This is a genomic window from Acidovorax soli (genome assembly GCF_014207955.1).
Lineage (GTDB): Bacteria > Pseudomonadota > Gammaproteobacteria > Burkholderiales > Burkholderiaceae_C > Acidovorax > Acidovorax soli_A.
The window spans coordinates 1-54172 of the sequence record NZ_JACHLK010000016.1 but is presented as its reverse complement, the minus strand read 5'-3'; the positions used below and the strand labels follow the sequence as shown (position 1 = coordinate 54172).

Sequence of the window (54172 nt, the reverse complement as noted above, 5' to 3'; positions counted from 1 at the left end):
CTCGGCCAGCAGGATGGTGCCCTTGAGCTGCGCGGCCACGGCGCGTTCGTGCAGCAGCTCGCGCAGCGCCTGGGCATCGGGCAGCGGCACGAACTTGTAGCAGGAGATATTGAGGACGTCGTTCACGGGAATAGGCGCTGGTGCGCTCGCAAGGGCAGAGCAGAAAAGAAATGGCCCGCCTGGAGGCAGGCTCCGGGCGGGCATGATTGTCGCGCAAACCTGGCCGGTGGGCCGGCGCAGGTCAGGCCGCAGGGGCGAGCAGCGTGGTCTCGATCTTGTTGGCCAGCTGGGCGATGGCCAGCGCCGCCGGGCAGCCCGGTGTCTGCAGCAGCAGCAGCTGGCGGCGCATCACCGCGTCGCGCACCGAGGGGTCGGCCGGAATGTCGCCCATGTGGATCAGACGCACGCCTCGGCCGGTCTCGGTGCTCACGAAGCGGTCCAGCACCTGCTGCAGCTGCCCGGTGATGGCGCGGCCGTCGCCTGGGCGGGCGGCCTGGTTGATCACCATGCGCACATGCTGGCGCTTTTGCTGCATGGCCAGCACCTTGATGGCGGCATAGGCATCGGTCAGAGAGGTCGGCTCGGGCGTGGCCACAATCAGCACCTCGGAGGCCAGCGAAATCGAGAACAGCACCACGTCGGAGATGCCGGCGCCCGTGTCCAGCAGGATCACGTCGTAGTTGGGCGCGATCGCCTGGATCACGTTGAGGAACTGGTTGCGCACCTCGGGCGTGAGGCGCGAGTATTCCACCATGCCCGAACCGGCCAGCAGCACGGAGAAGCCGCCGGGCGCCTGGATGACGGCGTCCTCCAGCAGGGCCTTGCCGGTGAACACGTCGTGCAGCGTGATCTTGGGGTGCAGGTTGAGCACCACGTCCAGGTTGGCCAGGCCCAGGTCGGCATCGAGCACCAGCACGCGCTGGCCGCGGCGGGTCAGGGCTGCCGCGAGGTTGGCTGACACAAAGGTCTTGCCCACGCCGCCCTTGCCGCTGGTGATGGCAATGATGCGCGCACCGGTGGCCGCCGCGCCGGATGGCAGCGCGGGCGAGGGTGGGGCGTCGGAGGATGTGGGTGGGGGGGACAGCGCGTCGCTCATCTTCTAACTTTCAGTTGGCGCTGCCTGTTGTGTCCAGCGGGGGCAGGTCACCCCAGCCCGAGGGGGTGTACAAGGGGCCGAACAACAGGCTCTTTTCTTCGGCACTGACGGTGCTGTCGGGCTGCTCTTCGATGCTCACCCGGTTGCGGCCCGACGATTTGGCCTGGTAGAGCTGGTGGTCGGCGCGGTCGGTCCACAGGAGCGTGGTCGAGCGGATCCACTGCAGGGCGAAGGCCCCGCCGATGCTCACCGTGACGTTCAGCTCCACGGAGGGCGAGATCCTGACGGGGGTGTTGGCCACGGCGCGACGGATGCGCTCGGCCACCACCTTGCCAAAGGCGGCCTGGCAGGCGGGCAGCACCACGGCGAACTCTTCGCCGCCATAGCGCGCCAGGGTGTCCATGGGGCGCACGCAGGCGCTCAGCGTGCGTGCCACCGACTGCAGCACCACGTCACCGGCCAGGTGGCCATGGGTGTCGTTGACGGCCTTGAAATGGTCGATGTCCAGCATCAGCAGCAAGGCGGCCTCGCCAGACCGGGTCACGCGGTCGATCTCGCGCTCGAGCACGGCGCGGAAATGCCGACGGTTGGCCAGCCCGGTCAGGGGGTCCTTGAGGGAAAGCTCGCACAGACCGTCGATCAGGCCTTGGAGGTAGCGGGACGGCGCTTCGCGTTGCAGGGACGCTTCGCTGCCGATTGCCTGCGCCACGAGCGCGTGTGCAATGTCCAGGCGCAGATCGCGCAGGTCTACGAGATGGGAGGCCGCAGAGTCAGACACAAATGGATTAGGCAGAGTTCATTGAGTGTAGCAGCGGATAGGGATTGCAGATGGTTATGGATAGTGCGTAAGGGTTTCAGGCCGGTTGGCTGGAGCGTGCCCCGGCCGCTGCGGTGCCGGGCGCTTTTTCTGGGAGCTGCTGCAGGGCCAGCAGGGCCTCCGCATCGGTACGGTACATGCGCAGGCCGGGCCCATCCTCCAGCAGGCCGGCGCGGCGCAGCACCTGCTCCACGGGCAGTTTCATGCCGCTCACATGCAGCGTGCCGCCGCGGGCCTGCATGGCGGCGCGCAGGGCGGCGAAGGTTTCCACGCCCGTGATGTCGATGCGGTTGATGGGCAGGGCCATGAGGCACAGCTCCGTGATCTCCGGGTGGGAGACCAGGTGGTCGGTCACGTACCGGTCCAGGGCGCTGGCCGAGCCGAAATCGAGTTCCGCGTCCATGCGCAGCGCCAGCAGCCGGGGCGCCAGCGGGGGCAGGTGCCACAGATGGCGGTCGCGCAGGCTGCCGTCGGGGTGCAGGCCCACCTCGATGATGCGCGGGTGCAGGCGCTGGTACAGGAAGTGGCTCAGGTTCATGAGCAGCCCGACGAGCACGCCCCAGTACATGCGCGGCGCGGTGGCCAGGGTCAGTGCAAAGGTCACGCCGGCCATCATGGCCTCGACGCGCGAGATGCGCCACAGGCGCAGCAAGGTGGCGGGCTTGATGAGGCTGGTGACTGCGGTGATCACCACGGCCGCCAGCACCGACTGGGGCACATGGTAGAGCGCCGGCGTGAGCCACAGCAGCACCACCAGCACCAGGGCGATGGCGAAGACCGTCGCCCAGCCGGTGCGTGCGCCCGCATACAGGTTGATGGCCGAGCGCGAGAACGAGGCGCTGGTGGCAAAGCTGCCGCACAGCCCGCTGCTGATCTTGGCCAGGCCCTGGCCGATCAGGTCCTGGTTCTCGTTCCAGCGCTCGCCCGAGCGCTGGCTCTCCACCTTGGCGCTGGAGGCCGTTTCGAGAAAGCTCACCAGCGTGACCACCAGCACCGGCATCACCAGGGCGGAAAACTGTGTCCAGGACAGCAGACCCGGCCAGTACAGGGAGGGCAGGCCCTCGGGCAGGGTGCCCACCACGTTGCCGCCCCCGTCTGCGTAGCCGAGCGCCCAGCTCAGGGCACCGGCCGCGCCCACGACCACGATGGCGGCCGGAAAGTTCGGGCGCCAGCGCCGGGCCAGCACCAGCAAGGCCAGGCTGCCCAGGCCGAAGGCGGCGGCCACCAGGTCGAAATGGCCCAGCGAGGGGGTGGACCACAGGGCGCCGAGGTCCGAGCGCAGGCCGGTGAAAGCGCACAGCTGCGAGGCCAGGATCAGCAGGGCGGCGGCCTGGGTGAAGCCGCTGAGCACCGGCGACGTCACCAGGTTGAGCAGCCAGCCGAAGCGGGCCACGCCCATCACCAACTGCAGCAGGCCTGAGAGCAGGGCCATCCAGGCGGCCAGGGCCACCCATTGCGCGCTGCCCGGCTCGGCCAGCCCGGTCAGGGAGGCGCCGATCAGCAGGCTCGTCAGGGCCGTGGGCCCCACGCCCAGCCGGGTGGAGGAACTGAACAGCACGGCCACCAGGGCCGGGATCAGCGAGGCATAGATGCCGGTGATCAGGGGCATGCCCGCGAGGGCTGCATAGGCCACGCCTTGCGGCACCAGCATCAGCCCCACGGTCATGCCGGCGGAAAACTCGCCCTTGAGGAGGTGGCGGTCGGGGCGGGGCCAGGCGAGAAAAGGGAACCAACGGGACAGGGCGAGCAGGGAAGGCATGGGGTGATTGTCGCGCGCCTTGGCGTGCTGCCTTGCGTCCTACAGCCACTTCGGAGCTCTCCGACCTGGTGCACGGGCCTGCTTGCCTAAAGTACCAGGCATGTTCCAACCGCAAGGAGTGATTCCATGAACACCGCACAGCGTTCCACCCACCGCATCGCCAGCGTGCTGGCCGTCAGCGCCCTGGCGCTGGGCCTGGCTGCTTGCAGCAAGACCGAAGACGCCACCGTGGGCCAGCGCCTGGATTCGGCCGTTGACCGCACCGAGCAGGCCGCCACCGACGCCCGCATCAAGGCCGAGGCCGCCATGCAAAGCGCCGGCAACAAGATGGAGCAAGGTTCGCAGGCCGCGAAGGAAAAGATCGACGACGCCACCATCACGGCCCAGGTGTCCGCCGGCCTGGCCAAGGACCCCGACCTGAGCGCCATCAAAATCGATGTGGACACCGTCAACGGTTCCGTGACGCTCAACGGCCCGGCCACCACGCCTGCCGCCAAGCAGCGTGCAGAGACCATTGCCAGCGCCGTCAAGGGCGTGACCTCGGTCAACAACCAGCTGACCGTGACACCGAGCTAAGGCCGGGCCTGTACGGAGCTGTGTCCGCCTGCGGACCCTGGGGTCCACAGGCTGCACGCGCACCGCACCGGGATGGCCTGCGACCGCCGGTTGGCAGCAAAGCAGTGCTGCCGCACCATTGCGAGGACCGGCATTCGCAGGCTGCCCAGCCAGGTGATGCGTGGGACGCAGCCGCCGTGGCCCCGCCCTGGGCCTTTGCCTGCCCCGGTGACCGGGGCCATTGCAAAGGTGCTGCGCCGCACCAGGGTTCGCCCTGGTGCGGCGCGCTACCATTGGCTGCATGCACGATCCTGCTTCCGATATCGCCTCCCGCCTGGTCCACCACGATTACATTCCGCCCGCGGGCTTCCAGGCCCCGCAGACGCCGGTCTACAAGGCCTCCACCGTGATCTTTCCGAATGTGGCCGCCATGCGCAGCCGCGAGTGGAAGGACAAGAGCGGCTACACCTACGGCCTGCATGGCACCCCCACCACCTTCATTCTCGAAGAGCGCCTGTGCGCTTTGGAGGGGGGGCTGCAGTGCCTGTTGGTGCCAAGCGGCCTGGCCGCCATCGCCAATGTGGCGCTGGCCCTGCTCAAGCCCGGCGATGAACTGCTGATCCCCGACAACGTCTACGGCCCGAGCAAGGACCTGATCCACGGTGAGCTGCGCCGCTTCGGCATCGGCCATGCGGTCTACGACCCGCTGGACCCGGCCGACCTGGCCGCGCGCATCACGCCGGCCACGCGCCTGGTGTGGCTGGAGGCGGCGGGCTCCGTCACCATGGAGTTCCCCGACCTGTGCGAGCAGGTGCGCATTTGCCGCGCGCGTGGCGTGACCACGGCGCTGGACAACACCTGGGGCGCCGGCCTGGCCTTCGCACCCTTCGACCTGCTGGGGGATGGCAGCCTGGGCGTGGACATTTGCGCCCATGCCCTCACCAAGTACCCCAGCGGCGGCGGCGATGTGCTCATGGGCAGCATCGTCACGCGCGACGAGGCCCTGCACATGAAGCTCAAGCTCACCCACATGCGCCTGGGCCTGGGTGTCGGCGCCAACGACGCCGAGGCGGTGCTGCGCTCGCTGCCCAGCATCGCCCTGCGCTACCGCGCGCACGACGAGGCGGCGCGCCGCCTCGCGCTGTGGCTGCAGCAGCAGCCGGCGATCGCCCAGGTGCTGCACCCGGCACTGCCCGAATCGCCAGGCCATGGGCACTGGAAGGCGCTGTGCGGCGCGGCCTATGGCGGCGCGGGTGGCGCAGCGGGCCTGTTCAGTGTGCTGGTCGATGCACGCTACAGCCAGGCGCAGGTCGATGCCTTCTGCGATGGCCTGCGCCTGTTCAAGCTGGGCTACAGCTGGGGCGGGCCCATGAGCCTGGTCGTGCCCTACGACCTGGCGCGCATGCGCGGCCGGCCCACGGCGCACCTCCAGCCCGGTACGCTGGTGCGTTTTTCCATCGGCCTGGAGGCCGTGGACGATCTGCAGCGGGATCTGCAGCAGGCCATGGAGCGCGCCTTCACCGCGTGAGCGCGCTTGCCGCGCCTTGACCTGCGTCAAGGCCGGGTTGGTGCTTTCCGCACTGGCGGGCCTGGCCTGCCGGGCATAGCGTGGAGCCCATGACCACCACGCCCACCCCGCCTGCGCCGCAGCCTGCGGCGGCCCCACCCCCAGAGGCGCTGGATGCGCCGGATGCGCAAGCAGCCCAGGCGGTGCAGTTGCAGCGCCTGGGCCTTGCGGACCCGTTTCGCTGGCTGGCGTTGGGCCTGCGCGATGTGCGGGCAGCCCCGGGCATCGCCGTGTTCTACGGCCTGCTGTTCTGGGGCATGGCGGTGGTGCTGGGCTGGGTGTTCCGCACTCGGCCGGAGTACAGCATGTCCCTGGCCTGCGGCTGCCTGCTGCTGGGGCCGTTCCTGGCCATGGGGCTGTACGACACCAGCCGGCGGCGGCAAGCCGGCCTTGCGCCGCAACTGAGCGAGTCGCTCACCTGCTGGGACCGCCATCTGGGCAGCATGGCCATGCTGGTCCTCGTGCTGGTGGTGCTCGAGCTGCTCTGGGGCCGGGCCTCGCTCGTGGTCTTCGCCGTGTTCTTCCATACCGGCATGCCCTCGACCACGGGCGTGCTGCAGGCCACCTTCAACCCGCAGAACGGGGCCTTCGTGGCGGTGTATGTGGCGGTGGGCGGGGTGTTTGCCGCGCTGGTGTTTTCCACCACCGTCGTGTCCATCCCCATGATCCTGGACCGCGACACCGATGCGCTGACGGCCGGCATCACCAGCCTGCGCGTGGTGGCGGGCAATACCGGGGTGATGCTGCTCTGGGGCGCGCTCATTGCCGCCCTGGTGGCCGTTTCCCTCTGGTTCGGGGGTGCGCCCCTGCTTCTGGCCGGACCCTTGCTGGGCCATGCCAGCTGGCACGCCTACCGTGCCTCAGTAACCCCACTGCCGCCCGCTGCGGAGTGAACTTTTCGGGGGCGGTGCTGTTACAGTGGGTCTCCACTTCAGGAAGCAAACACCTTGGCAACACCCAACTACGGATACGAAAAGCGCCAGCGCGAGCTCGCCAAAAAGCAGAAGAAGGAAGACAAGCTGCGTGCCAAGTCCCAGCGCAAGGCGGATGGTTCGCACGACGACCAGCCCGATGCCGGCGACGAGGACGCACAGCCCACCAGCCAGCCCCCGGGCTCGAACGGCGGCTGAGCGGGCAGGCGCTCAGCGCAGCAGCTTCTTCAGCTCTGGCCAGACATTGGCCAGCATCTGCGGGTGCGCCTCTGCGCGCGGATGGATGCGATCGGCCTGGAACAGGCGCGTGGGGTCCGGGCCATCGGCCACGCCCTTGAGGAAGAACGGCACCACGGCCGCCTTTTTTGCCTGGGCCACGGTGGTGAACAGGCCGGCAAAGCGGTTCGCGTAGTCGGTGCCGTAGTTCGGGGGCACCTGCATGCCCACCAGCAGGACCTTGGCCCCAGCCTTCTGCGCCGCATCGGTCATGGCCGTGAGGTTCTCTTCGGTATTTTTCAGCGGCAGGCCGCGCAGCGCATCGTTGCCGCCGAGCTCGATCACCACCACGGCCGGTTTGTGCTGGGTCAGCAGGGCAGCCAGGCGCGAGCGCCCGCCCGAGGTGGTTTCCCCGCTCACGCTGGCGTTGACCACGCGGCGTTCGATCTTTTCCTCCTGCAGGCGCTTTTCCAGCAGGGCCACCCAGCCCGAGCCGCGCGCCAGGCCGTATTCGGCGCTCAGCGAGTCGCCCAGCACCAGGATGGCCGGCGCGGAGGGCGCGGGTGCCTGGGCCCAGGCGGCGGGGGCGCAAATCCCTGCCAAACCCAGGATGCCCGCCGAGAAGATAAAGTGGCGCCGATACTGCAGATCTCGAATCAAAGCGAAGAACCTTTCATGTCCGAAACTTCCCCATCGCCCGTGACCCCCATTATTGCCGTCGAGCATGTCTTCAAGTCGGTCACGGATTCGACCGGTACGCTGGACATTCTGCGGGATATCGATTTCCGCCTGGCGCCAAGGGAAACCGCGGCCATCGTGGGGGCCTCGGGTTCGGGCAAGAGCACGCTGCTGTCCATCATCGCCGGCCTGGATACACCCACGCGCGGCACGGTGCGCCTGGACGGCCATGACCTCTTCGCCATCGACGAGGACGAGCGCGCCGCGCTGCGTGCCCAAAAGGTCGGCTTCGTGTTCCAGAGCTTCCAGCTCATGGGCAACCTCACGGCGCTGGAGAACGTGATGCTGCCACTGGAGCTGGCCAACCGGCGCGACGCGCGCAAGGCCGCCGCCGACATGCTGGCGCGCGTGGGCCTGGGCCAGCGCCTCGGGCATTACCCCAAGGTGCTTTCGGGCGGTGAGCAGCAGCGCGTGGCCCTGGCACGCGCCTTCGTCGTGCACCCGGCCGTGCTGCTGGCCGACGAGCCCACGGGCAGCCTGGACTTTGCCACCGGCGAGACCATCATGCAGCTGATGTTCGAGCTCAACCGCGAGCAGGGCACCACGCTGGTGCTCGTCACGCACGACCGCAGCATCGCGGCGCGCTGCGAGCGGCGCATCACCATCGATGCGGGCCAGGTAAAAGAAGATTAACCCCCTGAGTCGCTTCGCGCCTTCCCCCTGAAAGGGGGACGCCCCCAGCGCGGCGGGGCGGCCCTTGCGCGGGGGCACTGGTTTTGGGGCGTGCCAGTTTCCGTGGTTCGCCGGACTGTCGATAGCTGGGGGGGGTATGCCCGTCCAGTCGATAATCGGGGCATGTCCTCCCCCAAAGTCCTATTCGGCTTCCATGCCGTGGGCGTGCGCCTGAAGACGGCGCCGCAGTCCATCATCGAGATCTACTACGAAGCCACGCGGCGCGATGCGCGCATGCGCCAGTTCCTGGACCGCGCGCGCGAGGCCGGCGCCCGCCTGATCGAGGCCGACAGCGTGCGCATCGCCAAGCTGGCCGGCAGCCACGGCCACCAGGGCGTGGCGGCGCGGGTGGAGCCCGTGGCCCAGGTCACCTCGCTCGATGAGCTGCTGGAGAACCTGGAGGCTGCCGGCGTCGAGCAGCCCCTGCTGCTGGTGCTCGACGGCGTGACCGACCCGCACAACCTGGGCGCCTGCCTGCGCGTGGCCGATGGTGCGGGTGCGCACGCCGTCATCGCCCCCAAGGACCATGCCGTGGGCATCAACGCCACCGTGGCCAAGGTCGCCAGCGGCGCGGCCGAGACCATGCCCTACTTCATGGTCACCAACCTGGCGCGCACCCTGGGCGAGCTCAAGGAACGCAACATCTGGTGCATAGGCACCAGCGACGATGCGCCCAAGACCATCTACCAGGTAGACCTGAAAGGCCCCGTGGCCCTGGTGCTGGGCGCCGAGGGCGATGGCATGCGCCAGCTCACGCGCAAGACCTGCGATGAGCTGGTCAGCATCCCGATGAAGGGGGCGGTGGAAAGCCTCAACGTCTCGGTGGCCAGCGGCGTCTGCCTCTACGAAGCCCTGCGCCAGAGGACCTGAGCCCTGGCCATGCTGGAAGACCGCTTGGACACCGTGCGCGCCTGGGTGCGCGAGGCGCGCCACATCGCCGTGCTCACCGGCGCGGGCGTCAGCGCCGAATCGGGCGTGCCCACCTTCCGCGATGCGCAGACCGGCTACTGGGCCCAGTTCCGTGCCGAGGACATGGCGACCGAGGCCGGCTTTCGCTCCCATCCCGAGCGCGTGTGGAACTGGTACCAGCACCGGCGCCAGCTGATGGACGGTGTGCAGCCCAATGCCGGGCACCGGGCGTTGGCGCAGTTCCAGGCGGCCCATCCCGGGCGGCTCACGCTCATCACGCAGAACGTGGACGGCCTGCACCAGCGCGTGGGCAGCACCGGTGTGCTGTGCCTGCATGGCGATCTGTTCGCCGACCGCTGGCTCGATGCGCCGCGCGACTGCTGCCAGTTGGGCGAGGCGGTGGCGGGCAGCCCGCCCACCTGCCGCCACTGCGGCAACCAGGTGCGCCCCGGCGTGGTCTGGTTTGGCGAAATGCTGCCCCTGGCCGTGTTCGAGGCCGCGGAGCGGGCGACGCAGGACTGCGAACTGATGCTGGTGGTCGGCACCGCCGGTGCGGTGTACCCCGCTGCGGGCCTGGCCCACCTGGCCCGTTCGGCCGGGGCCCGGGTGGTGGTGCTCAACCCCAACCCGAGTGAACTGGATGGCACTGCCGATGCCGTGCTGCGCGGCACTTCCGCCTCTCTGTTGCCGGGCTTGCTGGCGGGCTGAGATTTAGGGGCGTGCCCCAAAATTGTGCGCTTTGCGCGACAGACTGTCGCAAACCGGACAAGTTGTGGGCCGTGGCGCCGGTAGCCTGCGCCACTTTGCACATTTCCGGGCATTTTTCACACATGAGCCGTCGTCAATTCATCCTGCGCGCCACCCAGATGGCTGCGGCCACCAGCCTGCCCGCCTGGGCGTTCACCGCGAGCGCGGCCGAAGAGGCCCTGTCCGCCAGGCACATCAACCTGGGCTGCTCCATTGCCCTGACCGGCCCCCTGGGCCAGGCCGGCATCGAGCAGGTGGCCGGCATGAAGGCCGCGTTTGCCGAAGTGAACCAGGCCGGCGGCGTGCATGGCCGCGAGATCCGCATGGATGCCAAGGACGACGCCTACGTCGCCAGCCGCACCCTGCAGAACGTGACCCAGATGCTGGAAGCGCAGTCCGTCTTTGCGCTGATCTCGCCCCTGGGTACTGCCAACACGGCCGCCATCCTGCCGCTGATCGAAGGCAAGGGCATCCCCACCGTGGGGCCCATCACCGGCGCGCCTTCGCTGCGCTCGCCCGAGCAGCGCAACGTGTTCTTCGTGCGCCCGAGCTACCGCGAGGAAACCCAGCGCCTGGTCAAGCAGGTGGTGGACATGGGCCTCAAGCGCATCGCCGTGGTCTACCTGGACAACCCCTTCGGCAAGGAAGTGCTCAAGGACATGTCGCGTGCGCTCGACGAGATCAAGGTCGAACGCGCGGGTGAGTTCGCGCTGGCCGTGGACGGCAAGAACGGTGCCGAGCTGGCCGACAAGGTGGCGGCCGAGCGCCCGGGTGCTGTGCTGCTGGCCACCACGGGCACGGCCAATACCGCCTTCGTCATGCCCTTCCGCGCCAAGGCCGCGGGCGTGCCGCTGGCCGGTTTGTCGGTCACGGTGATCTCCTCGGAGCTGCCCAAGCTGGCCGCCGCCACGCGCGGCATGGCCCTGGTGCAGGTGTTCCCCGACGCCAATTCACAGAAGTCGGTGGTGGTGCGCAAGTTCCAGAGCACCATGAAGGCCACGAATGGCAAGCCCGAATTCATGAACAGCGGCAGCGCCCTGGAGGGCTGGGTCAATGCCCAGATCATGATCGAGGGCCTGAAGAACGCCGGCAAGGACCTCACGCGCGAGCGGCTGCGCAACGGCCTGGCGGGCATCCGCTCGCTCTCGTTCGGCGACTTCAATGTAGGCTTTGGCGGCAAGGCCCCGTATGTGGGCTCGGACTCGATCTACCTGGCCATCTACGCCGAGAACGCGCGCCGCTTGAGCTGATCTCCTCAGGGCAGGCTTTTCGGGCCGCCCAGGGTCTTGAGGACCTCCTGCCGCTGCGACAGCAGGCCGGAGTTGCCGCAGGCGTCCACAAAGTAGCGGTAGTTCCGGTCGCGCGAGAGGAGCAGCAGGTAGCGCCCACCCACCTCCATGGGAAAGCGCGCGCTGGTGTTCTCGCTGTACAGCGCCAGGCCGGGCGGCAGGGCTCCCCGCACGGTGCGCAGCACCTTGAGCACATACAGCGTGGCCGTGATGCCGTCCGGGTCTGCCGGGTCCTCGCGCAACAGCTCTGCCTGGGTGACCTCGGCCACCACCACGCCCGAGGCGGCAGCGGCTTCCTGCGCCACCGGGGGGGCACGCCCGTCCAGGCACAGGGCCAGCGCCGGTGGCACGGCAGCGCACAGGGGCAGCAGCAGGGCGGCGCAGAGTGCCTTCTTCGCAGCGACGCTCATTCGGGCAGGTCCTCCCAGTACGGTTCCAGGTAGTCTTCGAGGAATGCGGTGAAGCTGGCCGCGATCGGCTCCACCCGGCCCGTGCTCTGGTGGTAGAACAGCACCACCGGGTTTTCTCCGTCCTGCACGCGCGAAGTGTCCAGGCAGAAGGGTTCGTTGTCGTCCTGGCTGCGCTGGATGACGACCAGGTGGGCAGGCAGGGGCGCCGGCCAGCCCTGGCGGTAGCGCAGGGTGTCTCCATGGACCGTGCCCAGACCGCCCAGCGGCCCATGCGCCGGGATGGTGGAGATGCACAGGCTGTCCAGCCCGCCACCACCGGTCTGCACAATGAAGTCACGAAATGAGCCGCTGATGCGCACGCCCAGTGCCTGCTCCAGTTCGGTAATGGCTGCCTGCGAGCTGGCGCCTGCCCATTGCACGCTGTACTCGCCCTCCGACTGGTGGGCCACCTGGTCCACGCGTGCGATCAGTGCATTCAGGCGTTGCTGGTGGTTCATGGTGTGGGGTTCGGGTTCTGGTGGATGAAATCGTCCACGGCGGCTTTCGCCTGCTGCAGCGTGCTGCCGTGTTCCTGCTGGTGGGCGCGCAATGCCGCCAGCTTGCGGCCGGGATCGCGTGCGAGGATGCGCCAGTCGGGCGGCGCCTTGGCCGCCAGCAAGGCCGCACTGCGCGCGATCGCGGGCGCACAGTCCCAGGGCGCGGTGATGGCGAGGGCCGGGGCATCGGGTGGGGGGAAGCGGGTGAGCGCGTCCGGCAGCGCCGCGTCGGGTAGCAAGGACAGCACGGTGCGTGGGCGCGCGCGCGGGCCATGGGACACCTCGCGCCATTGCGGCTGCGCCTGGCTGAGCGCGCACAGCCACCGGCCCGTGGCGGCATCCAGGCCCGCTGCCACCTGGGCCACGTCGGTGCGGACCACCTGGCAAGCCTCGTCGACGCTCAAGCGTTCATCCTGCACCCAGTGGCTGAGGTCGGCCAGAGCCAGCAGCAACTGTGCGCAGGCAAAGTCCGCCAACGAGCGGTAGGCCACTTCGCTTTCCTCGCTGTCGTGCGCCACCAGGGCCACGCCGGGCTCCGGTGTGCCCGCCAGCGGTACCAGGCACCAGACGTCGCCAGCGCCGTTTTCGGCAAAGGGAACGAAGCGCTGGCCTTGCTGGAAGTCCGGGTTCAGCCATTCCGCAGCCGTGGCGTGTATGCCTGCAGCGTCCAGCCATTCCACCTCGTAGCAACTGATCAAGGGCGGCGGCGCGTGGCCCAGGCAGCGTTCGCGCCAGGTGCGCGACCAGTCGGGGCCGTACACCGTGGCGTCGTTGACCACCAGGGTGCGCAGCAATGGCGGCAACACCAGGCCGGTATCCGCCGACACCGCTTCGAGGGCCTGCAGCACGCTGCTCACAGGTACCACCGCCACGCCTTCAGCATGCCCTCTGCGCTGGCTGCGCTGCCAATGAAGGCAGCGAGCGCACGCGCCACCTGCGCACGGCTTTCGGGCTTGAGTTCATAGGTGTCGTCGAGCGCATCATCGCCCAGGGCTGCCAGCGCATTGGCCACCGTGGCAATGGCGCCCAGGGCGGTGGGCAGGTCGTCGGCAAACCGGCTGGGGTCGTCGTAGTTGCCCCCGCCGGCCAGGTCGAACCAGACGCTGCCGTCGTTGCGGTCCAGGATGAAGGGGTTGGCGCCCTCCTGCGCGACCACCAGCCAGTGCGCGGGCCAGCCCGCAATCGGGTTGTCGGGGTTGCGCGACCACGCATAGCCGTCCTGCCGGGCCCAGAGCTTGTGCAGCGGCGGCACGTCCACCGGGTTGCCGCCCGCATTGATGGTCAGGCCTACCGGGCCCACCGACGCATGGTAGACCTCTCCCCAGGGGCCTACCTCGCGGTAGAAGGCCTCGACGACGGCGGGCAGGGCAAACGGGCCCTGCCAGTCGCTGGCAGGCTGGGCTTTCAGGCGGCCCCAGGGGGCGAGCAGGGGGCGCAGGCGGTCGAAGCTGGTCATGGGCGGTTATTGTGGGCCGGATGGGGGCCTCTGCGGGGCCAGGTGCCGGCACACGGCCTGGTGCAGCGCCTGCCGGTCCTCCCAGTGCGGGTGCTGGCGCGTGAGCCAGCCCATCACCTTGCCCGCGTCGCGCAGCGCCTGTGCACCCGTGGCCGCCACGGCCAGCGCAATGGCGGCATCGGTCTGCGCCGCGCCCGGGGGCGCCTCCAGGGTGGTGGCCAGTACCAGCGGGGTGTCGTTCCAGCCCTGCAGGCCCGCGGCGGAAAAGACCAGGTGGCCCTCCAGGCGCAAGGGGAGCAGGCCTTCGGGCGCCATCTCGCCAAACTCCAGCAGCACCACGTCCACCGGCACATGCCGGCCTTGCAGGTACATGCTGCCGTCGATGTACCCTTCCTGCGGGTTGGTGGCAAAGCGGTGCTGCCGCCCGGCCTGCACGCGCAGGTCGCCCAGTTCCAGCGCAATGCCGTCCAGCCGGATGGCGGTCTGCACGGTGTCGCTGCCCAGCCCAAAAGGTCCCAGCGGAATGTGGATGGCCGCCAGGCCGCAGGGGCCGCTGCGTGCCCAGTGGCGTGCCGGCAGCGGCACCAGCCGTTCGGTGGGGAAGGGGGAGCGCAGGGAACCCATGGCCTACTCCGCATGGACGCCGGTGAAGGCGCCGTGGGCGGTGTCGATATGGACCAGCTGGCTGGCCTCCCAGGGTATTTCGTAGCCCAGCGAGCAGGTGCCTTCGCCATCCTCGGGGTGCACCTCGATGAAACAGGGCGTCAGATGGTCCCACAGCGTAGCCGCGTTCAGTGCCACGCCGGGCGGCACCACCCCGCATTCCGTGAGAAAGGCCAGGAGCGCCGGGGTGGCTTCCTGCCGGACCTGCCGGGCGTTGGCCAGCAGGCGCGCAAAGGCCTCGGCCTGCGCCGCCGTCGGTCCCTGCCGGGCGCCATGCACACGCAGGGCAAAGCCTTCGCCCAGGTGGGGAATGCCGATCTCGCCCTCCCAGACCTTGGATTGGCCTTCGGTGGCCAGGACGCCGAAGGGCGCGGCCTGCAGGCGGCGGGTGAACAGACCCATGGGGATCTCCGTGCGGGTTGGGAATGGGCGCCAATGTAGCCTGACTGGCAGGCGGCGGAATGCCCGCTTCGGGCAGTACCGGCAGGGGATACCTGCCGTACCCCCGGGGCGTACCGCATGCGCCGGTCGCGCCGGCTGGGGAATATATGGCTTGGAGTTTGCTTGGCGCGTGTCTAAGATGCTGCAAAAAGGGGGCGGGGCCGGGTGGGCGTGTGAGCGACGGCGACGCTCCTCCACGATGAGGGGCTGTATGGCATCTGATTTCTCCGGGGCCCACTGGGAGCAGAACCCGGATGCGCTGCTGGTCATCGCACCGGATGGTACGGTGCTGCACTGGAACCCCGCAGCGGAGGCTACCTTCGGCTATACCGAGGCTGAAGCCCGGGGGCGCCGCCTCACGCAGCTGATCGTGCCGCCGGACCAGGTGCATGACGAAGAGTCGATCTGCGCCAAGGCCCTGCAGTCTGGGCTCGCGGTGCACGAGTCGGTGCGCCAGCGCAGGGATGGTTCCCTGGTCCATGTGAATGTGTCCACCCGGGCGGTGTTTGGCGCGGACGGCCAGCTCGCCTACTTCCTGTCCAGCAAGAAAGACGTCACCCAGCTCAAGGTGCTGCGCGATGCCAAGCTGGTTGAAGCACGCTTTCGCGATCTGCTCGAGTCCACGCCCGACGCCATCGTGATGGTGAATGTGACCGGGCGCATCGTGCTGGTGAACTCGCAGGCCGAGCGCGTGTTCGGCTACCCCCGTGGCCAATTGCTGGGACAGGCGGTCGAGGTGCTGCTGCCCCAGCGCTACCGCAACGCCCACCTGGGCCACCGCAGCGGCTTCTTCGTCCAGCCGCGCACGCGCACCATGGGGGCGGGGCTGGAGCTCTATGGCGTGCGCAGCGATGGCAGCGAGTTTCCGGTGGAAATCAGCCTCAGCCCGCTGGAGACGGAAGAGGGCACCATGGTGATGAGCGCCATCCGCGACATCACTGCCCGCAAGAAGGCCGACCAGAAGTTCCGCGACCTGCTCGAATCGGCGCCCGATGCGATGGTGATCGTGAACCGGGACGGGCACATCGTGCTGGTCAACTCCCAGGCGGTGAAGCTGTTTGGCTGGGCGCGCGAGGAGTTGCTGGGCCAGCAGATCGAACTGCTGGTGCCGGCGCGCCACCGCAACCAGCATCCGCGGCACCGGGGCGGCTTCTTTGCCGAGCCGCGCACGCGCTCCATGGGCGCGGGCCTGGACCTGTACGGGCTGCGCAAGGATGGCACCGAGTTTCCGGTCGAGATCAGCCTCAGTCCGCTGGAAACCGAGGAGGGGCTGTTCGTCTCCAGTGCCATCCGCGACGTGACCGAGCGCAAGCGCTTCGAGCAGGCACTGCGCGACAAGAACCTGGAGCTGGAAAATGCGGCCCTGGTCAAGGACCGCTTCCTGGCCAGCATGTCGCATGAGCTGCGCACTCCCCTGAACGCCATCATCGGCTTCACGGGCACCCTGCTCATGCGCCTGCCGGGCCCGCTGAACGAGGAGCAGGAGAAGCAGTTGCGCATCGTGCAGACCGGTGCGCGCCATCTGCTGTCGCTGATCAACGACCTGCTGGACGTGGCCAAGCTCGGAGACGGCAAGCACATGCTGCAGCTGGAAGCGGTGGATTGCCGAGCGGTGGTGGAGGAGGTGGCCGCCACCCTGGGGCCCGACGCGCAGCGCAAGGGCCTGGTCTTCGTGGTGAGCATGCCCGAACAGCAGGTGCTGGCGCGCACCGACCGGCGTGCGCTCACCCAGGTGGCCATCAACCTGGTGGGCAATGCCATCAAGTTCACGGGCCAGGGGCGTGTGCTGGTGCAGCTCGATGCGCCCGACCCAGCCCATCCGCGGCTGAGCCTGCGCGTGCAGGATTCGGGGCCGGGCATCCCCCTGGCCGACCAGGCGCGGCTGTTCGAGCCCTTCTCCCGCGTGGAGGGGTCCGGCCGGCGCCAGGAGGGCTCGGGCCTGGGCCTGCACCTGAGCCGCAAGCTCGCCCAGGCCCTGGGCGGCGACATCACCCTGCACAGCCAGCCAGGCGAGGGCAGCACCTTCATTCTCGATCTGCCTGGAGCCTGATATGGCGCTTGCCCGCATTCTGGTCATCGAAGACGACGAAGCCAGCCGCATGCTGCTGACCTACCTGCTGGAGGCCGATGGCTACCAGGTGTACAGCGCGTCCGATGGCCGCGAGGGGCTGCGCGCGGCGCTCGAGCACGGGCCCGACCTGGTCCTGTCGGATCTGCAGATGCCGGTCATGGACGGCTATGAGGTGGCGCGGCGCCTGCACGCCGACCCCGGCTGGCGCAGGGCGCCCCTGGTCGCCGTGACCGCCTTCTCCATGCCCGGCGACCGGGAGAAGGCGCTGGAAGTCGGCTTCCAGGACCACATTTCCAAGCCCATCGATCCGGAGCGCTTCGTGCGCCAGGTCGAGGCCTATCTGGCGCCGGCGTTGCGGGCTTCCCCGCCGCGGTGACGATGCAGGGAGGGCGGCAGCCATGGCAAAGATCCTCATCGTGGACGACCAGGCCCCCAACCGGGCCTTGATCGTCACGCTCGTCCACCATGCAGGGCATGAGGCCCTGGAGGCGGCGGACGGGGCGGATGCCTTGCAACTGGTGCGCGCCGAGCGGCCTGCGCTGGTGATCTCGGACATCCTCATGCCGACCATGGATGGCTACGAGTTCGTGCGCCAGCTGCGCGCCGATCCTGCGTTGGCGGCCACGCGCGTCATCTTCTACAGTGCCTACTACCAGGGAGAGGAAGCCCGCAGCCTGGCGCTGGCGGGAGGGGTGTCCGAAGTGCTGGTCAAACCCTGCGAACCCCAGGACATCCTGAGCGCCATCGAGCGCACGCTGGCGCAGGCGGCCCAGGCCTCGCGGGACGGCCCTTTGGCGCAGGAACAGGCCTTCCGCACCCAGCACCTGCGCCTGGTGACCGACAAGCTGCGTGGCAACGTGGTGGAGCTGGAGGCCACCAACCGCCGGCTGGCGGCGCTCACCGAGCTCAACCTGCAACTGGCCTCCGAGCGCGACCCGGTGGTGCTGCTCACCAAGGTCTGTGCGGGCGCGCGCGAACTGATTGGCGCGCAGTACGCCGTGCTCTGCGCGGTGCGCAAGCCGGGCGAGGCCTCGCTGGTGTGCACCAGTGGCATCGACCCGGGGCTGGCACGGTCCCTGCCAGCGCCCGATGCCTCGTCGGGCCTGCTCGGTCGGCTGCAGCTGGAGCGCCGTTCGCAGCGCCTGCTCAACCCGGGCGGCGATCCCACCATGGCCGGCCTGCCGCCCGGCTACCCCCCTCTGTACTGTGCGCTGGAGGCCCCCGTCGCCTCGCTGGCCTCGTCGTACGGCTGGATCTGCCTGGCCAACAAGCAGGGAGCCGAGCACTTCAGCGCCGAGGACGAGCGCATCCTGTCCATCCTTGCGGCCCAGGTCGGCCGCATCTACGAGAACGGCAGTCTCTACCTGGAGGTGCAGCGCCATGCCGAGCAGCTGCACATCGAGGTGATCGAGCGGCGCCGCGCGCTGGAGGAGCTGCGTGCCAGCGAGGCCGGGTTGCACCGCGCCCAGTTGCTGGCCAAGATCACCCACATCATCAGCGGCCCGGGCGGGCGCTTCGAGAGCTGGCCGGCCACGCTCGCGCAGATGCTGCGGCGCGAGCCGGACGCCATGCCGGCATCGGCCCGGGAATGGATCACCATGGTGTATGCCGACGACCGCGCACTGGTGCGCGGCATGGCCTTGAAGGCAGTGCGCGAAGGTGTGCGCATGGACTTCACCTACCGCCTGTGGCGCGCCGACGGGGCGCTGCTGCACCTGCGCCAGGTGATGGAGCCGCTGCACGAAGACGGTGCTGCCACCGAGGAGTTGCGCTGGTTCAACACCATCCAGGACGTCACGGCGCAAAAGCGCGCCGAGGAAGCGCTGCGCGAGAGCGACCGGCGCTTCAACGAACTCCTTGACAAGGTCGAGATGGCGTCGCTGATGCTCGACCGCAATGGCTGCATCACCTACTGCAACGACTGCCTGCTGCGCCTGTCGGGTTGGGAGCGCGGCGAGATCTTCGGCCGCAACTGGTTCGAGCTGTTCCTGCCGCCGGGCATGGATGGCATGCAGCGGGTCTTCGAGGACATGCTGGCCGACCGGCCGGCCACCTGGCATTTCGAGCAGGAGATCCTCACGCGCGCGGGTGGGCGCCGGCTGGTCTACTGGAACAACACCGTGCTGCGCTCCGTCGACGGCGAGGCCATGGGCATCGCCTGCCTGGGCGAAGACATCACCGAGCGGCGCGAGGCCGAGCACAAGATCAAGCGCCTGAACCGCGTCTATGCGGTGCTCAGCGGCATCAGCACCCTGCTGGTGCGCATGCGCAGCCGCCAGGAGCTGTTTGCCCAGTCCTGCGACATCGCGGTGCGGCATGGGCAGTTCCGCATGGCCTGGATCGGGCGCGTGGACCGCGCGGCGCAGCAGGTGATACCGATGGCGATCTCCGGTTCGGACCCGGACTTCTTCGATGACATCGCCGGGCGCCTGTCGTACGCCGACGAGCCCTCGGGCATGTACAGCCTGACGGCCACGGTCGTGCGCGAAAAGCGCGCGCTGGTCTGCGACCGGGTCGAAGGCGACCCGCGGGTGCTGCTGCCGGCCAAGCTGCTGGCGCGCTCGGTGGCCTCGATGGCGGTGCTGCCCTTGATGGTGGCGCACGAAGTGGTGGGCGTGATGGCCCTGTTCTCCGACGAGGCCAGCTTTTTCGATGCCACCGAGATGAAGCTGCTGGGAGAGCTCGCGGGCGACATCAGCTTCGCGCTCGACCACCTCGAGAAGGCCGACCGCCTGAACTACCTGGCCTACTACGACGACATCACCACCTTGCCCAACCGCACGCTGTTCCTGGACCGGGTGAACCAGCACATGCGTGCGCGCGAAGGCCACAGGCCGCAAGCCGCGCCCTTCCTGGGTGTGGCGCTGATCGACGTGAACCGGTTTCGCATCGTCAACGACACGCTGGGGCGCTCCCTTGGGGACGAGCTGCTCAAGCTGGTGGCGCAGCGCCTGCAGCTGCATGCCTCCGCGATGGACATGCTGGCGCGCATCGGCGTCAACAGCTTTGGCGTGGCCGTGTGCGAGGCGCGCGATGCGAGCGCCGTGGCCATGGCCGTGGACCACCTCATGCGGGCCTGTTTCGACGAGCCCTTCCAGCTGGGTCAGCAGGAGCTGCGCATCACGGCCAAGGCCGGGGTCGCCCTGTTCCCCATGGATGGCGGCGATGCCGAGGGGCTGCTGCGCAATGCCGAGGCGGCCCTCAAGAAGGCCAAGGCCTCGGCCGACGCGCTGCTGTTCTACACCTCGGAGATGAACCTGCGTGTGGCCGAGGTGCTGAGCCTGGAGAACCAGCTGCGCGAAGCGCTGGAGCGCGGGGAGTTCGTGCTGCACTACCAGCCCAAGCTGCACCTGGCCAGCGGCCAGGTGACCGGTGCCGAAGCCCTGATCCGCTGGAACGACCCGCGCCGCGGCCTGGTGCCCCCCGGGCAGTTCATTCCCATCCTCGAGGAGACCGGCCTGATCTACGAGGTGGGCCGCTGGGCCCTGGGCCAGGCCCTGGCCGACAACCTGCGCTGGCGGGCCGCGGGCCTGGCGCCGATCCGGGTGGCGGTGAATGTCTCCTTCCTGCAGCTGCGCCACCGGGCTTTCATCGAGCAGGTGCGCTCGGCCGTGGCGCACGACCCGCAGGCCGCGACCGGGCTCGAACTGGAGATCACCGAGAGCATGGTGATGGACGACGTGGAGCACAGCACCCAGAGCCTGCATGCGATCCGCGAGATGGGCATCACCGTGGCCATGGACGACTTCGGCACGGGCTTCTCTTCGCTGAGCTACCTGGCCCGGCTGCCGCTCGATACGCTCAAGATCGACCGCTCCTTCATCCTGCACCTCGCCGCAGGGCCCAAGAGCAGTGCGCTGGTGTCCACCATCATCAACCTGGGCCACTCGCTGGGGCTCAAGGTGGTGGCCGAAGGGGTGGAGACCGAGGAGCAATCCGCCCTGCTGGCCTTGCTCGGCTGTGACGAGATCCAGGGCTTTTTCTACAGCCGGCCCGTGCCCGCCGATCTGTTCGGGCAGCAATTCCTGCGCAGCCTGCAGCCCGACGCGCCTGCCCTATGATTCGGGACTTTGGATTGACATCCCAGGCCCATGGGCGAAGAACACGACGACCACCACCGACCAACCCCGGCAGACGAGCAGACGCGGCGCGTGCTGCGCACCAGCACCATGGGCATCCTCGCCTTCTGGCTGGTGGTCATGGGGGTGCTGTATTTCGGCATGAAGACCTTCATGGCGCCGCGCGGCGCCACGGTCACCTCCACCGGCTCGCTGGTGATCCCGCGCCACAGCGATGGCCATTTCCGCGTGGCGGGCACCGTCAACGGCGTGCCGGTGAACTTCATGGTGGACACGGGCGCCAGCCTGATCGCGGTGACCGATGCCGTGGCGAAGAAGGCCGGCCTCACCGAGGGCGTGCCCACCACCTTCCGCACGGCCAATGGCGAGCGCCAGGGGCGGGTCTCGCCCTCCCAATCGGTCACCGTGCGCAACCTCGAAGTCGCGGGCCTGCGCGTGGGCACGGGCTACACCGGCGAGAGCGACGACGATGCGCTGCTGGGGCAGAACTTCCTGCGCCAGTTCGACGTGGAGATCAAGCGCGACTCCATGGTGCTCAACCCGAGATAGGGGCCGTGGTCAGGAGCGCCGCCCGAACACCGACTTGGGCGTGCGGCCGAAAAAGCGCGTGAACGCTGCGCTGAAGTTGGGCGGGTGGGCATAGCCCACCTGGTAGCCGGCCTGGGCCACCTGGCAGCCGGTCTCCAGCAGGGCCCAGGCGCGGCGCATGCGCAGCTCCAGCAGCATGCGGTGCGGGCTGGTGCCGAACACGTCGCGAAAGCCCTGCTTGAGCTTGAATTCGTTGAGCCCCACGGCGCCCGCCAGGTAGGCCAGGGTGAGCTCACGGTCCATCTGCGTGGCCAGCAGGTCGCGGGCGCGCTCCAGCCGGGCCAGGTCGTCGTCGCTGTGGCGCGGGGCCAGCACCGGCGCAGGCGCCAGGTGGCGCAGTTCCAGTGCGGCCAGGCTGAGCATGGCGATGTGCAGGTCGAGCGTGTCGGTGGCCCGGCCCGCCGGGGGTTGTGCCAGCCGCCGCGCGTGCGCCAGGCTGGCGGGCGTGGAACGGTAGTGGTCGAGCTGGCGCACGCCGCGCACCCGGGTCATCCGCTCGGACAGCTCGGGGCCCACATAGCGGTCCAGCGCCTCGCCGCTGAGCAGCAGGCGCAACTGGCGCACAGGCTGGCCCGCGGCATAGCGGCGTTCTCCATGGCTGCCGCTGAAGGCCGCCAGCGTGGTGTGGCCCGCACCAAAGCGCAGCGTGGCGCCGTCGCGTGCCACATAGCCCGATTCGCCCGACAGCCCCAGCGTGATGACCAGGGTGCGCGCGGCATCGGTGTTCACGCTTTCCTCCACCAGGTCACGCAGCGGGTGGTAGAGCGAGCGCGCCAGCACCAGCCCGTCGCCCAGGGTGAAGCGCTCGGCATGGCAGTCGCCCAGCTCGGCAGGCAAGGCCTGGCGCGTCCAGCCGGGTGGGGCGGTGCGGGCTGCGGTGGCGGGCGGGCGCGCGGGCATGGGGGGAGGGGGCGGGTAGGGCGCTGCGCATACGGAATGCTCCGCCGCGCATAAGTATCTGAATGATAGCGATTCTCATCTTTCCTAGCATGGACCCCATCGCATTGCGTGGACCGAGAGGCCTGCGCGCACACCACCCGAGAGGAAGCCATGCCATCCAGAAACCTGCACCGCCGCGCACAGCGGCGGCCCGTCCACCCACCAGCCATTGCGCGTTCGCTCGGCTGGCTCGCCATGTGCAGCAGCCTGGCCGGAGCAGTCCACGCGCAGGACGCCTTGCCCGAGGTGACCGTCACCGTCAACAAGCGCGCCGAGAACCTGGATGCCGTGCCCGCGAGCGTGACGGTGCTTGACGGCGCCGCAATGGAGTCGGCCGGGGTCACGGGGCTCGATGCCCTGGCCGCGCAGGTGCCGGGCTTCGGCTTCCAGGCCTTCGGGCAGTCGGGCATTCAGCCGCCGGTGATGCGCGGGCTCACGGCCAACTTCGTCTCGTTCTCCTCGTCCACGCTGTTGCTGGTGGACGGCGTGCCCACGCTCATGGCCCAGGGCTTCGAGCACAACCTGCAGGGCGTGGAGCGCGTGGAGGTGCTGCGCGGGCCGCAGTCCACGCTGTACGGCCGCAATGCCGAGGCCGGCGTGGTGAGCATTCTCACGCGCAAGCCGGGCAACGAGGCGCATGCCGCGCTCACGGCCGAGGCCGGCAACCGTGCCCACCGGGCCGCGCGTTTCGAACTCTCGCGGGCGTTGGTGCCCGATGAGCTGTACGTAGGCGCCTCGGGTGAATGGACGGCGCAGGACGGCTTCATCCGCAATACCGTGACCGGCGGCCGCGAGGACGACCGCGAGCGCCAGAGCGGCCGCTTCGTGCTGCGCTGGACCCCCACGGCCCACACCGAGGCCCACCTGCGCTATGCCCAGCAGGGCTGGCACGACGGTGCGGCGCTGTGGGGCGCGGTGCAGTCGCCGCGCGCCACGGTGCGCTCGGGCACCCCAGGCTTCAACGAGTCCGTGGGCCGCACGCTGTCGCTCGACATTGCGCACGAGTTCGCCTCGGGCCTCAAGCTGCGCTCCATCACCGCGCGCAATGCCTTCGACGACAAGGTGCTGCAGGACACGGATTTCCAGCCCGCCGACCTGCTGCATGTGGGGCGCGACTACCGCCTGCGCACCATTTCGCAGGAGCTGCGGCTCGAAGGCCAGGCCGGCAGCGCGCAGTGGCTGGCCGGCCTGTATGCCGACAAGGACGACCACGACCTGCACTACGAGCAGAAGTTGCCCACGGCCCTGATGCGCCCCACGGCCGCACTGGGCGGGCGCAGCACGGCCCTGTTCACGCACTGGACGCTGCCGCTGGCGCCCCTGTGGACCCTGGCCGCCGGCGCCCGTGTGGAGCGCAACCAGGTCGAACTCACCCCTGCGGGTGGCAGCACGCGCAGCGCCGACTGGTCGCGCTTCACGCCCAAGCTGTCGCTGCAGTACCAGTGGGCACCGCAGGCCCAGGTGTATGCCAGCGTGGCCGATGGCTTCCGTGCCGGCGGCTTCAATGCCTTCGCCCCCGGTGCCAACTACCCGAGCTACGCGCCCGAGACGGTGCGCTCGTGGGAGCTGGGCGCCAAGGGCCGGCTGCTGGACCAGCGCCTGCGCTACGCCGCATCGCTGTACACCCTGCAGGCGCGCAACATGCAGGTGCAGCAGATGGGCCTGCCGGGCGTGGTCTACATCACCAATGCGGCCCAGGGCCGCTCCACCGGGGCCGAGCTGGAGCTGGACTATGTGTTCGGCGGCGGCTGGCAAATGCAGGCGGCCGTGGGCCTGAACCGCACGCGCTTTGGCAGCTTCCGCGATGGCGCGGCGGTGTACGACGGCAAGCGCAACCCCTTTGTGCCCGACGTGAACGCCCACCTGGCGCTGCGCTACGACGCGCCCGCTGGCTGGTGGGCACAAGGTGTATGGCAGGCCGTCGGCAAGGTCTACCTGGATGCGGCCAACACGGCCAGCCGGCCGAGCTATGGCGTGCTGAACCTGTCCGCCGGCTATGCGCAGGGGCCGTGGGAGCTGGCCGGGTATGTGCGCAATGCGGCTAACCGACGCTACGACGCGGTGGGCTACCTCAATGGCCAGGTGGTCGTCTACAGCCCGCCACGCGAGGTTGGTGTGCGCCTGACCTGGCGCATCTGAGGGGGCGGGCATGCACGATCTGGACACTCCCCACCCCCTGCAGGCCTTCTGGACGCTGGCCGCCGGCCCCATGCAGGCAGAAGCCCTGGCCTTGGCACTGGAGCTGGGCGCCATCGATGCGCTCGCGCAGCCGCAGACACCCGCCGCCCTGGCCGCAGCCCAGGGCTGGCACGCCGCCAATACCGGCCATTGGCTCGAACTGCTCTGGAGCATGGGCGTGTGCGAGCGCAGCGCTGTCCAGGGCGATGCCGGGCCGGTCTACGGCCTGGCGCCCGCCGCGCGGCGCTTTCTGCACAGTGCGTCGCCCGAGGCCTGCGGCGCGGCCTGGCTGTTCCGCCGGCGCTCGCTGCAACATGCCTCGACCCTGCTCAAGGCCCAGCTCACCGCCGGGCCGGCCGCTGCGGGGACGCCGTTTGCCAACGGCAATGCCGAAGGCTGGGCCGCCGCGGCCCGGGCGCAGATCGGCCAGGAGCAGCAGGCCGTCACGGTGCCTGCGGCGCTGACCGTGCTGACGCAGGTTCCAGAGCTGCGCACTGCCCGCCATCTCCTGGACTTGGGCGGTGGCCCGGGCTGGGTCGCCATCGCCCTGGCGCGGCAGCAGCCCGGGCTGCGCGCCACGGTGTTCGACTGGCCCGAGACCGTGGCCGTGGCGGCGCAGAACATTGCACAGGCCGGGCTCGCCGAACGGGTGGACACACTGGGTGGCGACCTGGGGCGCGATGCCATCGGCCAGGGCTACGACCTGGTGTGGTGTTCGTCGGTGCTGCATTTCGTGCCCGATATCGGCGAGGCCGTCGCCAAGGTGCATGCCGCACTGCGGCCAGGCGGGGTGTTTGTCTGCGCCCATGCCGAGGTGCCCGGCGAGCCCGAGGGTGCAGCACGCGTGCTGCCCTTCTATACCCCGATGCGGATGATGGGGCGGCATGTCACGGCGCGCGGCGTGCTGGAGCAGGCCCTGGCGCAGGCCGGCTTCGAGCGCATCGAGCGCATCGAATCGAGCGCCTTCCCCATGGCGTCACTCACGGTGCTGGTGGCCCGGCGCGGGGGCGGGGAGGGCGTCGCATGACGGCTTCCTCCACCCTGTCCCCGGTCACGACTGGCGGCGCCGCCCGCCTGTGGGCCAGGCAGGCGCTGTTCGGCTGGCTGCACTTCGCACTCGCCGCGCCCAGCGTCTACCTGTGGCTCGGCTTGCCGCTGGTGTTGCGCCAGCACGGCTGGTCGGGCACGGCCATCGGGCTGTTCCAGTTGGCGGGGCTGCCGGCGCTGTGCAAGTTCTTGCTCGCGCGCCCGGTCGAGGCGCGCACCGCGGGCCGCTCGCACTACCGTGCCTGGGCCATCGGCCTGTGCCTGGCCTATGCCACCGTGCTGGCAGCGCTGGGCTGGCAGGAGTTGTTGGCCGACCGCGCGTGGCTCTTCGGCCTGGCTTGTGCGGCCGCGCTGGCCGCCACCTGGGCGGACATCCCGGTCAGTGCCCTGGCCATCCGGCTGCTGCCGGCGCAGGAGCGCATGCGGGCGGGCGGTGTGCGGTCGGCAGCCCTGTCGCTGGGCGCCATCGTGGGCGGTGGGGCCATGCTGCTGGTGCAGGCGCGCTGGGGCTGGCGCGCGCCGTTCCTGTGCCTGGCGGCGGCGCTGGCGGTGGGTGCGCTGTTGCTGCTGCGGGTGCGTGAGCCGGAAGAGGCTCCCGAGGTGTACGCCGGCGCGGCGGCCAGCCGTGTGCCCGCCATGGTGCGGGGCTACCTTGCGCAGCCAGGGGTCGGCCGCTGGACGGTGCTGTTGCTGGTGTATTTCCCGTTCATCGGCGCCGCCTGGTTCTACCTCAAGCCGCTGCTGCTGGACCATGGCTTTGCGCCTACGCAGGCGGCCCTGCTGGCGGGCATCGGCGGCGGGGTGGTGGCCGCGCTTTCGGCGGCCGCGTCGCCCTGGCTCACGCGCCGCTGGGGGCTGGCGCGGGCCGTGGCAGGCTATGCCGCGCTGAACGCGGGTGCGCTGGTGCTGCTGGCCGCGGTGCTGGCCCTGGGCGCGCCAGTGCCGGGCATGGTGCTGGCCGTGCTGTGCGTGGCTGCGGCCATGGGTGCTTCGTCGGCCTGCGCCTTCGGGCTCATGATGCATTTCGCGCGGCCGCGCTGGCAGGCCTTCGACTATGGCCTGCAGGCCAGCCTGTTCGCTGCCAGCCGCATGCTGGTGCCCCTGGCGGCCGGCCTGGCGCTGGATGCGGCAGGCGCCGTGGCGATGGTGGCCAGCCTGGCGCTGGCCGGGGGCGCGGCATGGTGGCTGGCCCGGGCGTTCGCACGGGCCGAAGCCGCGGCCATTGGCATCGGCCACCCGAACTGAAAGATGGTGGGGAGCAAAGGAGGGCCGGGCACCCGGTGGGTGTCCGGCCTGTCCTTGGCGAGGCTCAGCCCTGCTTTTGCACCGACTTGATGATGCTGGAGAAGTCCAGCGCGCCATGGCCCGCCAGGCTGTGCGCGGCATACAGGTTGCGCGCCAGGCCACCCAGCGGGGTGGCGGCCTTCACGGCAGCGGCGTTCTCCTGCGCCAGGCCCAGGTCCTTGAGCATCAGGTCGGTGCCGAAGCCGCCGGCGTAGCCCTTGCTCGCAGGTGCGGTCTCCATCACGCCGGGCATGGGGTTGTACTTCTCCAGTGCCCAGTTGCCGCCCGAGCTGCGGCGCATGATCTCCGACAGCACCTTGGGGTCCAGCCCGTTGGCCACGCCCAGGGCGATGGCCTCGCTGGTGCCGGCCATCAGAATGCCCAGCAGCATGTTGTTGCAGATCTTGGCCGTCTGGCCCGCGCCCACGCCGCCGGCGTGGAAGATGTTGGCGCCCATCTTCTCGAGCACCGGGCGCGCGCGCTCCAGGTCGGCGGTTTCGCCGCCCACCATGAAGGTCAGCGTGCCCGCAATCGCACCGCCCGTGCCACCCGACACCGGGGCATCGATGAAGGCCACACCCCGGGCCTTGGCGGCCTCGGCCACCTTGCGCGAGGTGGCCGCGGCGATGGTCGAGCAGTCGATCACCAGCGTGCCGGCGGGCAGTTTTGCCAGCAGCTCGCCTGCACCCAGGAACAGGCTGTCCACGTGCTGGCTCGCGGGCAGCATGCTGATGACGACCTCGGCGTCCTGCACGGCGGCATGGGCGTCGGCCGCGATGGCCACGCCATCGGCCGCGAGCTTGTCGCGCGCGGGCTGCGACAGGTCGAACGCGCGCACTTCGTGGCCCGCCTTGTGCAGGTTCACGGCCATGGGGCCGCCCATGTTGCCGAGGCCGATGAATGCGATCTTCATGGTGCTATCTCCTTGGGTGTCGTTGTGATGTTGGTGATGGAAAAATTTCAGTCGGCGGCGATGCTTGCGCCCCGGCCGGCGAGTTCCTCGCGCAGCACGGAGCGGTGGCAGCGCGCCTCGTTCTCGCAGTAGCAGCCGAGCGACATGGCGCCGTGGTGCGACAGGGTGGCCAAGAGGTCCAGCGTGCGGCTGGCCTCGGGCTGGGCCAGCTCCTTGCGGAACAGTTTGGTGAACAGCTGCCATTCCTTGTCGGTCTGGGCCTGCTGGCCCTGGGTCATGAGCTCGGCGCTGGGCGAGAGCAGGGGGTACCACACGTCGTACCAGTTCTGGCTGGCGAACTCGGCTTTGGGCACGCCGCGCGGCGGCCGGCGCACGGTGCCGATGCGGGTGCCTTCGCCAGGCGCACGTGGCGTGCCCAGGCGGACGATGCGAAGTGCCATGGTGGTCTGCTCCTGAAAGGGGTCAGTCGTCGTCGGCCTCGAAGATGCTGTGGCGCTTGGCCGCGGGCTTCTTCTTCGTGGTGGGTGTTTTCTTTGCGGCAGCCTTGGTGGCGGCGGGCTTGCGTTTCGGGGTGGCTTTGGCCAGCGGGTTGTAGGCCAGCGCCTCCTGCACCCAGAAGTTCCACAGCGCGCGTGTGGCATAGCCGTTGGGCTCGATCCAGAAGTAGCCCTTCATGCCGCCGCCCGGCGAGAGTTCGCGCGTGTTCTGCATCTCCTGGAACTCGGGGTGCCGCTCGGGCGGCAGGCGCACCAGCAGGTCCTCGTGCTTTACGGCGATGCACATCTTGCCGTCCACGAAGAAGGCATGGCTGCCGAACAGCGTGCGTTCCTCCACGTCGCTGCGCGCTTCCAGGGCCGTGCGCACGGCATCGATCAGGTGCAGGGTTTCGTCGGAGAGCGGGCGTGCGGGCATGGGGTGGTGGGTTCAGCGGATCACGTCAGGGGCGTCGCCATCAAGCATGCGCCGCGCGATGATCACGCGCATGATTTCATTGGTGCCCTCCAGGATCTGGTGCACGCGCGCATCGCGCAGCAGGCGCTCCAGCGGGTATTCGCGGATGTAGCCGTAGCCGCCGTGCAATTGCAGCGCCTCGTTGCAGACGGTGAAGCCGGCATCGGTGGCAAAGCGCTTGGCCATGGCGCAGTAGGTGCTGGCGTTCGCATCGCCCGCGTCGAGCTTGCTGGCCGCCAGGCGCACCATCTGGCGTGCGGCCACCAGCTCGGTGGCCATGTCGGCCAGCTTGAACTGCAGCGCCTGGAAGCTCGCGATGGGCTTGCCGAACTGCTTCCTGTCCTGCATGTACTGCTGGGCCTGCGCGAGCGCGCCCTGGGCTGCTCCCACCGAGCAGGTGGCGATGTTGATGCGCCCGCCGTCCAGGCCCTTCATCGCGATCTTGAAGCCCTCGCCCTCGCGGCCGAGCAGGTGATCGGCCGGGATGCGCACGTTGTCGAAGCTGATGGTGCGCGTGGGCTGGCTGTTCCAGCCCATCTTCTCTTCCTTCTTGCCATAGCTGATGCCGGGCGCATCGGCCGGCACCGCAAAGGCCGAGATGCCGCCCGCGCCCGAGGCCGCATCGCCCGTGCGCGCCATGAGCACCAGCACGTCGGTGGAGCCCGCGCCCGAGATGAAAGCCTTGGCGCCGTTGATCACATATTCGGCGCCCACCAGCTCGGCCCGGGTCTTGAGCGAGGCCGCGTCCGAGCCCGCGCCGGGCTCCGTCAGGCAGTAGGAGGCCAGCTTTTCGCCCGTGGTCAGCAGCGGGCCCCAGTGGTCGCGCACGGCCGGCGTGGCCCAGGTGCCCAGCATCCAGGTCGCCATGTTGTGGATGGTGATGAAGGCCGTGGTCGACGGGTCCACGGCCGCCATTTCCTCGAAGACCAGGGTGGCGTCGAGCCGGGGCAGGGCCAGGCCGCCCGCGGCTTCGGGCGCATACAGCCCGCAAAAGCCCAGCTCGCCGGCCTTGGCAATGGCCTCCTTGGGGAAGATGCCTTCGGCATCCCAGTGCGCAGCGTGCGGTGCGAACTCGGCCCGGGCAAAGTCGCGGGCCGTCTGGGCAAAGGCGCGTTGTTCTTCGGTGAGCTCAAAGTCCATGGTGTCTCGTCGTTCTTGTGGTTGTCGTCAGGTCAAGGTTTGGCGGGGCTGTCCATGCTGAGCCAGCGCATCAGCCCCCTGCGGCGCTCCTGCGTCTCGCGGGTCAGGCACTCATGGTAGAGCCGGGGCCCCTCGGGCAACTGCTCGCTGGCGCGCGTCGCCTGCTTGCACTGGGTGGCGCGTGCGCGCATCCAGGCCGTGTGTTCCTGGCGCAGCTGCGGGCGTTCGTGCGCCGACAGGGCGCGCATCACGTCGGCATACAGCACGGCAATGGTGGTATCGGCGGCCTGGAAATCCTGCACCGCACAGGCATTGGTCTCGGCCACCGTGCCGCCTGCGCGGCATGCGGCGCCGGCCTGGGCGAAGGCGGTGGAAGAAGCCATGAGCAAGGGCAGGGTGCAGGCGGCAGCGCGCAGCAGGGAAAGGAGGTCACGGTGCATGCACCGATTTCACCACGCTCTGCTGCTGCGCCACGCCGCCTGGGGCCTTTGCCTGGCCTTACTTCAAGCTGATCGTCGTGTTCACACCATGCGAGATGGTGCTGTCGTCGAACCAGCGCGCCGTGACCGTCTTGGTCTGCGTGTAGAACAGCACGACCTGCTTGCCGTAGGGGCCCAGGTCGCCGAGCTTGGAGGCGCGCGAGCCCGAGAACGAGAACAGCGGCACCGGCACGGGGATCGGCACGTTGATGCCGACCTGGCCCACGTCGATCTCTTCCTGGAACTTGCGCGCCGCCGCACCCGACTGGGTGAAGATGGCCGTGCCATTGCCGTTGGGGTTGTCGTTGATGAACTCGATGGCCTCATCGATGTCCGCCGCGGCCGACAGGCACAGCACGGGGCCGAAGATCTCCTGCTCGTAGATGCTCATGCCGGGCTTGACGCCGCTGAACACCGTGGGGCCCACGAAGTTGCCCTTTTCATAGCCGGCCACCACGGGGTTGCGGCCATCGAGTTCCAGCGTGGCGCCATCGGCCACGCCGCGCGCGATCAGGCCTTCCACACGGTCCTTGGCGGCGCAGGAGACCACCGGGCCCACGTCCGTGCCCTTTTCGGTGCCGCCGCTGACCTTGAGGGTCTTGGCCTTGGCCACCAGGTCGGGGATCCACTTTTGCGCCTCGCCCACCAGCACCACCACCGACAGCGCCATGCAGCGCTGGCCTGCAGCACCGAAGGCGGCACCGGCCAAGGCGTTCAGGGTCTGCTCCTTGTTGGCGTCGGGCAGCACGATGGCATGGTTCTTGGCACCCATCATGCACTGCACGCGCTTGCCCGCCAGGCTGGCGCGGTTGTAGACATGCGTGCCCACTTTGGTGGAGCCGACGAAGCTGATCGCCTTGATGTCCTTGTGGTCGCAGATGGCGTTCACGGCCATCTCGCCGCCGTGCACCACGTTGAGCACGCCTGGGGGCACGCCGGCTTCCAGGGCCAGCTCCACCAGGCGCATGGTCACCATGGGGTCCTGTTCGGAAGGCTTGAGCACGAAGGTGTTGCCCGTGGCAATCGCCATGGGGAACATCCACAGCGGGATCATGGCCGGGAAGTTGAAGGGCGTGATGCCCGCGCACACGCCCAGGGGCTGCAGCAGGGTGTAGGTGTCCACGCCGCCGGCCACGTTGTTGGCCAGCTCACCGAGCTGCAGGTTGCCGATGCTGGCGGCATGCTCCACCACTTCGAGGCCGCGGAACACGTCGCCTTCGGCGTCGGGCAGGGTCTTGCCCTGCTCGGCCGTGAGGATGGCGGCCAGCTCGGCCATGTTTTCGCGGATCAATTGCTGGTACTTGAGGAAGATGCGTGCGCGCGTGCCGATGGGCGTCTTCTTCCAGGTCTTGAAGGCTTCCTTGGCCGAGGCCACGGCGGCATCGATCTCGTCGGCCGTGGCAAAGGGCACACGGGCCAGCACCTGCTGCGTGGCGGGGTTCACCACATCGCGCCACTCGGTGGTCTTGGACTCGACGAACTGGCCGCCGATCAGCAGCTTGACGGTGGGGGCCAGTGCGGCCACGCTGGTAGGTGCATTCATGCGCTTGTCTCCTGGAATGGTGGGCAATGGGCCTAGGGTGTGTCATCAATCATTTCGCCCCCGCGCTGGCCCCGGCATGCGGATGGATGCGCGAAGCGCGGCGCAGCCCATAGTGGACTATGGGCAAGCCGTGCGACAAAGCAGACGCCGCATGCCGGGGCCAGCCCGAAGGGAAAGCCTGAAGCGCGGCGCATTGCGGCGTTGCCCTTCGCTTGCGTAGCGGTGCTACGCGGCACTCAGGGCGCCTTGCACTGCACCGCGCTGCAGGCTTTCGCGGGGGTGAAATGATTGATGACACACCCTAGAACGTTCGCATCGTAGCTGTGCAAATTTGTGAAGACAAGAGACAATACTGCGCACAAGGTTTGCAAAAATGCAGATCGATAACCCCGCCCGCCGACGGCATGCCGTTCTCCGAGACTTCCGAAAGCAGACGATGAAAAGCTGGTTGATCGCCCTGGTGGCTGCAGGTGGCCTGGCGCAGATGGTGGCCGCGGTGGCCGCGCCCACCCTGGAGGAACTGCTGGCTACCTCGCCCACCCAGGCGGCACAGGCCGCGGCGCAGCGCGGCGACACCCGGTTCATGGGTGTGCCGGCCTGCGTGGCCAACCAGGTGCCCGGGATGCCGTTCGAGCCCACGGCCTGGTGGAAGGGCAAGGACCACGCGGAGCCGTTGGCCTGCCCGGCCGTCGTCGGCAGCGTGGCCGTGGAACGCATGGGCAGGCTGCAGCAGTACGCCAAGGAGTACAACGCCGCCATGCTGGCCCATGTGCGCAGCCATGGCCTGTACCCGCTGTACCCCTGGGATGCCGAGCCCAACCACCAGCCCACCCCTGAGCTGGAAAAGCGGATCACCGCCGAAGCCGATGCCGCACTGGACGCCTTCTACGCGCCCCGGCGGCCCGCATCGGTGCAGCGTGACGAAGACATCGGCGCCTGGACCACGCAGGACGGAAGCCTGTCGCGCCTGTTCGTCACCTCGCGGGTGAGCGCAGGCGATTGGGCGAAATCCTTCCAGCCTGCCCAGTGGCGCGCCGTGCCGACGCCGCGGGATTTCATCCGCACGGCGCACAACGTGGCCCCCACCTACACCGGCAGCATCCACGGCCGGCCCGCCTACCTGTTCGTCACCCACGGGCGGGGCCGTGACGAGGTGCTGCTGGCCTTGGTGCTGGTCTATGACGCCGACCCGCAGCCCGGAGCCCCCGAGGCGGCGAGCCCGAAACCCAGGACGGCGCCCTGAGCGCTGCGGTGCACGCCAAGCCATGGACTGGGACAACCTGCGCTATTTTCTGGAGCTGGCCCGCGCCGGCACCCTGGTGGGGGCGGCGCGCCGCCTCACGGTGGACCACACCACGGTGGCGCGGCGCATCCAGGCGCTGGAGAAGCAGGTCGGTTCAGCCCTGTTCGCACGCGAGGCCGGCGGCCACCGGCTCACCGAGGCCGGCCGCGCGTTGCTGCCCCAGGTCGAGGCCATGGAGGCCGCCTTCCTGGCCGTGGAGAATGCCGCCCCCGGCGCGCGCCAGGGCCTGCAGGGCCTGGTGCGCATCGGTACCACCGAGGGCTTTGGCAACCTGGTGCTGGCGCCCCATCTGGCGCACTTTGCCCTGGAGCACCCGGGCCTGGTGCTGGACCTGCTGGCCCTGCCGCGCCTGGTGCACCTGTCGCGGCGCGAGGCGGACATCGTGATCTCGCTGGAGCGCCCCGCGCGCGGCGCGGTGCTGGTGGTCAAGCTCACCGACTATGTGCTGCAGCTCTACGGCACGCGCGATTACCTGGCCCGCCATGCGACCATCCGCACAGCCGACGACCTGCGCGGCCACAGCTTCATCAGCTACGTGGACGACCTGCTGTTCACCAAGGAGCTGCAGATCCTGGACGAACTGCACCGGCCCGAGCGCTTTGCGCTGCGCAGCACCAGCATCCTGGCGCAGTACGAGGCGGTGCGTGCCGGGGCCGGGCTGGCGGTGCTGCCGGCCTTTGTCGCTGCGCAGGACCCGGACCTCACGCTGGTGCTGCCCGGCAAGGCGCGCTTCACACGCACCTTCTGGATGTCCATGCCCGAGGAGAACAAGCAGGTGGCGCGCATGCAGGCGACCTGGGCCTTCCTGCGCGAGACGGTAGCGGCGCAACAGGGGCTGCTGCTGCCCGCACTGCACGCACCGACCAGCGCGATAGCATCGGGTCCATGAGCCTGTCCGCCGTCCTCTCTGTTCCCGCAGTGCCCGCCCAGCCCCGCATGCGCCTGCGCGCCGCCGCGGTCATCCAGCGCCCTGGCCAGGTGCTGCTGCACCGCGCCGAAGGCGATGCCTTCTGGGCCCTGCCCGGCGGCGGCATCGAGCCTGGCGAAAGCGCCGGCGAAGCCCTGGTGCGCGAGATGCAGGAAGAACTGGGCCTGACCGTGCGGCCCGGCGTGCTGGCCTGCGTGGTGGAGAACTTCTTTGTCTATGCCGGCGTGGCCTACCACGAGACCGGCCTGTACCTGCAGGCCCACCCCGTGCCGGGCGGCCTGCTGGACCAGTCCGGCGGCCCCTACGAGGGGCGCGAGGGGCGCCGCCGGCTGGAGTTCGCCTGGTTCGCGCACGGCGAACTGGCCGGGCTCGACCTGCGCCCCCCGTTCCTGCGCGAGGCCCTGGGGCGCGACATGGCGCAGGTGCTGCACATCGTCTACCGCGACCCGCCGCCCCCCGAGGCGCCGCCGGCCCCTGCGCCCTCCCTTTCGAAAGCCATCGCGTGAACCCCAATGACCTGCAGGACTACCTGCACCAGCACATTCCCCTGTCCCGCGCCATGGCCGTGTCGGTGGCCGAGGCCTCCCTGCAGCGCGTGGTGCTGAGCGCGCCGCTGGCGCCCAACATCAACCACCGCGAGACCGTGTTCGGCGGCAGTGCCTCGGCCGTGGCCATCCTGGCTGCCTGGTCCATGCTGCACCTGAAGCTTTCGGCGCAGAACCTGGGCAGCCGCCTGGTGATACAGCGCAACACCATGGATTACGAGCTGCCCATCGACGGCAGCTTCACGGCCGTGGCCGAGGCGCCCACCGAGCAGGCCTGGCGCGCCTTCGTGCGCATGTTCGAGCGCAAGGGCCTGGGCCGGATCGAGCAGGCCTCGGCCCTGGTGTACCAGGGGCAGACCGCAGGGCGGCTCACGGGGGAATTCGTCGCCTTCGGGCAGGGGTATCGTTAGCCGGACTACGATCATCGCCTCGCAACGGGGAGACCACCATGGGACTTTTGGACGGAGTGATGGGCAATGCATCCAAGATCGATGCATCCAAGATCCAGGAAGAATTCAGCCGCATCCTGATGCCGGGCGAGGTGGTGGAGCACGCCTACCAGTTGATACGCGATTACTTCGTCTTCACCAACAAGCGCCTGGTGCTGGTGGACAAGCAGGGCATCACGGGCAGCAAGGTCGAATACCACTCGCTGCCTTACAAAAGCATCACGCACTTCAGCATCGAGACCGGGGGCACCTTCGACCTTGATGCCGAGCTCAAGATCTGGATCTCGGGCAGCGCCACGCCGTTCCAGAAGCAGTTCAACAAGAAGCTCAGCATCTACGACGTGCAGAGCGTGCTGGCGAGCTATGTGCTGAAGTAGGCGCAGGCTGCGAAAAGCGGCTGTGCAGACCCGCTTTTCCGCCGATTGCGCTGGCTGGCGCCGGGTTACGCTGGACCACCGGGCGATGGCATGCCCTGGTGCTTTGCCCCTGAAGCACCGGCTGCCCGATCCCGCAGGAGTCCACTGGCCATGTCACCCCTCATCTCCGGCCTTGCGTCGGTCGCATCCTTTCTGTACAACGCCGCCTCGGGCAGCAAGTCGGCGGCGACGCCGCGCGCCAGCCAGCCGGCCGAGGCCACGCCTTCGGCCGTGGTCACGCTGAGCAAGGAGGCCGAGGCCATGGCGGGATTTGCCGGCAAGGGCATCCTGATGACCTCCGGCAAGCTCGATGGCGCGGCCAGCACCGGCACGGCGCTCACGGCATCGCAGGCGGACCGGGCTGTGTCCAAGCAGGATTTCCAGGAGCTGCTGGCCAGCTTTGGCGCCAGCGATGCCCAGAAGGAGCAACTGGCCGCCGGTTTCGACGCCAACCAGGATGGCGCGATCTCGCGCGACGAATTCCTCAAAGGCATTGCCTCGACTTCGGGTGCCAAGGGCGGCAGCGAGCTGTCACAGTCGCTGCTGCAACTGGTGGACCGCCATGGCAATGCCAATGGCGTCGTGAACCAGGCCGAACTGGCGCAGCTCACCACGGCGTTCGCCCAGGCGCAACTGCGCAAAGCGGCCTGAGTTCCGCAGCTTTCAGGTCGCTTCAGACAAGAAAAAGCGTGGCCAGGCCACGCTTTTCTTTTGGGGGCGTTTTTGTGCCTCTATATCCTGCCCATCAGCAGCAGGATCACCAGGATCAGCACCACCAGGCCCACACCGCCGCTGGGCCCGTAGCCCCACGAACGGCTGTGACCCCAGGTGGGCAAGGCCCCGATGAGGATCAGGATCAGGATGATCAGCAGAATGAGGGAGAGCGACATGGCAGTTGTCCTTTTGTTGTGGTAACTGCATTGTTCGCGGCCGTTCCCGTGGGGCCGGAAGGCGGGGGGCGCGGTGGGGCGTCGGCGTTTTCCGACAGGGCATGTGGGAGTCGTCCCCCCGGGTACAGACCTCAGTGCGCGTGCGGCGCGCCAGCCATGCGCTGCGGTGCGAGCAAGGTGGCGCGTTCCTCGAACTTCATGAAGGGCGTATCGCTGCTGTTGCCGCTGCGCTTGAACAGCTCCACCTGCTCCGTGAGCAGGCCCTCTTCGTAGCGGTACTGCTGTGTGATGCGGTAGTGGTTGAAGGGCGCGAACATGCTGACCCCGCGGGCTGCCATCTCCAGCGCGCCTTCGCGCAGGGCGCCGTCGATCTGGCCCGTGCCGTCGCCCATGCTGGAGCTCAGCCGTGCGGAGATGCTGCCCGTGCCCGTGCTTGCAGGGTAGTCCACCCGGAAGTAGTGCACCTGGTCGCGCGCGCCGGCAGATCCATCGTAGGCGCCGTGCCGGCGATGCTGCACCTTCACCGATTCCCAGTGCTGCGCATAGCGCCGCTGCGTGACGGAAAAGTCATAGTCATGCGCCGGTGCGCGCTGCCATTGGCCGTTGGCGAAGACATGGGCCAGGCCCGTGCCTACCCAGGCGATGGTGGCCTGCGCGGCGGGAAACGGGGTGTCGGACAGCGGCAGGCTCCCCGGCTTGCCCGACGCGGTGGCCAGCGTGGCGCAGCCTGCCAGCGCTGCGGCGGCGATCCTGCGGACCGCAGGCCATGGAAAGGAATGGGGGGGTGGTGCCTTGGGGGCGATGAAAGACATGGATGGCTCCTGGAGAGGGATGGAATGTGGTGCAAGCGCACAACACCGCCAGCGTAGAAAATGCCGTGGAATTTGGGAAATCGATTCATTGGATGTTCAATATCCAAAAAATGGATCCACCATGAGCGGCAACATCCCGACCCATGCCAGGCACCTGCGGTTGCTCGCCGTGCTGGAGGCCCTGCTGGCCGAACGCAGCGTGACGGGCGCGGCCCGGCGCCTGCACCTGAGCCAGCCCGCCACGAGTGCGGCCCTGGCGCAGTTGCGCAATCTGTTCGCCGACCCGCTGCTGGTGCGCAGTGGCCGTGAGATGCTGCTGACCCCCCGCGCCCAGGCCTTGCTGCCCGATCTGCAGGAAACCATGCAGGCCGCCGGGCGCCTGTTTGCCAGTCGGGCCGCGCTGCCGCCTGCGCGGATGCAGCGTCACTTCCACCTGGCCGTGTCCGACGCGGTGGGCCAGGTGATCATTCCCGCACTGGTGAGCCAACTGGCTGCACAGGCACCTGGCATCACCCTGCGCCTTGGCAATGCCCCGGCGGAACTACCCGATGCCGCACTGGCCGATGCCTCGCTGGACATGGTGATCGCCCACTACGAGCGGGCAGCGCCCGGGCTGCGTTCCACCACGCTGGTGCGCCATCCGCTGGTGGTGGTCGCGCGGCAGGGGCACCCCCTGGTGAAGGGGCGGATCACGGCGCGCCAGTTCGCGTCCTTGCCGCAAGTCACCATCTTTCCGCATGCCGCGGGCATCCAGGAGGCCTTGCAGTCCCTGTATGCCCGCACGGGCCAGGAGTTCCGGCTGGCCGCGTCGGTGCAAAACCTGTCGGTGGCGGCCGGCATCGTGGCACGCAGTGACGCCGTGGCATTGCTGTCAGAGCCGGCGGCGCGGCTGTACGCTGCTGCCTGGCATCTGCAAGTGCTCGCCTTGCCGGCAGGCTTGGCCCTGCCCCTGGTGCCAGTGCGCGCTTTCTGGCACGAGCGCAGCCAGCACGATGCCGCCAGCGCCTGGCTGCGGCGACAGCTCGTGGCCGTGTGCGCTGACCCTAATCCAGCGTGATCCCCGCCTTGGTGATCAACTGCTCGTACTGGCTGGACTTGGCCGCTGCGTTGCGGCCGATCTCGTCCACCGACCAGGCCAGCGGCTCGAAGGCGAAAGTGTTGAAGCGCTCGCGCACCTCGGGGTCGGCCAGCACGGCCAGCACATCGGCATGGACCTTGTTGCGCACGGCGGCCGGCACGCCCTTGGGCGCGACCAGCACCACGAAGGAATTCACGTCCAGCTGCGCCGGGCCGCCGGCCTCGGCCATGGTGGGCACGTCAGGCAGCTGCGGGATGCGCTTGGGCGCGGCCACGGCCAGGTACTTGATCTTGCCGGCCTTGTAGACCCCCTGGCTCGAGGGAATGCTGGCAAAGCTCCAGGCCACTTCGCCGGTGGCCACGTTGGTGTACAGCTGGCTCACCTCCTTGTAGGGCACATGGGTCATGCGCACGCCGGTGATGGATTCGAGCCACTCTCCCCCCAGGTGGCCCGGGCTGCCCACGCCCCAGGAGCCATAGCTCAGCCCGCCGGATTTGGCCTTGGCATCGTTCAGCAGATCGCTCATGTTCTTCCAGGGCGACTGGGCCGGCACGGCCACCATGAAGGGCGTGCGGAACAGCGGTGCCACGGGGTCGAAGGTCTTGAGCGTATCGACGTTGCGCTTCTTGTACAGGTGCGGCACGGCTGCCAGGTGCTCGCTGTCCAGTTGCAGCAGCGTGTAGCCGTCGGCCGCGCCGCGCTTGGCCGCATCCATGGCGATGAAGCCGCCGCCGCCGGGGCGGTTGTCCACCGTCACCGTCTGCTTCCACTGGGTCGACAGCTTGTGTGCCACCAGCCGCAGCACGGCATCGGGCCCGCTGCCCACGGCGAAGGCGGTGTAGAGCGTGACCGGCTTGTTCGGAAAGTCGCTGCCCTGGGCCTGGCTGGTGCCCATGGCGGACAGCAGCAGGCCTGCACAGGCCAGCGGGGCGAGCAAGGGGCGTCGGGTGATGGGGTTCACGGGTGTCTCCTGGAAATGGTTGAATCGTTGGATAACTGATTGACAGTATGCTGATGAAAATCATAGATCCGCTGAATCCCATGCGCGCTTGGTGAAAACCCTTGATGGGAATTGGGCTCGAAAAGTGGGAGACAAGGCTTGCCTTCACGGCCAATGCCTTGCTACACTAATCATCAGCATACTGATTAAATGCTTTGAAAAGGTGACATGATGGAGCAGACAAACGAGCATGCCGCGGGCCTTCCCGTGCTGGTGGCGGGCGGTGGCATCGGTGGCCTGGCGGCGGCGCTGGCCCTGGTGCGCCAGGGCTTCGAGGTGCAGGTGCTGGAGCAGTCGCCGGCCATCGGTGAGATCGGTGCCGGCATGCAGCTGGGGCCCAATGCCTTCCACGCCTTCGATGCGCTGGGCGTGGGCGAGCGCGCGCGCAGCCGCTCGGTGTTCACCGACTACATGGTGATGCACGATGCGCTGGACGAGTACCAGGTGGGCCGCATTCCCACGGGCGAGGCCTTCCGTGCGCGCTTTGGCAATCCCTATGCGGTGATCCACCGCGTGGACGCGCACAACTGCCTGCTCGAAGGCGCGCTGGCAACCGGACGCGTGCGCCTGCAGACGCACACCCGCATCGAGCGGGTGGAGCAGGGCGCGGGCAGCGTAACGGCCTTCGACCAGAACGGCAAGGCCTGGCATGGCGTGGCGCTGATCGGGGCCGATGGCGTCAAGTCCGTCGTGCGCCAGCAGTATGTGGGCGACCCGGCGCGCGTGACCGGCCACGTGGTCTACCGCGCCGTGGTGGAGCGTGAGGACTTCCCCGAGGAGCTGCGCTGGAACGCCGCCAGCATCTGGGTGGGCCCGCACTGCCACCTGGTGCATTACCCGCTGCGCGGCGGCGAGCAGTACAACGTGGTCGTCACTTTCCACAGCCGCGGCCAGGAAGAGTGGGGCGTGACCGAAGGCAGTCGCGAAGAAGTGCAGAGCTACTTCCAGGACATCTGCCCGCGTGCGCGCCAGCTGATCGACCTGCCCAAGAGCTGGAAGCGCTGGGCCACCGCCGATCGTGACCCCATCGCCCAGTGGACCTACGGCCGCGCCACCCTGATCGGCGATGCCGCCCACCCCACCACCCAGTACCTGGCGCAGGGCGCCTGCATGGCATTGGAAGATGCCGTGACCCTGGGTGAGGCCCTGCGCGTGCATGGCAACGACTGGGACGCTGCGCTCGACCTCTACCAGCGCTCGCGTGTGGCACGCACCGCGCGCATCGTGCTCTCGGGCCGCGAGATGGGCCGCATCTACCACGCCAAGGGCGTGGAGCGCCTGGTGCGCAACGACCTGTGGCGCGGCCGCAGTGCCGAGCGCTTCTACGACGCGATGGAGTGGCTCTACGGATGGAACGTGGGCAACTGCCTCGCGGCGCACTGAACCCTGAGGAGACAACGGATATGCAAGAACTTGGACGCCTGGAAGACCTGCCCCAGGACTACCGCGATGCGCTCGCCGAGCGCAAGCTCGTGCCCCTGTGGCCCAGCCTGCGCGCCATGCTGCCGCCCGGCAGGCCCCGGCCGCGCACCCAGGCCACGCACTGGCCCTATGCGGCGCTGCGGCCGCTGCTGATGCAGGCGGGTGAGCTCACCCCCATCGAAAAGGCCGAACGCCGGGTGCTGGTGCTGGCCAACCCCGGCCACGGGCCGGACAGCATGCAGGCCAGCGCTGCCATGTACCTGGGCATGCAGCTGCTGCTGCCCGGCGAGTGGGCTCCCGCGCACCGCCACACGCCCAATGCCGTGCGCATGGTGGTGGAGGGTGAGGGCGCCTACACCACGGTGGACGGCGAGCGCTGCCCCATGGCGCGCGGCGACCTGATCCTCACGCCCACGGGCCTGTGGCACGAGCATGGGCACGAAGGCACCGAGCCTGTGGTCTGGCTCGACGTGCTCGATTTGCCGCTGGCCTACTACCTGGAGGTTTCCTACCATGTGGACGGCCCGCGCCAGGACATCAATGGGACCGCGGGCGACCGCGCCTATGCGCGCGGCGGCATGCTGCCCACGCCGGTGTTCGAGCGCACGGCGCGTGCCTACCCGCTGCTGCGCTACCCCTGGGCCCAGGCGCGTGCAGCGCTGCAGTCGCTGGCGGCCGACCAGCCCGCGCTGGAATCGGTGCAGATCACCTATGTGAACCCCGAGACTGGCGCCGATGCCGAGAACATCCTGGGCTTCTACGCGCTGATGCTGCGCCCGGGCCAGGTGCTGCGTCTGCCCGCGCGCTCCCCGGCCATGGTGTTCCACCTGATCGAAGGCGCGGCCGACGTGCAGGTGCAGGACGCGCAGCGCTTCGTGCTGGCCGAGGCCGACACCTGCTGCGCCCCGGGCTACACCGCCGTCACCCTGGCCAACCGCTCGGCCGATGCGCCGGCCTTTTTCTTCATCGCCGACGAGAGCCCGCTGCACCGCAAGCTGGGCGTGTTCGAGAACCGCGGCTGATGGCTGCGCACCACCCCACTTCTTTTGGAAAGCCCTGCATGTCCACCACCTACCTCTGGACCCCGCCCGCCACCGTATCCCTGCCCGTGCGCGGCCAGGCCGCGCGCCTGCCCATCAACCGCCTGTTCTTCGTGGGCCGCAACTACCACGCCCACGCCGTCGAGATGGGCCGGCCCGTGGACAAGTCGCAGGAGCGGCCGTTCTACTTCACCAAGTCGCCCTCCACCGTGGTCGAATCCGGCGCCACCGTGGCCTACCCGCCGGGCACCGAGAGCTACCACTACGAGATGGAGCTGGTGGTGGCCATCGGCACCGCGGGTTTCCGCATCGCGCCAGAGCAGGCGCACACCCACATCTATGGCTATGCCTGCGGCCTGGACATGACGCGGCGCGACCTGCAACTGGTGGCGCGCGACAAGGGCCGGCCCTGGGACCTGGGCAAGGACGTGGAGCAGTCGTCCATCGCCTCCGAGATCGTGCCCCTGCCCGGCGTGGTGATCGAGCGCGGTGCCATCGCGCTCAGCGTCAACGGCCAGGTGCGCCAGCAGTCCGATGTGGACAAGCTCATCTGGAACATCCGCGAGCTCCTTGCCGACCTCTCGCAGTTCTACCACCTGCAGCCCGGCGACCTCATCTACACCGGCACGCCCGAGGGCGTGGGCGCCGTGCTGCCGGGCGACCGCATCGAGGGCCATGTGGACGGCGTGGGCAGCATCGCCCTCACCGTGGGCCCTGCAGAATGAAGCTGCACCACTTCTTTCGCAGCGGCACCTCGCACCGGCTGCGCATCGCGCTGAACCTCAAGGGCCTCACCGTCGAGCACATTCCCGTCGACCTGCGCCGGGAGGAGCACCTGGGCGAGGCCTACCGGGCGGTCAACCCGCAGATGCTGGTGCCCGCGCTGGAGCATGGGGGCCAGACCTTCATCCAGTCGCCCGCCATCATCGAATGGCTGGAGGAGCGCCACCCCGATCCGCCGCTGCTGCCCGCCGGAGCCGACGCCCGTGCCCAGGTGCGGGCCCTGGCCGCACTGGTGGGCTGCGACATCCACCCGGTCAACAACCGCCGCATCCTTGAATACCTGCGCCACCAATTGGGCTGCGACGAGGCGGCGGTGAACGCCTGGTGCGCCACCTGGATCTCGGCGGGCTTTGATGCCTACGAGGCGCTGCTGGCGCGCGATGGCGCGCGCGGCGCGTTCAGCTTCGGCCATGCCCCCACGCTGGCCGATGTCTACCTGGTGCCCCAGGTCGAGAGCGCGCGGCGCTTTCAGGTCGATCTGGCGCGCTGGCCGCTTATCAGCGCCGTGGATGCGGCCTGTGCGCAGTTGCCGGCGTTCCGCGAGGCAGCGCCTGCAGCGCACGCGCAGTGAGCGCGCAGTGAGCGCGAGGGGCAGCATCCGATAGACTGCGGCCTCGCGGACTGCCGCCGTTTCTTATCTGTCGCTCTTGCTGCCCATGTCCTTTCCATCCCATTCCCCTGCGCTCGAAGAACTGCCCGGCCACTACATCCGCCGGCTGCAGCAGATCGCGGTGGCCATCTTCCTCGAAGAGACGCAGGAGTTCGGCATCACCCCCGTGCAGTTCGGTGCGCTGGCCGCCGTGCAGCGCGAGCCGGGGCTGGACCAGCGCCGCCTGGCCGGCCGCATCGGGTTCGACACCTCGACCATCGGCAGCGTGATCGACCGGCTGGAAGCGCGCGGCTGGATGCTGCGCAACAGCAGCCCGGGCGACCGGCGTGTGCGCCTGCTCACGCTCACGCCCGCGGGCGAAGACCTGCTGCGCCAGGTCGAGCCCGGCATGCGCCGCGCGCAAAAACGCATGCTGGCCCCCCTGCCGCCCGAGCAGGGCGAGCTGTTCATGGCCATGCTCAAGACCCTGGTCAACGCCAACAATGTGCTCAGCCGCGCTCCCAGCACCCCCATCACGCCCGAACTGCCGGCCTCGCGCACCCGCGCCAAGGCCAGCAAAGGCTGAGCAGAAATAAAGAAAAGGCGGCGAGCCCGAGGGCTGCGCCGCCTTGTCTTGGCCCAGGGATGGCGCTCAGTGCGCGCCGCCCGCGTCGGCGGGTGCCGCACCGCCTTGAACGGGCCGCTTGGTCAGCCAGATCAGCCCGATCAGCAGCAGGAACAGCCCGGCCGATCCGAGGAAGATGTCGTTGGCGGCCCGCGTGAAGGCCTGCTGGTCGATCAGCCGGTTGACCTGGGCCAGCGCCTGCAACTGCGTCATGCCCGAGGCCATCAGGTTGTCCTGCGTGGCGCCGAACACGCCCTGGCCCTGGATCAGGCCCTCGGTCATGTGGGCATGGTGCATGGCGGCGCGGCTCTCCCACAGCGTGGTGGCGATGGACGTGCCCATGGCCCCGGCGGTGATGCGCACGAAGTTGCTCAGGCCGGCCGCAGCCGGAATGCGCTCCGGCGCAATGCCCGCCAGCGTCAGCGTGGTCAGCGGGATGAAGAAGAACGCCATGGCCGCCCCCTGCAGCAGCGTGGGGATCAGGATGTGCATGAAGTCCGTCTGCACGGTGAACTGCGAACGCATCCACAGCACGATGCCGAACACGATGAACGCGCCCGTCGCCATGCGCCGCGGGTCCCACTGGCCCACCTTCTTGCCCACCAGCGGCGTGAGCAGGATGGCGAACACCCCCACCGGTGCCAACGCCATGCCGGCCGAGGTGGCGGTGTAGCCCATCCACTGCTGCAGCCACAGGGGCAGCAGCACCACGTTGCCGAAGAACAGCGCATAAGCCACCGAGAGCGCCAGTGCGCCAAAGGTGAAGTTGCGGCCCTTGAAGAGCTTGAGGTCCACCACCGGGTGCTTGTCGGTCAGCTCCCAGACCAGGAACACGGCAAAGGCCACCACCGCGACAACGGCCATGACGATGATCTCGTTGGAGGCGAACCAGTCGAGCTCCTTGCCCTTGTCGAGCATGAGCTGCAGCGCACCCACCCACAGCACCAGCAGAGACAGGCCCACGGTGTCGATGGGCAGCTTGCGGATCGGTGTCTCGCGCTTGCGGTAGATGCCCCAGGTGAGCACGCCCGCGAGCAGACCCACCGGCACGTTGATGTAGAAGATCCACGGCCAGGAGATGTTGTCCGTGATCCAGCCGCCCAGGAGCGGCCCCACCACGGGCGCGACCAGGGTGGTCACGCCCCACAGGGCCAGTGCCGTGCCGGCGAGGGCCCGCGGGTAGCTGGCCAGCAGCAGGGTCTGCGACAGCGGGATCATGGGCCCGGCGACCAGGCCCTGCAGCACGCGGAAGAAGACCAGCATCTCCAGCGACGAGGCAAAGCCGCACAGCCAGGAGGTCAGCACGAACAGCATCACGCTCATGGTGAACAGGCGCACCGCGCCGAAGCGCTGCGTGAGCCAGCCCGTGAGCGGTACCGAGATGGCGTTGGCCACACCGAAGCTGGTGATGACCCAGGTGCCCTGGCCCGGACTCACGCCCAGGTCACCAGCGATGGCGGGAATGGAGACGTTGGCGATGGACGAGTCCAGCACGTTCATGAACGTGGCCAGCGACAGCGACAGCGTGCCCAGCAGCAGGGCCGTGCCCTGCAGCGGGGGGTAGGCCGCAGGCGGCCCGGGTGGTGCTGCAGGGGCCGGGGGCGCCGCTGGCGCGGCCCCCAGGTCTGCAGTGGGGTTGGCGGTGCTCATGCGAACCCCCGCTTACTGCACCACGGGTGCACGCACAGGGGCCGATGCGTGGTTCTGCGACTGCACCGCCGTGCCGCCGGCCTGCGCCTGGGGCGGCAGCTTGGGCGAGGCCACGGCCACGGCCTTGCGGCCCAGGTTGGCGGCGATGATGTTCGCCACCTCGTCGTCGGCGGCCTTGAACTGCGCGTCGAACACGGCAGTGGAGGCCACGGGCGTGGTGCGCTGCGTGTCGGCCAGGGTCTTGCCGCTCTGGTTGGCGGTATCCACCTTCACTTCCATCGACAGGCCCACGCGCAGGGCGTTCTGCGCCACTTCCTTGGGGTCGAGCGTGATGCGCACGGGCACGCGCTGCACCACCTTGATCCAGTTGCCGGTGGCGTTCTGCGCGGGCAGCAGCGCGAAGGCCGCACCCGTGCCGGCGCCCAGGCCGGCCACGGTGCCGTGGTAGATGACCTTGGTTCCGTACACGTCGGCTTCCAGTTCGGCGGGCTGGCCGATGCGCAGATTCTGCAGCTGGCTTTCCTTGAAGTTGGCGTCCACCCACAGGTCGTTCAGGGCCACCAGGGTCATCAGCGGGGCACCGGCCTGCACGCGCTGGCCGACCTGCACGCCGCGCTTGGCCACATGGCCGTCGAGCGGGGCCACGAGCTGGGCGCGCTGCACGGCCAGGTAGGCCTCGCGCACGCGGGCCGAGGCGCGCTGCACATTGGGATGCTGCTCGATCGAGGTGCCCTCGGTCTGCGTCTGGCTGGCGGCCAGTTGCTCCTGTGCGGCCACCACGGCGGCCTGGGCGGCGGCCACGGTGCTCTTGGCGGCGGTGACCTGGGCCGTGGCGTGCTGGAACTCTTCCTTGCCCACGGCGCCGCTGGCCATCAGCGGGGCGCGGCGGGCCACGTCGTCCTGCAGGCGGGCGGCTTCGGCCTGGGCACGTGCCAGGTCGGCGCTGCGCAGGCTGACCTGGGCCTTCAGGGTGGAGTTGTTGGCGAACAGGGTGCGCACCTCGCGCACCGTCTGTGCCAGCTGGGCTTCGGCCTGCTCCAGGGCCACGCGGGCGTCGGCCGGGTCGAGCTTGACCAGCAGCTGGCCGGCCTTCACATAGTCGGTGTCGTCGGCGCCGATGGAGACCACGGTGCCGCCGATCTGCGGCGTGATCTGCACCACGTTGCCCGCCACATAGGCGTTGTCGGTGGTTTCCACGTGGCGGCCATTGGCCCAGTGCCAGCCGCCCCAGCCCAGGGCGGCGATGGCCACGGCGGCGGCAATCAGGGTCAGGCCGCGGCGGCGTGCGGGGTTGGATGCTTGGTGGTTGGGGGTGGCGGATTCGCTCATGGCAAGGGTCCTCGGTATGGGTTTGTTGTGTTTGGTTTTTGTGGGTACGGTTCAGTGCGCTGCGGCGGTCTGCAGCGTGGCCGTGTCGTCGGTCCAGCCGCCGCCCAGGGCCTTCATCAGCTGCAGGCGCGTGTCGAGCTGGCGGGCGCGCAGGTCCACGGCCAGGCGGCGCTGGGCCAGCACCTGGCTTTCGGTGGTCAGCACGACGAGGTAGTTGCCCAGGCCGGCGCGGTAGCGCTCCTGCGCAAAGCGGTAGGCCTTCTCGGCGCTGGCGGCGGCATCGTCCTGCAGCGCCTGCTGGCGCGTGAGCGACTGCACCGAGGCCATGGCGTCACCGGCTTCCTTGACCGCGTCGAGCACCATGCCGTTGTACTGGGCGATGGCGGCGTCCAGTTCGGCCTGGCGGCCACCGAGCTGCGCGCGCAGCCGGCCTCCGTCGAAGATCGGCAGGCGCAGCGCGGGCGTCACGCCCATCTGGCGCGAGCCGGCGTTGAACAGGTTGTCCAGCCCCAGCGAGTTCAGGCCGATGAAGGCACCGATGTTGATGTTGGGATAGAACTCGGTGCGCGCCACCTTCACGCCCTGGGTGGCGGCCTCCACGCGCCAGCGCGCGGCCACCACGTCGGGGCGGCGGCCCAGCAGGTCGGCGCCCAGGGCCTCGGGCACGGGCAGGGGCTGCAGTGCAGCCAGTTGGGGCGTGAGTGCGGGCAGGGCATCGGGGGCCTGGCCGCTGAGCACGGCGATCTGGCGGCGTGCCAGGGTGATCTGCTCGTCCAGCGCCTCGATCTGCGTGCGCGCATCGGGCACGGCGGCCTGGGCCTGCGTCAGCTCGACCTGGCTGTCCAGGCCCGCAGCCACGCGGTCGCTGGTCAGGCGGCGCTGCTCTTCGCGCTGCTCCAGGGCGCGCACAGCCACGTCGCGCTGCGCCACCAGGCGCGCCAGCGCCACGTAGCTGCGGCCCACCTGAGCGGCCAGGGTGTTGGCGGCCGCCGCCGCATCGGCCTGGGCGGCACGGGCCTGGCCCAGCGCAGCCTGCAGCTCGGCCGCATGCTGGCCGAAGAAGTCGGGCGACCAGCTGAAGGTGGCCTGCACCGTGCCGCTGTTGTAGGTATTGCCGGCAATGGGCGCGGGCACCAGGCCATGGGCGGTGTAGCGCTGGCGCGTGGCGTCCACGCCCAGGTTCACCTGCGGGCCATTGGCGGCTTCGCGCACCTGGCTCAGTGCCACGGCCTGCTCCAGCCGGGCGCGGCTCACGGCCAGACTGGGGCTGCCTTGCAGGGCCTTGTCGACCAGGGCGTTGAGCTGGGCATCACCGAGTGTGGTCCACCACTGCGAGGGGGCGGCCGATTCGCTGGCCGAGGGGCTTAGACCAGCGGCGGCGGGTGTGGTCTGCGCAAGCGGAGTGTGCGCCGGCCCCGGGCTGGCACAGCCGACCAGGAACAGGGCGGCCGCGAGCGCGACGGCCGACACGGCGAAGTGTGCCGCCATGGCGGCACGGGTGGACAGGGATGTGGTGGCTTGGGACATGGTGTGTTTGTTGTTTGTTTCTTGGAAAAGTCCGGGATGGGGAGGGCGTGCGGGGTCAGGCCGCTGGCGGCTCCTGCTGTTGTTGTTGCTGCTGTTCCTGGCGCACGGCCTCGCCGTTGGCCAGCATGCGGCGCAGCATGCTCAAGAGCAGCTGCCATTCATCGCGTGTGAAGCCGCGCAGGTGGTTGTTGAGCACCTCGGCCAACACCGGAGGCACCTTGGCGGCAACCTTCTCGCCCTCGGGTGTGAGCACCACATGCACCACGCGCCGGTCGGTGGTGGAGCGTTCGCGCAGCACCAGGCCCTTGGACTCCAGGCGGTCCAGCGTGCGCGTCATGGAGGCCGCGTCCGTCTCCAGCTCGCGCACCAGCAGGGCCACCGTGGCAACGGCCTGGCCTGTCATGGCCTGGCATTTGGAGATCTTGAACAGCGGCAGCCACTGGGCGAAGGTCAGGTCGTGGGTGGACAGTTGCGCGTCGGCCTGTGTACGGATGGACGACATCACCTTGCGCATCAGGTAGCCCACGCTTTCCTCGGCAGGGCTGTGGCCGTTGCCGTAGAAGGACACGTCGGGCGAAGAGGGAGAGGGGGTCGATGTCATGGGTGGTAATTTAATTGACTAGACAATGATTGTCTTTGCAAGTAATTAATTCTTGAGTTGTTGGCAGGGGATTGGCGATGGCCTGGCGGCTGGCTGCGGGCAGGCGGGAGGACCGATATAGTCGGGCGACCATTCCTGTCCCTTGCCTGTGCTCCGCACACCTTGTGTCCATGACCTCCACTGCCTCTTCTGCTGCCGACGTTTCCCTGCTGCGCATTGCCGTCATGGGGGCCGGCGCCGTGGGCTGCTACTACGGCGCGTTGCTGGCACGGGCCGGCCACGCGGTCAGCCTGATCGGCCGCCAGTCCCATGTGCAGGCGGTGCAGCAGCGCGGCCTGCGCTTGGAGACGGCGCTGCTCGACGTGCAGGTACCCATGCAGGCCAGCACCGAGGCCAGCGCAGTGCAGGGCGCCGACGTGGTGCTGTTCTGCGTGAAGTCCACCGATACCGAGGCCGCCGCGCGCGCGATCCAGCCCTGGCTGGCACCCGGGGCCCTGGTGCTCACGCTGCAGAACGGCGTGGACAACGATGAACGCGTGCGCGCCGTGCTCGACCGGCGCACGCCCGTGGCGGCCGCCGTGGTCTATGTGGCCACCGCCATGGCCGGCCCGGGGCATGTGCAGCACCATGGCCGGGGCGAGCTGGTGATTGCGCCGTCGCCGCGCAGCGAGGCCGTGGCCGCGCAGTTCGGGGCGGCCGGCATCCCCACGCAGATCTCGGACAACGTGCGCGGCGCGCTCTGGGCCAAGCTGGTGCTCAACTGCGCCTACAACGCGCTGTCGGCCCTGTCGCAGCAGCCCTACGGGCAATTGGTGCAGGCCCCCGGAGTGACGGACGTGATCGCCGATACCGTGGCCGAATGCCTGGCCGTGGCCAAGGCCGATGGCGTGACCATCCCTGGTGACGTGGCTGCGGCCGTGCGCGGTATACCGGCCACCATGCCGGGCCAGCATTCGTCCACCGCGCAGGACCTGGCGCGGGGCAAGCCTACCGAGATCGATCATCTCAATGGGTATGTGGTGCAGCGTGGCGAGGCGTTGGGGGTGCCCATGCCTCTGAACCGGGCGTTGCAGGTGTTGGTGAAGTTGGCTGAGGCGCGGCGGGGTTCTGGTGGGTGATGGTTCTTTGTTTCCGTTTGGGCTGCATGCTTTGTTGAAGGGCGGGAGCCGGGATGTGCGCCCGGCGGCGCACCTACTTTCTTTTTGCGCAAAAAGAAAGTAGGCAAAGAAACAGCGCCCCGCTGTCTGCGTCCCTCCGCTTCGCTACGGGCAACCTGCGATGCTCGAATCTGGGGTGGACGTCGATGAACTCCCTGCGCTGCCTCTGCGAGGCAGCTCCGGTCAAACAGCATCGACGAGCCAGATGACGAAGTGCATGTGCCCTGCGGCACATGCACCCACCCCAGCTCCTGCGCTTCTCGGCGCAGCCAGAAGGGGTGGGAGCGGGTACCACACGACTGCTGCTTTCGCAGCTGCGCCGAGGGTCGGTTATGCGCTCCGCGCTGCCGACGTCGAAGCGCAGCGAGGCGCCACAGGGCCGAGCGAAGCAATGGCCCGTATTGGTATCCACCCCCTTCTGACCGTGCCGAGAAGCGCAGGGCCTGGGGTGAGCGCGTGCCGAAGGACACGCGCCTCGTTGTCTGGCTTGCCGCAGCTGTTTGAGCGGAGTTCGAAGAACGCAGCGAGTTCTGCGGCACACCCCAGGACCGAGCATCGCAGGCTGCCCCCAGCGCCCGACAGGGCGATGGGGGACACGGGCAGCGGGGTCGTCTTTTCTTGGCCTACCTTCTTTTGACGAAGCAAAAGAAGGTAGGTGCGCCGCCGGGCGCACATCCCGGCTCCCGCCCTTCATCAGAGCATGCTGCCGAACCGGCACGAAACGGCACGAAACGCGCGGCAGCCGAAAAAGCCCCCACCAACAGCAACATAATCAGCCTTCGCCATTCACTAGCCGCTGCCAGCAGCCAAACCATGTCCCATCCCCTCCGCCCCCTGATCGCCTCCCTCTCCCTGGCCTTCGCCGCCACCATCGCCCACGCCGCCCCCGTGGCCGAAATCCACACCCTGGCGCAAAAGGAACAGCAACCCCTGCTCGACACCCTGCGCGACCTGGTGCACATCGAATCGGGCAGCAAGGACATCGAAGGCCTGAACCAGATCGCCGAGCGCATCGCCGCCCCGCTCAAGCAACTGGGCGGCACGGTGGACGTGCTGCAGACCAGCGACATCTACCGCCTGGACGACACACCCGAGAAGGTGGGCCCCGCCGTGCAGGCCGTGTTCAAGGGCACGGGCACGAAGAAGATCATGCTGATCGCGCACATGGACACGGTCTACCTCAAGGGCATGCTCAAGGGCCAGCCCTTCCGCATCGACGGCGACAAGGCCTATGGCCTGGGCATTTCCGATGACAAGCAGGGCATTGCCCTCATCATCCACACCATTGCCTTGCTGCAAAAGCTCAACTTCAAGGACTACGGCACGCTCACGGTGCTCATCAATGGCGATGAAGAAATCAGCTCGCCCGGCTGGCGCAGCACCATCACCCGCGTGGCCGCCGAGCACGATGTGGTGTTCTCGTTCGAGGGCGGCGGTACCGATGGCACGCTGCGTCTGGCCACCAGCGGTATCGGCGCAGCCTACCTCACGGTGCAGGGCAAGGCCTCGCATGCCGGTGCCAAGCCCGAAGACGGCGTGAACGCGCTGTACGAGCTGTCGCACCAGCTGCTGCAGATGAAGGACCTGTCCAAGAACGACGAAGGCCTCAAGCTCAACTGGACGGTCTCCAAGTCCGGCACCAACCGCAACGTGATCCCGGCCGAAGCCACGGCCCAGGCCGATGCACGCGCGCTCAAGGTGGCCGATTTCGATGGCCTGGAAAAAGCGCTGCAGGAGAAGATCAAGACCAAGCTGCTGCCCGCCTCCAAGGTGGACGTGAAGTTCGAGGTGCGCCGCCCGCCGCTCGAAGCCAGCGAGGCCTCGCGCCGTGTGGCGGGCTATGGCAAGGTGGTCTACCAGGAACTGGGCCTGCCGCTCACGGTGGTCGAGAAGGCCACGGGCGGTGGCACCGATGCGGCCTTCGCCGCGCTCAAGACCAAGGGTGCCGTGGTCGAGGGCATGGGCCTGTCGGGCTACGGTGCGCACTCCAACGACGCCGAGTACGTGCAGATCAACACCATCGTGCCGCGCCTGTACCTGGCCACGCGCATGATCATGGACATCTCCAAGGGCGTCTTGAAGTAAGCAACCGGCACGGCAGCTGCGCTGCCCTTGTCAGGCCCCCGCCGGTCAATGCCTGCGGGGGCTTTTTTCATCAGATGGCCGGTACGGGAACTTTGACGGCGCCCGTGGCGTAGAAGGATGCCAGGTTCTCCAGCACCAGGTCGGCCATGGCACGGCGGGTTTCGTGCGTGGCGCTGGCGGTGTGCGGGGTCAGCACCACGTTGTCCAGTTCCATCAGGGCCGCAGGCACCTGGGGCTCGTTCTCGAACACGTCGAGCCCCGCACCGGCGATGCGTTTGTGCTGCAGGGCCTCGACCAGCGCGGCTTCGTCCACCACGGTGCCGCGGGCGACATTGATCAGGTAGCCCTGGGGGCCCAGGGTGTCGAGCACTTCGCGGTTGATCAGGTGCCGCGTGGCGGCGCCACCGGCCACGGTGAGCACCAGGTAGTCGGCCCATTCGGCCAGCGCCAGCAGCGAATCGAAGCGCGGCAGCGTGGTGCCCTTGGCGACGCTGCGGTTGTAGTAGCCCACCTCCATGCGGAAACCGGTGGCGCGCTCGGCCACCGCCAGGCCGATGCGGCCCATGCCGACGATCCCGAGGCGCTTGCCCGAGACGCGCGTCAGTGGCGCATAGCGCGCCTTGGGCCATTCGCCGCGGCGCACGAAGCGGTCGCTCGCCGCCACGCCGCGCGAGACGTCGAGCATCAGCGCAAATGCCATGTCGGCCACACAGTCGTTGAGCACATCGGGCGTGTAGCCCACGGGGATGCCACGCGCCTGGCAGGCGGCGATGTCCAGTGCATCGAAGCCCACGCCGAAGCTGCTCACCACCTGCAGCCTGGGCAGTGCTGCGATCACCTCCGCCTTGAGGCCGATGGAGGCCGAGGTCGCCACGCCGGTGAAACTGGCACCGTGCTCGGCCAGGAAGGCGGCCGGATCGGCCTGGTCGGACAGGCAGACCACGTCATAGCGGGCGGCCAGGTCGGTCTCCAGGGCGGGCAGGGGGAGGCGGGCGATCTGCAGGATGCGGGGCTTGGAGGGCTGGGTCATGAGAGGCAGGAAAAAGGCCGGCCCTGCGGAGCCGGGCCGGCCGTGGTGAAAAGCGGACCGCAGCATCTCTGCTGCAGGTCCATGGCAGCCATCTTACGTTGCGACGCGGACGGCCTGGCGGGCCAGCAGCTTCCAGCTGCCGCCCTGCTGCTGCCAGACGCCCAGGATCTTGATCTGCACCTTGCCGGGCTTGCCCGAGTCGTTGGTGTCGGCCGTGAGCGTATGGCGCACGATGGCGCTGTTGCCCACCACCTTGATGGTCTGGTCGGTGATGGCGATGGTCACGAAGTCGGACTTGCCGGCGAGCAGATCGCCGATGAAGCTGTCCTTGGTGTCCACGCGGCCGCCCGAGTGGCCGTAGCTCAGGTCGTCGGCCACCAACTGGGCCAGGGCGGCCTGGGTGGGGTCGATCATGGCCACGCGCAGGCGCTCGGCGGCGGCGGCCACGGCCTGCTCGGACGAGGCCGACGGGCCGGAGGCGGCGCTGCTGGCGCAACCTGCCAGGGCGGCGATGGCCACGGCAGCGGCGGTGGCGAGAACGATCTTCTTGAACATGCTGTCTGTCTCCATTGTTGTGTTTGAAAAAGATGGGCGTGCCGCGTCTGCACCAGGGGCCCGTGCACGGCCAGGCTCCTGGAGGTCACAAAAGAAAAAGGGCCTGGGTCGTGATCCAGGCCCTGGCATGGGCTTACTGCGGGCCGAGCTTGTCGATCAGGGCCTTGAGCTGCTCCATCTCTGCGGGCTTCAAGTCCGTCAGCGGCGCGCGCACCGGGCCCGCATCGTGGCCCACCAGCTTGGCGCCCGCCTTGATGATGCTCACGCCATAGCCTTCCACCTTGTTGCGGATGTCCAGGTAGGGCATGAAGAATTCCTTGAGCAGGCGGTGCTGCGTGGCCAT

General features: G+C 68.9%; 56 protein-coding genes and 1 pseudogene (1 of these 57 cut by a window edge). 29 read left to right on the top strand and 28 right to left on the bottom strand.

The window, feature by feature from the left end:
• From HNP48_RS28610 to HNP48_RS28595, 4 genes are all read right to left on the bottom strand, one after another.
• Positions 1–126, bottom strand: the start of a protein-coding gene (locus tag HNP48_RS28610) for a sulfurtransferase (protein WP_184863678.1). It extends 621 nt beyond the left edge of the window; 126 of the gene's 747 nt are visible here — the first part of the coding sequence; the start codon lies at positions 124–126; its stop codon lies beyond the left edge, outside the window.
• 115 nt (positions 127–241) lie between these two features.
• Entirely contained in the window at positions 242–1096 is an 855-nt protein-coding gene (locus HNP48_RS28605; protein ID WP_184863676.1) for a MinD/ParA family protein, read from the bottom strand.
• A 10-nt stretch (positions 1097–1106) separates the two neighbouring features.
• A complete protein-coding gene (locus HNP48_RS28600) occupies positions 1107–1874 on the bottom strand; it encodes a GGDEF domain-containing protein (RefSeq protein WP_184863674.1) in 768 nt (255 codons plus the stop codon).
• A gap of 76 nt (positions 1875–1950) precedes the next feature.
• The gene (locus HNP48_RS28595) at positions 1951–3672 is read right to left on the bottom strand and encodes a SulP family inorganic anion transporter (RefSeq protein ID WP_184863672.1); all 1722 of its coding nucleotides are present in this window, start codon (positions 3670–3672) and stop codon (positions 1951–1953) included.
• A 126-nt stretch (positions 3673–3798) separates the two neighbouring features.
• Here HNP48_RS28595 and HNP48_RS28590 point away from each other — a divergent pair, with 126 nt between their 5' ends.
• From HNP48_RS28590 to HNP48_RS28575, 4 genes are all read left to right on the top strand, one after another.
• A complete protein-coding gene (locus HNP48_RS28590) occupies positions 3799–4248 on the top strand; it encodes a BON domain-containing protein (RefSeq protein WP_184863670.1) in 450 nt (149 codons plus the stop codon).
• A gap of 280 nt (positions 4249–4528) precedes the next feature.
• Entirely contained in the window at positions 4529–5755 is a 1227-nt protein-coding gene (locus tag HNP48_RS28585; RefSeq protein WP_184863668.1) for a PLP-dependent transferase, read from the top strand.
• A gap of 89 nt (positions 5756–5844) precedes the next feature.
• On the top strand, positions 5845–6687 hold the full coding sequence (locus tag HNP48_RS28580; RefSeq protein ID WP_184863666.1) for a DUF2189 domain-containing protein: 843 nt from the start codon (positions 5845–5847) through the stop codon (positions 6685–6687).
• Positions 6688–6741: 54 nt separating this feature from the next.
• Entirely contained in the window at positions 6742–6924 is a 183-nt protein-coding gene (locus HNP48_RS28575) for a hypothetical protein (RefSeq protein ID WP_184863664.1), read from the top strand.
• Between the two features lie 12 nt (positions 6925–6936).
• On the opposite strand, the gene HNP48_RS28570 is transcribed toward HNP48_RS28575, so the two are convergent.
• On the bottom strand, positions 6937–7602 hold the full coding sequence (locus HNP48_RS28570) for an arylesterase (RefSeq protein WP_311773869.1): 666 nt from the start codon (positions 7600–7602) through the stop codon (positions 6937–6939).
• Positions 7603–7617: 15 nt separating this feature from the next.
• Here HNP48_RS28570 and HNP48_RS28565 point away from each other — a divergent pair, with 15 nt between their 5' ends.
• From HNP48_RS28565 to HNP48_RS28550, 4 genes are all read left to right on the top strand, one after another.
• Positions 7618–8313: an ABC transporter ATP-binding protein gene (locus tag HNP48_RS28565; protein ID WP_184863662.1), complete on the top strand. Its 696-nt coding sequence runs from the start codon at positions 7618–7620 to the stop codon at positions 8311–8313.
• Positions 8314–8475: 162 nt separating this feature from the next.
• A complete protein-coding gene (rlmB, locus tag HNP48_RS28560) occupies positions 8476–9222 on the top strand; it encodes a 23S rRNA (guanosine(2251)-2'-O)-methyltransferase RlmB (RefSeq protein WP_184863660.1) in 747 nt (248 codons plus the stop codon).
• Between the two features lie 9 nt (positions 9223–9231).
• Entirely contained in the window at positions 9232–9969 is a 738-nt protein-coding gene (locus HNP48_RS28555; protein ID WP_184863658.1) for an NAD-dependent deacylase, read from the top strand.
• A 122-nt stretch (positions 9970–10091) separates the two neighbouring features.
• Entirely contained in the window at positions 10092–11258 is a 1167-nt protein-coding gene (locus HNP48_RS28550; protein ID WP_184863656.1) for an ABC transporter substrate-binding protein, read from the top strand.
• Between the two features lie 5 nt (positions 11259–11263).
• Here the strand turns inward: HNP48_RS28550 and HNP48_RS28545 are convergent, their stop codons facing one another.
• From HNP48_RS28545 to HNP48_RS28520, 6 genes are read right to left on the bottom strand one after another with little or no spacing between them, the layout of a single operon-like run.
• A complete protein-coding gene (locus HNP48_RS28545; RefSeq protein ID WP_184863654.1) occupies positions 11264–11707 on the bottom strand; it encodes a hypothetical protein in 444 nt (147 codons plus the stop codon).
• A complete protein-coding gene (locus tag HNP48_RS28540) occupies positions 11704–12204 on the bottom strand; it encodes an SMI1/KNR4 family protein (RefSeq protein WP_184863652.1) in 501 nt (166 codons plus the stop codon). Before HNP48_RS28540 ends, HNP48_RS28545 begins: the two co-directional genes overlap by 4 nt.
• Complete coding sequence (locus tag HNP48_RS28535) at positions 12201–13115, bottom strand: SMI1/KNR4 family protein (RefSeq protein ID WP_184863650.1); 915 nt, start codon at positions 13113–13115, stop codon at positions 12201–12203. The genes HNP48_RS28540 and HNP48_RS28535 overlap by 4 nt, the downstream gene beginning before the upstream one ends.
• Complete coding sequence (locus HNP48_RS28530) at positions 13097–13699, bottom strand: hypothetical protein (RefSeq protein ID WP_184863648.1); 603 nt, start codon at positions 13697–13699, stop codon at positions 13097–13099. The genes HNP48_RS28535 and HNP48_RS28530 overlap by 19 nt, the downstream gene beginning before the upstream one ends.
• A 6-nt stretch (positions 13700–13705) precedes the next feature.
• On the bottom strand, positions 13706–14323 hold the full coding sequence (locus HNP48_RS28525; protein WP_184863646.1) for a hypothetical protein: 618 nt from the start codon (positions 14321–14323) through the stop codon (positions 13706–13708).
• 3 nt (positions 14324–14326) lie between these two features.
• A complete protein-coding gene (locus tag HNP48_RS28520) occupies positions 14327–14764 on the bottom strand; it encodes a hypothetical protein (RefSeq protein WP_184863644.1) in 438 nt (145 codons plus the stop codon).
• 250 nt (positions 14765–15014) lie between these two features.
• On the opposite strand from HNP48_RS28520, the gene HNP48_RS28515 reads away from it, so the two are divergent.
• The 4 genes from HNP48_RS28515 to HNP48_RS28500 are packed head-to-tail and all read left to right on the top strand — an operon-like array spanning position 15015 to position 21502.
• A complete protein-coding gene (locus tag HNP48_RS28515; RefSeq protein ID WP_184863642.1) occupies positions 15015–16853 on the top strand; it encodes a PAS domain S-box protein in 1839 nt (612 codons plus the stop codon).
• Between the two features lies 1 nt (position 16854).
• The gene (locus HNP48_RS28510; RefSeq protein ID WP_184863640.1) at positions 16855–17250 is read left to right on the top strand and encodes a response regulator; all 396 of its coding nucleotides are present in this window, start codon (positions 16855–16857) and stop codon (positions 17248–17250) included.
• A 22-nt stretch (positions 17251–17272) separates the two neighbouring features.
• The gene (locus HNP48_RS28505; RefSeq protein WP_184863638.1) at positions 17273–20935 is read left to right on the top strand and encodes an EAL domain-containing protein; all 3663 of its coding nucleotides are present in this window, start codon (positions 17273–17275) and stop codon (positions 20933–20935) included.
• 30 nt (positions 20936–20965) lie between these two features.
• On the top strand, positions 20966–21502 hold the full coding sequence (locus tag HNP48_RS28500) for a TIGR02281 family clan AA aspartic protease (protein WP_184863637.1): 537 nt from the start codon (positions 20966–20968) through the stop codon (positions 21500–21502).
• Between the two features lie 9 nt (positions 21503–21511).
• Here the strand turns inward: HNP48_RS28500 and HNP48_RS28495 are convergent, their stop codons facing one another.
• A complete protein-coding gene (locus HNP48_RS28495) occupies positions 21512–22441 on the bottom strand; it encodes an AraC family transcriptional regulator (protein WP_184863635.1) in 930 nt (309 codons plus the stop codon).
• Positions 22442–22648: 207 nt separating this feature from the next.
• Between HNP48_RS28495 and HNP48_RS28490 the strand changes: the two genes are divergently transcribed.
• Genes HNP48_RS28490 through HNP48_RS28480 form a run of 3 tightly spaced genes read left to right on the top strand, consistent with a single transcriptional unit; the run spans position 22649 to position 26950 of the window.
• Positions 22649–24619, top strand: a complete 1971-nt coding sequence (locus HNP48_RS28490) for a TonB-dependent receptor (protein WP_409362589.1) — start codon at positions 22649–22651, stop codon at positions 24617–24619.
• Positions 24620–24629: 10 nt separating this feature from the next.
• Positions 24630–25685, top strand: a complete 1056-nt coding sequence (locus HNP48_RS28485; RefSeq protein WP_184863633.1) for a class I SAM-dependent methyltransferase — start codon at positions 24630–24632, stop codon at positions 25683–25685.
• Entirely contained in the window at positions 25682–26950 is a 1269-nt protein-coding gene (locus tag HNP48_RS28480; RefSeq protein ID WP_184863631.1) for an MFS transporter, read from the top strand. The genes HNP48_RS28485 and HNP48_RS28480 overlap by 4 nt, the downstream gene beginning before the upstream one ends.
• Before the next feature lie 64 nt (positions 26951–27014).
• Here HNP48_RS28480 and mmsB read toward each other — a convergent pair whose 3' ends face one another.
• The 6 genes from mmsB to HNP48_RS28450 are packed head-to-tail and all read right to left on the bottom strand — an operon-like array spanning position 27015 to position 32015.
• On the bottom strand, positions 27015–27953 hold the full coding sequence (gene mmsB / locus HNP48_RS28475) for a 3-hydroxyisobutyrate dehydrogenase (protein WP_184863857.1): 939 nt from the start codon (positions 27951–27953) through the stop codon (positions 27015–27017).
• Entirely contained in the window at positions 27950–28342 is a 393-nt protein-coding gene (locus HNP48_RS28470; protein ID WP_184863629.1) for a DUF488 domain-containing protein, read from the bottom strand. The genes mmsB and HNP48_RS28470 overlap by 4 nt, the downstream gene beginning before the upstream one ends.
• Positions 28343–28364: 22 nt before the next feature.
• Positions 28365–28814, bottom strand: a complete 450-nt coding sequence (locus HNP48_RS28465) for a TfoX/Sxy family protein (RefSeq protein ID WP_184863627.1) — start codon at positions 28812–28814, stop codon at positions 28365–28367.
• Between the two features lie 12 nt (positions 28815–28826).
• Positions 28827–29993, bottom strand: a complete 1167-nt coding sequence (locus tag HNP48_RS28460) for an acyl-CoA dehydrogenase family protein (protein ID WP_184863608.1) — start codon at positions 29991–29993, stop codon at positions 28827–28829.
• Positions 29994–30025: 32 nt separating this feature from the next.
• Positions 30026–30433: a lysozyme inhibitor LprI family protein gene (locus tag HNP48_RS28455; protein ID WP_184863606.1), complete on the bottom strand. Its 408-nt coding sequence runs from the start codon at positions 30431–30433 to the stop codon at positions 30026–30028.
• 58 nt (positions 30434–30491) lie between these two features.
• Entirely contained in the window at positions 30492–32015 is a 1524-nt protein-coding gene (locus HNP48_RS28450) for a CoA-acylating methylmalonate-semialdehyde dehydrogenase (protein WP_184863604.1), read from the bottom strand.
• A gap of 436 nt (positions 32016–32451) precedes the next feature.
• Between HNP48_RS28450 and HNP48_RS28445 the strand changes: the two genes are divergently transcribed.
• From HNP48_RS28445 to HNP48_RS28420, 6 genes are all read left to right on the top strand, one after another.
• Entirely contained in the window at positions 32452–33258 is an 807-nt protein-coding gene (locus HNP48_RS28445; RefSeq protein ID WP_184863602.1) for a hypothetical protein, read from the top strand.
• Between the two features lie 22 nt (positions 33259–33280).
• Positions 33281–34207, top strand: coding sequence for a LysR family transcriptional regulator (locus tag HNP48_RS28440; protein ID WP_184863600.1), 927 nt, complete (start codon positions 33281–33283; stop codon positions 34205–34207).
• Positions 34204–34752: an NUDIX hydrolase gene (locus tag HNP48_RS28435; protein WP_184863598.1), complete on the top strand. Its 549-nt coding sequence runs from the start codon at positions 34204–34206 to the stop codon at positions 34750–34752. The genes HNP48_RS28440 and HNP48_RS28435 overlap by 4 nt, the downstream gene beginning before the upstream one ends.
• Entirely contained in the window at positions 34749–35201 is a 453-nt protein-coding gene (locus HNP48_RS28430; protein ID WP_184863596.1) for a YiiD C-terminal domain-containing protein, read from the top strand. Before HNP48_RS28435 ends, HNP48_RS28430 begins: the two co-directional genes overlap by 4 nt.
• A 38-nt stretch (positions 35202–35239) precedes the next feature.
• Positions 35240–35617, top strand: coding sequence for a PH domain-containing protein (locus HNP48_RS28425; RefSeq protein WP_184863594.1), 378 nt, complete (start codon positions 35240–35242; stop codon positions 35615–35617).
• Positions 35618–35767: 150 nt separating this feature from the next.
• Entirely contained in the window at positions 35768–36307 is a 540-nt protein-coding gene (locus HNP48_RS28420; RefSeq protein WP_184863592.1) for a hypothetical protein, read from the top strand.
• A gap of 80 nt (positions 36308–36387) precedes the next feature.
• Here the strand turns inward: HNP48_RS28420 and HNP48_RS28415 are convergent, their stop codons facing one another.
• The gene (locus tag HNP48_RS28415; protein WP_184863590.1) at positions 36388–36546 is read right to left on the bottom strand and encodes a DUF3309 family protein; all 159 of its coding nucleotides are present in this window, start codon (positions 36544–36546) and stop codon (positions 36388–36390) included.
• A gap of 131 nt (positions 36547–36677) precedes the next feature.
• Positions 36678–37358: a hypothetical protein gene (locus HNP48_RS28410; protein ID WP_184863588.1), complete on the bottom strand. Its 681-nt coding sequence runs from the start codon at positions 37356–37358 to the stop codon at positions 36678–36680.
• Between the two features lie 121 nt (positions 37359–37479).
• On the opposite strand from HNP48_RS28410, the gene HNP48_RS28405 reads away from it, so the two are divergent.
• Positions 37480–38415 carry a LysR family transcriptional regulator gene (locus HNP48_RS28405; RefSeq protein ID WP_184863586.1) on the top strand — a complete coding sequence of 312 codons (936 nt, stop codon included), beginning with the start codon at positions 37480–37482 and terminating at the stop codon, positions 38413–38415.
• On the opposite strand, the gene HNP48_RS28400 is transcribed toward HNP48_RS28405, so the two are convergent.
• Complete coding sequence (locus HNP48_RS28400) at positions 38402–39331, bottom strand: tripartite tricarboxylate transporter substrate binding protein (protein WP_184863855.1); 930 nt, start codon at positions 39329–39331, stop codon at positions 38402–38404. The two genes, HNP48_RS28405 and HNP48_RS28400, sit on opposite strands and share 14 nt — an antisense overlap.
• 276 nt (positions 39332–39607) lie before the next feature.
• Between HNP48_RS28400 and HNP48_RS28395 the strand changes: the two genes are divergently transcribed.
• From HNP48_RS28395 to HNP48_RS28375, 5 genes are all read left to right on the top strand, one after another.
• A complete protein-coding gene (locus HNP48_RS28395; protein ID WP_184863584.1) occupies positions 39608–40819 on the top strand; it encodes a 3-hydroxybenzoate 6-monooxygenase in 1212 nt (403 codons plus the stop codon).
• Between the two features lie 20 nt (positions 40820–40839).
• Positions 40840–41880 carry a cupin domain-containing protein gene (locus HNP48_RS28390; RefSeq protein WP_184863583.1) on the top strand — a complete coding sequence of 347 codons (1041 nt, stop codon included), beginning with the start codon at positions 40840–40842 and terminating at the stop codon, positions 41878–41880.
• Between the two features lie 38 nt (positions 41881–41918).
• On the top strand, positions 41919–42623 hold the full coding sequence (locus HNP48_RS28385; protein ID WP_184863582.1) for a fumarylacetoacetate hydrolase family protein: 705 nt from the start codon (positions 41919–41921) through the stop codon (positions 42621–42623).
• On the top strand, positions 42620–43252 hold the full coding sequence (maiA, locus tag HNP48_RS28380) for a maleylacetoacetate isomerase (protein WP_184863581.1): 633 nt from the start codon (positions 42620–42622) through the stop codon (positions 43250–43252). The genes HNP48_RS28385 and maiA overlap by 4 nt, the downstream gene beginning before the upstream one ends.
• Before the next feature lie 85 nt (positions 43253–43337).
• Positions 43338–43856, top strand: coding sequence for a MarR family winged helix-turn-helix transcriptional regulator (locus HNP48_RS28375; RefSeq protein ID WP_184863580.1), 519 nt, complete (start codon positions 43338–43340; stop codon positions 43854–43856).
• A gap of 66 nt (positions 43857–43922) precedes the next feature.
• Here the strand turns inward: HNP48_RS28375 and HNP48_RS28370 are convergent, their stop codons facing one another.
• The 4 genes from HNP48_RS28370 to HNP48_RS28355 are packed head-to-tail and all read right to left on the bottom strand — an operon-like array spanning position 43923 to position 49002.
• Positions 43923–45545, bottom strand: coding sequence for a DHA2 family efflux MFS transporter permease subunit (locus tag HNP48_RS28370; RefSeq protein ID WP_260420416.1), 1623 nt, complete (start codon positions 45543–45545; stop codon positions 43923–43925).
• Positions 45546–45557: 12 nt separating this feature from the next.
• On the bottom strand, positions 45558–46874 hold the full coding sequence (locus tag HNP48_RS28365) for an efflux RND transporter periplasmic adaptor subunit (protein WP_184863579.1): 1317 nt from the start codon (positions 46872–46874) through the stop codon (positions 45558–45560).
• A 51-nt stretch (positions 46875–46925) separates the two neighbouring features.
• Positions 46926–48401, bottom strand: a complete 1476-nt coding sequence (locus HNP48_RS28360) for an efflux transporter outer membrane subunit (RefSeq protein ID WP_184863577.1) — start codon at positions 48399–48401, stop codon at positions 46926–46928.
• A 55-nt stretch (positions 48402–48456) separates the two neighbouring features.
• Complete coding sequence (locus HNP48_RS28355; protein WP_184863575.1) at positions 48457–49002, bottom strand: MarR family winged helix-turn-helix transcriptional regulator; 546 nt, start codon at positions 49000–49002, stop codon at positions 48457–48459.
• A 170-nt stretch (positions 49003–49172) separates the two neighbouring features.
• Between HNP48_RS28355 and HNP48_RS28350 the strand changes: the two genes are divergently transcribed.
• Positions 49173–50120 carry a ketopantoate reductase family protein gene (locus HNP48_RS28350; RefSeq protein ID WP_184863573.1) on the top strand — a complete coding sequence of 316 codons (948 nt, stop codon included), beginning with the start codon at positions 49173–49175 and terminating at the stop codon, positions 50118–50120.
• Positions 50121–50972: 852 nt separating this feature from the next.
• Positions 50973–52244 carry a M20/M25/M40 family metallo-hydrolase gene (locus tag HNP48_RS28345; RefSeq protein WP_184863571.1) on the top strand — a complete coding sequence of 424 codons (1272 nt, stop codon included), beginning with the start codon at positions 50973–50975 and terminating at the stop codon, positions 52242–52244.
• A 70-nt stretch (positions 52245–52314) separates the two neighbouring features.
• Here HNP48_RS28345 and HNP48_RS28340 read toward each other — a convergent pair whose 3' ends face one another.
• From HNP48_RS28340 to HNP48_RS28330, 3 genes and pseudogenes are all read right to left on the bottom strand, one after another.
• On the bottom strand, positions 52315–53274 hold the full coding sequence (locus HNP48_RS28340; protein ID WP_184863569.1) for a 2-hydroxyacid dehydrogenase: 960 nt from the start codon (positions 53272–53274) through the stop codon (positions 52315–52317).
• 93 nt (positions 53275–53367) lie between these two features.
• The gene (locus HNP48_RS28335; protein ID WP_184863567.1) at positions 53368–53829 is read right to left on the bottom strand and encodes a nuclear transport factor 2 family protein; all 462 of its coding nucleotides are present in this window, start codon (positions 53827–53829) and stop codon (positions 53368–53370) included.
• 133 nt (positions 53830–53962) lie between these two features.
• Positions 53963–54172 (bottom strand): annotated as a pseudogene (locus HNP48_RS28330) (5-dehydro-4-deoxyglucarate dehydratase); the annotation flags it as partial.

Excerpts from the sequence above, each read along its gene's own strand:
- HNP48_RS28545 (WP_184863654.1), bottom strand. The coding sequence starts at position 11,707 with ATGAGCGTCGCTGCGAAGAAGGCACTCTGCGCCGCCCTGCTGCTGCCC.
- HNP48_RS28505 (WP_184863638.1), top strand. The coding sequence starts at position 17,273 with ATGGCAAAGATCCTCATCGTGGACGACCAGGCCCCCAACCGGGCCTTG.
- HNP48_RS28495 (WP_184863635.1), bottom strand. The coding sequence starts at position 22,441 with ATGCCCGCGCGCCCGCCCGCCACCGCAGCCCGCACCGCCCCACCCGGC.
- HNP48_RS28355 (WP_184863575.1), bottom strand. The coding sequence starts at position 49,002 with ATGACATCGACCCCCTCTCCCTCTTCGCCCGACGTGTCCTTCTACGGC.
- HNP48_RS28460 (WP_184863608.1), bottom strand. The coding sequence starts at position 29,993 with ATGGACTTTGAGCTCACCGAAGAACAACGCGCCTTTGCCCAGACGGCC.
- HNP48_RS28450 (WP_184863604.1), bottom strand. The coding sequence starts at position 32,015 with ATGAATGCACCTACCAGCGTGGCCGCACTGGCCCCCACCGTCAAGCTG.
- HNP48_RS28425 (WP_184863594.1), top strand. The coding sequence starts at position 35,240 with ATGGGACTTTTGGACGGAGTGATGGGCAATGCATCCAAGATCGATGCA.
- HNP48_RS28335 (WP_184863567.1), bottom strand. The coding sequence starts at position 53,829 with ATGTTCAAGAAGATCGTTCTCGCCACCGCCGCTGCCGTGGCCATCGCC.
- HNP48_RS28465 (WP_184863627.1), bottom strand. The coding sequence starts at position 28,814 with ATGCCCGCACGCCCGCTCTCCGACGAAACCCTGCACCTGATCGATGCC.
- HNP48_RS28435 (WP_184863598.1), top strand. The coding sequence starts at position 34,204 with ATGAGCCTGTCCGCCGTCCTCTCTGTTCCCGCAGTGCCCGCCCAGCCC.
- maiA (WP_184863581.1), top strand. The coding sequence starts at position 42,620 with ATGAAGCTGCACCACTTCTTTCGCAGCGGCACCTCGCACCGGCTGCGC.
- HNP48_RS28585 (WP_184863668.1), top strand. The coding sequence starts at position 4,529 with ATGCACGATCCTGCTTCCGATATCGCCTCCCGCCTGGTCCACCACGAT.
- rlmB (WP_184863660.1), top strand. The coding sequence starts at position 8,476 with ATGTCCTCCCCCAAAGTCCTATTCGGCTTCCATGCCGTGGGCGTGCGC.
- HNP48_RS28520 (WP_184863644.1), bottom strand. The coding sequence starts at position 14,764 with ATGGGTCTGTTCACCCGCCGCCTGCAGGCCGCGCCCTTCGGCGTCCTG.
- HNP48_RS28590 (WP_184863670.1), top strand. The coding sequence starts at position 3,799 with ATGAACACCGCACAGCGTTCCACCCACCGCATCGCCAGCGTGCTGGCC.
- HNP48_RS28350 (WP_184863573.1), top strand. The coding sequence starts at position 49,173 with ATGACCTCCACTGCCTCTTCTGCTGCCGACGTTTCCCTGCTGCGCATT.
- HNP48_RS28345 (WP_184863571.1), top strand. The coding sequence starts at position 50,973 with ATGTCCCATCCCCTCCGCCCCCTGATCGCCTCCCTCTCCCTGGCCTTC.
- HNP48_RS28580 (WP_184863666.1), top strand. The coding sequence starts at position 5,845 with ATGACCACCACGCCCACCCCGCCTGCGCCGCAGCCTGCGGCGGCCCCA.
- HNP48_RS28605 (WP_184863676.1), bottom strand. The coding sequence starts at position 1,096 with ATGAGCGACGCGCTGTCCCCCCCACCCACATCCTCCGACGCCCCACCC.
- HNP48_RS28440 (WP_184863600.1), top strand. The coding sequence starts at position 33,281 with ATGGACTGGGACAACCTGCGCTATTTTCTGGAGCTGGCCCGCGCCGGC.
- HNP48_RS28555 (WP_184863658.1), top strand. The coding sequence starts at position 9,232 with ATGCTGGAAGACCGCTTGGACACCGTGCGCGCCTGGGTGCGCGAGGCG.
- HNP48_RS28405 (WP_184863586.1), top strand. The coding sequence starts at position 37,480 with ATGAGCGGCAACATCCCGACCCATGCCAGGCACCTGCGGTTGCTCGCC.
- HNP48_RS28510 (WP_184863640.1), top strand. The coding sequence starts at position 16,855 with ATGGCGCTTGCCCGCATTCTGGTCATCGAAGACGACGAAGCCAGCCGC.
- HNP48_RS28360 (WP_184863577.1), bottom strand. The coding sequence starts at position 48,401 with ATGTCCCAAGCCACCACATCCCTGTCCACCCGTGCCGCCATGGCGGCA.
- HNP48_RS28375 (WP_184863580.1), top strand. The coding sequence starts at position 43,338 with ATGTCCTTTCCATCCCATTCCCCTGCGCTCGAAGAACTGCCCGGCCAC.
- HNP48_RS28385 (WP_184863582.1), top strand. The coding sequence starts at position 41,919 with ATGTCCACCACCTACCTCTGGACCCCGCCCGCCACCGTATCCCTGCCC.
- HNP48_RS28540 (WP_184863652.1), bottom strand. The coding sequence starts at position 12,204 with ATGAACCACCAGCAACGCCTGAATGCACTGATCGCACGCGTGGACCAG.
- HNP48_RS28420 (WP_184863592.1), top strand. The coding sequence starts at position 35,768 with ATGTCACCCCTCATCTCCGGCCTTGCGTCGGTCGCATCCTTTCTGTAC.
- HNP48_RS28400 (WP_184863855.1), bottom strand. The coding sequence starts at position 39,331 with ATGGGCACCAGCCAGGCCCAGGGCAGCGACTTTCCGAACAAGCCGGTC.
- HNP48_RS28390 (WP_184863583.1), top strand. The coding sequence starts at position 40,840 with ATGCAAGAACTTGGACGCCTGGAAGACCTGCCCCAGGACTACCGCGAT.
- HNP48_RS28410 (WP_184863588.1), bottom strand. The coding sequence starts at position 37,358 with ATGTCTTTCATCGCCCCCAAGGCACCACCCCCCCATTCCTTTCCATGG.
- HNP48_RS28530 (WP_184863648.1), bottom strand. The coding sequence starts at position 13,699 with ATGACCAGCTTCGACCGCCTGCGCCCCCTGCTCGCCCCCTGGGGCCGC.
- HNP48_RS28395 (WP_184863584.1), top strand. The coding sequence starts at position 39,608 with ATGGAGCAGACAAACGAGCATGCCGCGGGCCTTCCCGTGCTGGTGGCG.
- HNP48_RS28340 (WP_184863569.1), bottom strand. The coding sequence starts at position 53,274 with ATGACCCAGCCCTCCAAGCCCCGCATCCTGCAGATCGCCCGCCTCCCC.
- HNP48_RS28370 (WP_260420416.1), bottom strand. The coding sequence starts at position 45,545 with ATGAGCACCGCCAACCCCACTGCAGACCTGGGGGCCGCGCCAGCGGCG.
- HNP48_RS28365 (WP_184863579.1), bottom strand. The coding sequence starts at position 46,874 with ATGAGCGAATCCGCCACCCCCAACCACCAAGCATCCAACCCCGCACGC.
- HNP48_RS28525 (WP_184863646.1), bottom strand. The coding sequence starts at position 14,323 with ATGGGTTCCCTGCGCTCCCCCTTCCCCACCGAACGGCTGGTGCCGCTG.
- HNP48_RS28515 (WP_184863642.1), top strand. The coding sequence starts at position 15,015 with ATGGCATCTGATTTCTCCGGGGCCCACTGGGAGCAGAACCCGGATGCG.
- HNP48_RS28455 (WP_184863606.1), bottom strand. The coding sequence starts at position 30,433 with ATGCACCGTGACCTCCTTTCCCTGCTGCGCGCTGCCGCCTGCACCCTG.
- HNP48_RS28470 (WP_184863629.1), bottom strand. The coding sequence starts at position 28,342 with ATGGCACTTCGCATCGTCCGCCTGGGCACGCCACGTGCGCCTGGCGAA.
- HNP48_RS28565 (WP_184863662.1), top strand. The coding sequence starts at position 7,618 with ATGTCCGAAACTTCCCCATCGCCCGTGACCCCCATTATTGCCGTCGAG.
- HNP48_RS28480 (WP_184863631.1), top strand. The coding sequence starts at position 25,682 with ATGACGGCTTCCTCCACCCTGTCCCCGGTCACGACTGGCGGCGCCGCC.
- HNP48_RS28415 (WP_184863590.1), bottom strand. The coding sequence starts at position 36,546 with ATGTCGCTCTCCCTCATTCTGCTGATCATCCTGATCCTGATCCTCATC.
- HNP48_RS28500 (WP_184863637.1), top strand. The coding sequence starts at position 20,966 with ATGGGCGAAGAACACGACGACCACCACCGACCAACCCCGGCAGACGAG.
- HNP48_RS28445 (WP_184863602.1), top strand. The coding sequence starts at position 32,452 with ATGAAAAGCTGGTTGATCGCCCTGGTGGCTGCAGGTGGCCTGGCGCAG.
- HNP48_RS28550 (WP_184863656.1), top strand. The coding sequence starts at position 10,092 with ATGAGCCGTCGTCAATTCATCCTGCGCGCCACCCAGATGGCTGCGGCC.
- HNP48_RS28485 (WP_184863633.1), top strand. The coding sequence starts at position 24,630 with ATGCACGATCTGGACACTCCCCACCCCCTGCAGGCCTTCTGGACGCTG.
- HNP48_RS28595 (WP_184863672.1), bottom strand. The coding sequence starts at position 3,672 with ATGCCTTCCCTGCTCGCCCTGTCCCGTTGGTTCCCTTTTCTCGCCTGG.